47 protein-coding genes, 1 tRNA gene and 1 pseudogene are annotated in these 46,706 nt (G+C 67.9%); 16 read left to right on the plus strand and 33 right to left on the minus strand.

What is annotated here, in order from left to right; translation table 11 throughout:
* The 3 genes and pseudogenes from RIN18_RS13030 to RIN18_RS13040 form a co-directional block, all read left to right on the plus strand.
* Positions 1–440, plus strand: a pseudogene (locus RIN18_RS13030) (pyridine nucleotide-disulfide oxidoreductase); the annotation flags it as partial.
* Positions 437–766: a ferredoxin gene (fdxA, locus tag RIN18_RS13035; protein ID WP_309104409.1), complete on the plus strand. Its 330-nt coding sequence runs from the start codon at positions 437–439 to the stop codon at positions 764–766. The pseudogene RIN18_RS13030 and the gene fdxA, both read left to right, overlap by 4 nt.
* Positions 759–1,688 (plus strand): NAD(P)/FAD-dependent oxidoreductase, encoded by a 930-nt coding sequence (locus RIN18_RS13040; protein WP_309104410.1) that lies wholly within the window; start codon positions 759–761, stop codon positions 1,686–1,688. The genes fdxA and RIN18_RS13040 overlap by 8 nt, the downstream gene beginning before the upstream one ends.
* A gap of 128 nt (positions 1,689–1,816) precedes the next feature.
* Here RIN18_RS13040 and RIN18_RS13045 read toward each other — a convergent pair whose 3' ends face one another.
* Positions 1,817–2,278 (minus strand): DUF3817 domain-containing protein, encoded by a 462-nt coding sequence (locus RIN18_RS13045; RefSeq protein ID WP_309104411.1) that lies wholly within the window; start codon positions 2,276–2,278, stop codon positions 1,817–1,819.
* Positions 2,279–2,367: 89 nt separating this feature from the next.
* Entirely contained in the window at positions 2,368–2,742 is a 375-nt protein-coding gene (locus tag RIN18_RS13050) for a hypothetical protein (protein WP_309104412.1), read from the minus strand.
* An 84-nt stretch (positions 2,743–2,826) separates the two neighbouring features.
* Between RIN18_RS13050 and RIN18_RS13055 the strand changes: the two genes are divergently transcribed.
* Positions 2,827–3,744: an AraC family transcriptional regulator gene (locus tag RIN18_RS13055; RefSeq protein WP_309104413.1), complete on the plus strand. Its 918-nt coding sequence runs from the start codon at positions 2,827–2,829 to the stop codon at positions 3,742–3,744.
* A gap of 65 nt (positions 3,745–3,809) precedes the next feature.
* Here the strand turns inward: RIN18_RS13055 and RIN18_RS13060 are convergent, their stop codons facing one another.
* Positions 3,810–5,000: an MFS transporter gene (locus tag RIN18_RS13060; RefSeq protein ID WP_309104414.1), complete on the minus strand. Its 1,191-nt coding sequence runs from the start codon at positions 4,998–5,000 to the stop codon at positions 3,810–3,812.
* 162 nt (positions 5,001–5,162) lie between these two features.
* Here RIN18_RS13060 and RIN18_RS13065 point away from each other — a divergent pair, with 162 nt between their 5' ends.
* From RIN18_RS13065 to RIN18_RS13075, 3 genes are all read left to right on the plus strand, one after another.
* Positions 5,163–6,254, plus strand: coding sequence for a hypothetical protein (locus tag RIN18_RS13065; protein ID WP_309104415.1), 1,092 nt, complete (start codon positions 5,163–5,165; stop codon positions 6,252–6,254).
* Between the two features lie 180 nt (positions 6,255–6,434).
* Positions 6,435–7,316 carry an RIO1 family regulatory kinase/ATPase gene (locus RIN18_RS13070; RefSeq protein WP_309104416.1) on the plus strand — a complete coding sequence of 294 codons (882 nt, stop codon included), beginning with the start codon at positions 6,435–6,437 and terminating at the stop codon, positions 7,314–7,316.
* A gap of 157 nt (positions 7,317–7,473) precedes the next feature.
* The gene (locus RIN18_RS13075) at positions 7,474–8,877 is read left to right on the plus strand and encodes an MFS transporter (protein ID WP_309104417.1); all 1,404 of its coding nucleotides are present in this window, start codon (positions 7,474–7,476) and stop codon (positions 8,875–8,877) included.
* 18 nt (positions 8,878–8,895) lie between these two features.
* Here the strand turns inward: RIN18_RS13075 and RIN18_RS13080 are convergent, their stop codons facing one another.
* Genes RIN18_RS13080 through RIN18_RS13090 form a run of 3 tightly spaced genes read right to left on the minus strand, consistent with a single transcriptional unit; the run spans position 8,896 to position 10,654 of the window.
* A complete protein-coding gene (locus tag RIN18_RS13080; RefSeq protein ID WP_309104418.1) occupies positions 8,896–9,360 on the minus strand; it encodes a hypothetical protein in 465 nt (154 codons plus the stop codon).
* A gap of 1 nt (position 9,361) precedes the next feature.
* The gene (gene dcd / locus RIN18_RS13085) at positions 9,362–9,967 is read right to left on the minus strand and encodes a dCTP deaminase (RefSeq protein ID WP_309104419.1); all 606 of its coding nucleotides are present in this window, start codon (positions 9,965–9,967) and stop codon (positions 9,362–9,364) included.
* 9 nt (positions 9,968–9,976) lie between these two features.
* Entirely contained in the window at positions 9,977–10,654 is a 678-nt protein-coding gene (locus tag RIN18_RS13090; RefSeq protein WP_309104420.1) for a GAP family protein, read from the minus strand.
* 148 nt (positions 10,655–10,802) lie between these two features.
* On the opposite strand from RIN18_RS13090, the gene RIN18_RS13095 reads away from it, so the two are divergent.
* Positions 10,803–10,876: transfer RNA gene (locus RIN18_RS13095), tRNA-Gly, on the plus strand.
* Positions 10,877–11,021: 145 nt separating this feature from the next.
* Here the strand turns inward: RIN18_RS13095 and RIN18_RS13100 are convergent.
* From RIN18_RS13100 to RIN18_RS13150, 11 genes are all read right to left on the minus strand, one after another.
* Entirely contained in the window at positions 11,022–11,450 is a 429-nt protein-coding gene (locus RIN18_RS13100) for an SUMF1/EgtB/PvdO family nonheme iron enzyme (protein WP_309104421.1), read from the minus strand.
* A gap of 18 nt (positions 11,451–11,468) precedes the next feature.
* Positions 11,469–12,329 carry an alpha/beta fold hydrolase gene (locus RIN18_RS13105; protein WP_309104422.1) on the minus strand — a complete coding sequence of 287 codons (861 nt, stop codon included), beginning with the start codon at positions 12,327–12,329 and terminating at the stop codon, positions 11,469–11,471.
* A 133-nt stretch (positions 12,330–12,462) separates the two neighbouring features.
* Positions 12,463–13,407, minus strand: a complete 945-nt coding sequence (locus RIN18_RS13110; RefSeq protein ID WP_309104423.1) for a DUF4862 family protein — start codon at positions 13,405–13,407, stop codon at positions 12,463–12,465.
* Positions 13,404–14,180 (minus strand): glucosamine-6-phosphate deaminase, encoded by a 777-nt coding sequence (gene nagB / locus RIN18_RS13115; RefSeq protein ID WP_309104424.1) that lies wholly within the window; start codon positions 14,178–14,180, stop codon positions 13,404–13,406. Before nagB ends, RIN18_RS13110 begins: the two co-directional genes overlap by 4 nt.
* Before the next feature lie 70 nt (positions 14,181–14,250).
* Positions 14,251–14,949 (minus strand): N-acetylmannosamine-6-phosphate 2-epimerase, encoded by a 699-nt coding sequence (locus tag RIN18_RS13120; protein WP_309104425.1) that lies wholly within the window; start codon positions 14,947–14,949, stop codon positions 14,251–14,253.
* Positions 14,946–15,881: an ROK family protein gene (locus RIN18_RS13125; RefSeq protein WP_309104426.1), complete on the minus strand. Its 936-nt coding sequence runs from the start codon at positions 15,879–15,881 to the stop codon at positions 14,946–14,948. Before RIN18_RS13125 ends, RIN18_RS13120 begins: the two co-directional genes overlap by 4 nt.
* The gene (locus RIN18_RS13130) at positions 15,881–16,828 is read right to left on the minus strand and encodes a dihydrodipicolinate synthase family protein (protein WP_309104427.1); all 948 of its coding nucleotides are present in this window, start codon (positions 16,826–16,828) and stop codon (positions 15,881–15,883) included. The genes RIN18_RS13125 and RIN18_RS13130 overlap by 1 nt, the downstream gene beginning before the upstream one ends.
* A 16-nt stretch (positions 16,829–16,844) precedes the next feature.
* A complete protein-coding gene (locus RIN18_RS13135; RefSeq protein ID WP_309104428.1) occupies positions 16,845–17,645 on the minus strand; it encodes a dipeptide/oligopeptide/nickel ABC transporter ATP-binding protein in 801 nt (266 codons plus the stop codon).
* The gene (locus tag RIN18_RS13140) at positions 17,642–19,696 is read right to left on the minus strand and encodes a dipeptide/oligopeptide/nickel ABC transporter permease/ATP-binding protein (RefSeq protein ID WP_309104429.1); all 2,055 of its coding nucleotides are present in this window, start codon (positions 19,694–19,696) and stop codon (positions 17,642–17,644) included. The genes RIN18_RS13135 and RIN18_RS13140 overlap by 4 nt, the downstream gene beginning before the upstream one ends.
* A gap of 1 nt (position 19,697) precedes the next feature.
* The gene (locus tag RIN18_RS13145) at positions 19,698–20,654 is read right to left on the minus strand and encodes an ABC transporter permease (RefSeq protein ID WP_309104430.1); all 957 of its coding nucleotides are present in this window, start codon (positions 20,652–20,654) and stop codon (positions 19,698–19,700) included.
* An 81-nt stretch (positions 20,655–20,735) separates the two neighbouring features.
* Positions 20,736–22,334 (minus strand): ABC transporter substrate-binding protein, encoded by a 1,599-nt coding sequence (locus RIN18_RS13150; RefSeq protein ID WP_309104431.1) that lies wholly within the window; start codon positions 22,332–22,334, stop codon positions 20,736–20,738.
* A 130-nt stretch (positions 22,335–22,464) separates the two neighbouring features.
* On the opposite strand from RIN18_RS13150, the gene RIN18_RS13155 reads away from it, so the two are divergent.
* Positions 22,465–23,190, plus strand: a complete 726-nt coding sequence (locus tag RIN18_RS13155) for a GntR family transcriptional regulator (RefSeq protein WP_309104432.1) — start codon at positions 22,465–22,467, stop codon at positions 23,188–23,190.
* Positions 23,191–23,670: 480 nt separating this feature from the next.
* Here RIN18_RS13155 and RIN18_RS13160 read toward each other — a convergent pair whose 3' ends face one another.
* Positions 23,671–29,856, minus strand: coding sequence for a hypothetical protein (locus RIN18_RS13160; RefSeq protein ID WP_309104433.1), 6,186 nt, complete (start codon positions 29,854–29,856; stop codon positions 23,671–23,673).
* A gap of 444 nt (positions 29,857–30,300) precedes the next feature.
* On the opposite strand from RIN18_RS13160, the gene RIN18_RS13165 reads away from it, so the two are divergent.
* The gene (locus RIN18_RS13165; RefSeq protein ID WP_309104434.1) at positions 30,301–31,599 is read left to right on the plus strand and encodes a cation:proton antiporter; all 1,299 of its coding nucleotides are present in this window, start codon (positions 30,301–30,303) and stop codon (positions 31,597–31,599) included.
* 78 nt (positions 31,600–31,677) lie between these two features.
* Here RIN18_RS13165 and RIN18_RS13170 read toward each other — a convergent pair whose 3' ends face one another.
* Positions 31,678–32,883, minus strand: a complete 1,206-nt coding sequence (locus RIN18_RS13170) for an alpha/beta fold hydrolase (RefSeq protein WP_309104435.1) — start codon at positions 32,881–32,883, stop codon at positions 31,678–31,680.
* A gap of 29 nt (positions 32,884–32,912) precedes the next feature.
* Here RIN18_RS13170 and RIN18_RS13175 point away from each other — a divergent pair, with 29 nt between their 5' ends.
* The gene (locus tag RIN18_RS13175; protein WP_309104436.1) at positions 32,913–33,752 is read left to right on the plus strand and encodes an aminotransferase class IV; all 840 of its coding nucleotides are present in this window, start codon (positions 32,913–32,915) and stop codon (positions 33,750–33,752) included.
* 16 nt (positions 33,753–33,768) lie between these two features.
* On the opposite strand, the gene RIN18_RS13180 is transcribed toward RIN18_RS13175, so the two are convergent.
* The 7 genes from RIN18_RS13180 to RIN18_RS13210 all read right to left on the minus strand — a co-directional run bounded on the left by RIN18_RS13180 (position 33,769) and on the right by RIN18_RS13210 (position 38,819).
* Entirely contained in the window at positions 33,769–34,206 is a 438-nt protein-coding gene (locus RIN18_RS13180) for a transcriptional regulator (RefSeq protein ID WP_309104437.1), read from the minus strand.
* 1 nt (position 34,207) lies between these two features.
* Positions 34,208–35,011: an alpha/beta hydrolase gene (locus RIN18_RS13185; RefSeq protein ID WP_309104438.1), complete on the minus strand. Its 804-nt coding sequence runs from the start codon at positions 35,009–35,011 to the stop codon at positions 34,208–34,210.
* Between the two features lie 38 nt (positions 35,012–35,049).
* The gene (locus RIN18_RS13190; protein WP_309104439.1) at positions 35,050–35,616 is read right to left on the minus strand and encodes an AAA family ATPase; all 567 of its coding nucleotides are present in this window, start codon (positions 35,614–35,616) and stop codon (positions 35,050–35,052) included.
* Positions 35,617–35,650: 34 nt separating this feature from the next.
* Entirely contained in the window at positions 35,651–37,054 is a 1,404-nt protein-coding gene (locus tag RIN18_RS13195) for a PLP-dependent aminotransferase family protein (RefSeq protein WP_309104440.1), read from the minus strand.
* A 74-nt stretch (positions 37,055–37,128) separates the two neighbouring features.
* A complete protein-coding gene (locus tag RIN18_RS13200; protein ID WP_309104441.1) occupies positions 37,129–37,536 on the minus strand; it encodes a RidA family protein in 408 nt (135 codons plus the stop codon).
* Between the two features lie 63 nt (positions 37,537–37,599).
* Positions 37,600–38,223: a helix-turn-helix domain-containing protein gene (locus RIN18_RS13205; protein ID WP_309104442.1), complete on the minus strand. Its 624-nt coding sequence runs from the start codon at positions 38,221–38,223 to the stop codon at positions 37,600–37,602.
* Complete coding sequence (locus tag RIN18_RS13210) at positions 38,220–38,819, minus strand: hypothetical protein (protein WP_309104443.1); 600 nt, start codon at positions 38,817–38,819, stop codon at positions 38,220–38,222. Before RIN18_RS13210 ends, RIN18_RS13205 begins: the two co-directional genes overlap by 4 nt.
* Positions 38,820–38,915: 96 nt before the next feature.
* Between RIN18_RS13210 and RIN18_RS13215 the strand changes: the two genes are divergently transcribed.
* Complete coding sequence (locus tag RIN18_RS13215) at positions 38,916–39,461, plus strand: GNAT family N-acetyltransferase (RefSeq protein ID WP_309104444.1); 546 nt, start codon at positions 38,916–38,918, stop codon at positions 39,459–39,461.
* Between the two features lie 23 nt (positions 39,462–39,484).
* On the opposite strand, the gene RIN18_RS13220 is transcribed toward RIN18_RS13215, so the two are convergent.
* Together RIN18_RS13220 and RIN18_RS13225 are read right to left on the minus strand one after the other, a co-directional pair.
* Positions 39,485–40,114 carry a DsbA family oxidoreductase gene (locus RIN18_RS13220; protein ID WP_309104445.1) on the minus strand — a complete coding sequence of 210 codons (630 nt, stop codon included), beginning with the start codon at positions 40,112–40,114 and terminating at the stop codon, positions 39,485–39,487.
* Positions 40,111–40,857, minus strand: coding sequence for an SUMF1/EgtB/PvdO family nonheme iron enzyme (locus RIN18_RS13225; protein ID WP_309104446.1), 747 nt, complete (start codon positions 40,855–40,857; stop codon positions 40,111–40,113). The genes RIN18_RS13220 and RIN18_RS13225 overlap by 4 nt, the downstream gene beginning before the upstream one ends.
* A 205-nt stretch (positions 40,858–41,062) precedes the next feature.
* Between RIN18_RS13225 and RIN18_RS13230 the strand changes: the two genes are divergently transcribed.
* On the plus strand, positions 41,063–41,641 hold the full coding sequence (locus RIN18_RS13230) for a nucleotidyltransferase domain-containing protein (RefSeq protein ID WP_309104447.1): 579 nt from the start codon (positions 41,063–41,065) through the stop codon (positions 41,639–41,641).
* A gap of 38 nt (positions 41,642–41,679) precedes the next feature.
* Here the strand turns inward: RIN18_RS13230 and RIN18_RS13235 are convergent, their stop codons facing one another.
* Positions 41,680–42,492 (minus strand): DUF1206 domain-containing protein, encoded by an 813-nt coding sequence (locus tag RIN18_RS13235; protein WP_309104448.1) that lies wholly within the window; start codon positions 42,490–42,492, stop codon positions 41,680–41,682.
* A complete protein-coding gene (locus RIN18_RS13240; protein WP_309104449.1) occupies positions 42,489–43,202 on the minus strand; it encodes a phosphatase PAP2 family protein in 714 nt (237 codons plus the stop codon). Before RIN18_RS13240 ends, RIN18_RS13235 begins: the two co-directional genes overlap by 4 nt.
* Before the next feature lie 68 nt (positions 43,203–43,270).
* On the opposite strand from RIN18_RS13240, the gene RIN18_RS13245 reads away from it, so the two are divergent.
* On the plus strand, positions 43,271–43,900 hold the full coding sequence (locus RIN18_RS13245; protein ID WP_309104450.1) for a zinc-binding alcohol dehydrogenase: 630 nt from the start codon (positions 43,271–43,273) through the stop codon (positions 43,898–43,900).
* A gap of 113 nt (positions 43,901–44,013) precedes the next feature.
* Positions 44,014–44,595, plus strand: a complete 582-nt coding sequence (locus tag RIN18_RS13250; RefSeq protein ID WP_309104451.1) for an NAD(P)H-dependent oxidoreductase — start codon at positions 44,014–44,016, stop codon at positions 44,593–44,595.
* A 46-nt stretch (positions 44,596–44,641) separates the two neighbouring features.
* Here the strand turns inward: RIN18_RS13250 and RIN18_RS13255 are convergent, their stop codons facing one another.
* Genes RIN18_RS13255 through RIN18_RS13265 form a run of 3 tightly spaced genes read right to left on the minus strand, consistent with a single transcriptional unit; the run spans position 44,642 to position 46,217 of the window.
* Positions 44,642–45,109, minus strand: a complete 468-nt coding sequence (locus RIN18_RS13255; RefSeq protein WP_309104455.1) for a MarR family transcriptional regulator — start codon at positions 45,107–45,109, stop codon at positions 44,642–44,644.
* Positions 45,110–45,111: 2 nt separating this feature from the next.
* Entirely contained in the window at positions 45,112–45,630 is a 519-nt protein-coding gene (locus tag RIN18_RS13260; RefSeq protein ID WP_309104452.1) for a GNAT family N-acetyltransferase, read from the minus strand.
* Positions 45,627–46,217, minus strand: coding sequence for a TetR/AcrR family transcriptional regulator (locus RIN18_RS13265; RefSeq protein WP_309104453.1), 591 nt, complete (start codon positions 46,215–46,217; stop codon positions 45,627–45,629). The genes RIN18_RS13260 and RIN18_RS13265 overlap by 4 nt, the downstream gene beginning before the upstream one ends.
* Positions 46,218–46,318: 101 nt before the next feature.
* Here RIN18_RS13265 and RIN18_RS13270 point away from each other — a divergent pair.
* Positions 46,319–46,706: NAD(P)H-dependent oxidoreductase (locus tag RIN18_RS13270; RefSeq protein ID WP_309104454.1), on the plus strand; the 388-nt coding region annotated here is incomplete at its 3' end.

Raw genomic sequence — 46,706 nt, forward strand, 5'->3', positions numbered from 1 at the left:
AGTACCCGCTGCAGGCGGTCTACCGCGCTGTCGGCTATTACGGCACCCGGGTCGCCGGAGCGCCGTTCGACGAGGCACGCGGGGTCGTCCCCAACGCGGGCGGGCGCGTCGACGGTGAGCCGGGCCTCTACGCGACCGGGTGGATCAAGCGCGGGCCCGTCGGCCTCATCGGCCACACGAAGTCGGATGCGCTGGAGACGATCACGAACCTCGTGGCGGACGCCGAGGCCGGAAGCCTGTCCGCCCCGACCGTCTCGGAGGACGTGCTCGTGCTGCTGGACGAGCGCGAGACCGCGTACACGACCTGGGAGGGCTGGCTCGCCCTCGACGCCCACGAGCGCCGGCTCGGTGAGACCCACCGGCATGCGCGTGAGCGGGTCAAGCTGGTGCCTCGCGAGGAGCAGGTGGCGGTGTCGCGCAGCGGGGCGCTCGTGTCATGACGTATGTGATCGCTCTGCCGTGTGTCGATGTGAAGGATCGTGCCTGCATCGACGAGTGTCCCGTGGACTGCATCTACGAGGGAGAGCGTTCGCTGTACATCCATCCGGATGAGTGCGTGGACTGCGGGGCGTGTGAGCCGGTGTGTCCGGTCGAGGCGATCTACTACGAGGACGACCTTCCCGAGGAGTGGTCGGACTACTACAAGGCGAACGTGGAGTTCTTCGACGAGATCGGCTCTCCCGGCGGCGCCGCCAAGACCGGCGTCCTTCCCTTCGACCACCCCATCATCGCCGCCCTGCCACCCCAGGAGGGGGCGCATGGCTGAGCCGCCGCCGTACGACGTGCTCATCATCGGAGGGGGCCCGGCCGGACTCTCCGCCGCGTTGAACCTCGGGCGCTCGATGGCGCGGGTGCTCGTCGCTGATGCCGACCGGCCGCGCAACGCCGCAACGCTGAACTCGCACGGCTTCCTCACCCGAGACGGCGTGCCCCCGCACGAGCTCCGCCGCCTCGCACGCGAAGAGCTGGCCGCGTATCCGACCGTCGAGGTGCGCTCCCGGTTCCGGGTCTCGTCGCTCACCCGCGCAGAGGCCGGATTCACGGCCGCCATCGGACGCCGCGAGCCGACCGAGGTGGTGTCGGCCAGATCGGTGCTGCTGGCGACCGGACTGCGAGAGACGCTGCCCGACGTGCCGAACCTGCGCGGGTTCTACGGTATGAGCCTGTTCAGCTGCGCGGCCTGCGACGCCTGGGAACTGCGCGGTCGCCGGCTCGCCCTCATCGGCGAGTCAGCGGACCTCGCCGATCGTGCCCGCCTCATCGCCCGCTGGACCGAGAGCCTCACCGTGTTCACGAACGGGGCGGATGCCGTGACCACCGCCGAGGAGGCGGAACTCACCGCTGTCGGAGTCGCCGTCGAGCGGCATCCGATCACCGAACTGATCGGCGACCGGGGCAGGCTCGAAGCCGTGCGCCTCGGCGAGGACCGGACCATCGCCCTCGACGGCGGGTTCGTGCGACCGGAGTGGGAGGCAGACCTGTCGTTCCTCCACGGCTTCTCGCCCGATGTCGACGGCGCCGGCCACCTGCTCACCGATCGCTCCGGGCGCACTGCAGTGCCCGGACTCTACGCCGCCGGTGACGTCGCCGCTCCCGGCCCGCAGCAGCTCATCGTCGCGGCCGGCGCCGGGGCCCGGGTGGCCGCGGTGATCGTGCACGACACCATCGGCGTCGCGACCGCCCACTGAGTACCGGAGTGCCGGCGACGATTCGAGGCGACGACGACGATTCGAGGTGGGTATCCGTGCGATCTCACTGCGGATCGTCCTGCGTACTGCGAATCGTCGGGCGATCGATGCCCGGGCGGAGGCTCGATTCACTTGCCGCCGGGCGGGCCGATCAGCAGCAGGATGACGTAGAGCACCACGATCCCGACGACGAGCAGCACGGCGAGCACCCACGGCCGGCGCAGGAACCATCGCATCAACCGGTCGTACCAGCGGCGGTCCCGCGGGTCGTCGGTCTCGTCCAGACGCCAGACACCCGTCAGCCTGCCTGACCGGTGCAACCAGATCTCGGTCGGAACCGTCGCGTACGGCACGACAGCGCTCACGACGGCGAGGGCCCCGACACCCAGCCGCCAGCGCTGGTTGAGTGCGACGAGGACGGCGGTAGCGGCGTAGGCGAGGAAGACGAAACCGTGGATGCCGCCACCGACGGTCACCACCACTCCCGGAGCGCCGACCGCCCTGGCGATGATCGCGGAGATCAGGATCGTCCAGGTGATCGCCTCCGCGATCGCGAGGACACGGAACAGGCGGTCGGGCGTACGGAACACGGCACTCCTCGGGGTGGTCTGAGACCAGCGTAGGAGGGCGACTTATGCGCCAGCCTGATCCCCGCGGCGCTCAGGCCCGGCCGTGACGGCTACACCCAGGACGCGAACCAGAAGCAGAGCGCAGCGGCGACGAGCATGACGACCCACGACAGGTGCCGCCCTCTGGTGAACCACAGCGGCAATCCTGCGCTCGCGACGAGCGTGCATCCGATGGCGAGGACGACGGCGGAGCGCGGCGCCTCCACCGCCACGACGACGAGCACAGCGGCCAGACCGAAGCAGAGAACGGTCGTGAGATGCCAGGCGAAGCGAATGGTGCCCCCGGCGAATCGTCTGTCGTTCGCCAGTAATGGGAGATCTCGGCGCAGCAGCCAGCGGATGATGTACTTCTCGCCCAGGATCGAGTGCGCGAGGCCCAGCGCGACGATGAGAGCGGCGCATGCGACGAGCGCGATCGTTGCCATGCTGCCGAGTGTATTGGTGTCACCAGCGCGCCTGCGGCCACCGCCCGCGGAATACTCGATGCGACGCCGGTGTTGTCACCGGTCATGGTGACTGTCGATCCGGATGCCCTCTCTCAGGTGCTCGCGTCCGTCGACCTCCGCGTCGGCGTCGCCAGGCGGACGAGCCTCGCCGCCGGCGAGCTGCTGCCTCTTGCGCCCGGCGCCGTCACCCTCATATACGTCGCCGAGGGCAGCGTGCACGGCCGCCCGCCGCTGAACGCCGGCTGCCTGCTCAACGTCGACCGGGCCTCGCATGGCCTCGACGTCGACCTGCGCGGCGGCCGCGAGCACCTCGTCGAAGGAGACGCGTTCCTCACGCTCGGTTCACGAGGTTTCGCCCTGCAGGCGGATGTCGCCGCGAGCCTGACGGTCGTCGATCTCGAGCTCTCAGACACGACCGCCCAGCTGAGCGCCCTACTGCCGGAGCACATCACCGTCACCGGCTTCGACGCCCTCGAGCCCGCGGCCGCCACCCTCGCCGAGAACCTCGGCAACTCCCGCACCGAGGTGTGCCCGGTGCGCCAGGGCGATCCGGTCATCTGCCGGATGATGGCAACGACCGTGCTGCTGTCCGTCATCCGCGCGTGGGCCGAGAACGGCTGCGCGCCCGAGGGCTGGCCGTCGCTGTCGAACGATCCGTTCCTCGACAAAGTCGTCGAGGCGATCCACGACGAGCCGGGCCGAGACTGGACCGTCGAGCGTCTCGCGAGCGTCGGCGCCATGTCGCGCTCGGTCTTCGCCGAGCGGTTCCGCGCGGCACTCGGCCGCTCCCCCGCCGACTATGTCACCGAGGTGCGGATCGATGCGGCGAAGCGGATGCTGGAGGCCGGCCAGCCGGTCTCGACGGTGTCGCGCGAACTCGGCTACGCCTCTGACGAGGGTTTCAGTCGCGCCTTCCGCCGTCGGACCGGCATGACGCCGTCGGCCTGGCGCATGGCGAACCGCACCGCCGTTCCCGCGTAATAGAACGATCGATTCCGGACGGCGCTTCCGCGACCGTCCGGGATCTTCGTGTTTCGCTCTGTGGCTCAGGCCTTGGCGCGGTTCGAGATGCCGAACAGCACGGCGCCGATCAGCAGAGCCGCGGCTCCGACGGCGTAGACGAGTTCGATGCCCAGCGAGTCGACGAGCAGCCCGCCCACACCTGCGGCGATGACGATCGCGCCCTGGAACCCGACGACGACGAGACTGCCGCCGGCCTCGAGACGATCCGGCATCCGGTGCCCCACCCACGTGTTCACCACGATGAGCCACGAGGCGAACAGGAAGCCCCAGACCACGACTGCGACGCCCACGCCGATCACCGAGCCGGACAGCAGGATCATCGCGGCGACCGCCCCGGCGATGACCACCGGCACCGCGATGGCGAAGAAGGCGAATGAGCGGTCGATGATGAAGCCAAGCACGATGTTGCCCACGAGTCCGCCGGCCCCGAAGAGGGCGAGCAGCATCACGATCGTCCCGGCGTCGACCTCGGGGATGCGCTCGAGAGCGAGACGTACGTAGGAGTACGCGATGAAGTGCCCGAGAACGACGAGGACGTGCCCGATGAGGCCGAGGCCGACGCCGGGGCGGCGCACGGTGTCGACGAGCAGGCGGATGCTGGCCGCGGGCGCTGCGGGAACCGACGGCAGCAGCGCGCGCAGGCCGATGGCGAGGAGACCGGTGAGGACGCCGGCGACCGCGAAGACCGTGCGCCAGTCGGCGACCTCACTCAGCATGACGCCGAGCGGCACGCCCGCGACGGTCGCGAGCGATGCGCCAGCGGCCGTGAACATGACCGCCCTACCGAGTCGGTCGGGTCCGGCGATCCGCGATGCGACGGTGATCGACATCGACCAGAACGCGCTGATGGCGGCTCCGAGCAGGAACCTCGAGACCAGCACGAGGATGAGGTTCGGCGAGATCGCGACGACGAGGTTCGAGGCGGCGGCGGCGAGCGCCATCCACACCAGCAGCGAGCGGCGGTCCAGTCGGGGGAAGATGAGCCCGACCGTCGGTGCGACGAGCAGACCGACCAGTGCGGTGACGGTGACGGTCTGACCGGCCTGCCCGGGTGTCACGTCGAGGGCAGCCGCCATCTCGGTGAGCATGCCGCTGGGGAGGAACTCCGCCGTCACGAGCAGGAAGCTCATCAGCATGAGAACGATGAGCCCGCCGTAGCGCATTCTCTCCGCGCCGGTGGGAGATGCTGTCGGAACAGGTGAGGTGATCGTCATGGGTCCACATTCGCAGTGATCGGATGCCGCCGCCCGACCGGTCGTCCACCGCACCCGACCATTCGTCCGGTGTGAGACCGCAATCGAGCAGCGAGCCTTCAGCGTGTTCTCATCGTGCGCGCCCAGAGTGTCAGCATGCGGGATGACCGGGTGAGGCGGCGGATGGCGAAATTGCTGCCGCTCGGCGCGGCGGTGCTTCTGCTGGCGGGCTGCGCGCCGCAGGTCGCCGCGGAGGATTGGAAGCTGGAGCCCATCGCTTTCGAGACGAGGCTGCACGAGCACCCGGGTGTGCCGCTGCAGCCGGGCTCCGGAATCGGAGAACGGGTCGACCACGCCTTCGGCATGTCGCGGGTGATCGCCGATGGTGCGGGCGGATTCTGGGCCTTCTCATCCGGGTCATGGCTCCACGTCGGTGCGGGCGGCGAAACCCTGGCGCGTTTCAACGTCGACCACGACGACCCGCTCGCAGACGTGGCTCCGATGACTGCTCTCTCTGGCACCGAGTTCATCGCCGTGCGCGGTGACGACTCTCCGCTGTTGACGATGCTCGACACGGCGACGATGACCACGCGGGACGTTCCGGTCGCCGAATCGATCGGCGGAGATGATCCGGATGGCATCGACTTCGGCGATTTCGCTTTCGCCGATGTCGCGGCTCACGAGGGTGCAGCGCTCGTGGTGCGCTACCAGCCGCGGCCGCCAGAGTACCTCGACTGGGAGGTGATCCGGATCGACCTCGCAGACGGGGAGCGGAGTACGCTGTACAGCCGTTCCCTGACGGTGAGCGATGCGGAGGCGGCGTCGCCCGGGCTGCCTCCGATCGACATAGACGTCGACGAAGCAGGCCTCATCTATCTCGCAACCCCGTCCGCGCGGATCGTCCTGAATCCGGACGGCTCGGAGCGGAGCGTCGACCCTCAGACAGCGGATTTCCCTCGAGTGGCTGTCCGTCCTGACGGGGTCGCGCTGTGGTGGGGTGGCGAATCCGAGCCCGGAAGCGTTCACGGCGTCGTCGTCGGCGGCTCTGCTGAGGCTCGCGCGGCGATCGAGCGCCGGGAGGCCTGCGACGACCCCTACCTCCTTCGCAGCCGAGAAGGCCTGCGGATGACCGCCGGCGATACCGGGCATCCGCTTCCCTTCCTGTGCGGCGCCAACTCGGCGGTCTGGACCGGGTCGTCGTGGGTCGTCGCCACCGGTGGCGAGGGTGACGGCGTGCTGGTGCGCCTGACCCCTCCTGCGGACCTCGACAACTGATCGGGTCTGGACACGCGGGCTTGGCGGGCTTTATTGTCGACGGAGCACCGGGAACGACCCGGGAAGCCGAATGAGAGGAGCGAACGATGATCGACGTCTTCGTCGCGCCCCTCGCCGACACCCTTCCCTTCGAGGCCACCCGCTCCTGAACCGCGTGTGGCCCACTCCTGGAGCCACACCGTGAACCCTCTGTTCGATTCCTCAGCAGCATCCTCTTTCGACCCTTCTCCGTTCGACTCCTCGCCGTTCGACGTCGAACTCGCCTTCGCCGACGTCGAACCCGGCGACGGCCAGCGCTGGTCGACCTGGCCGGCGACCACCCCGTCCCAGCGCGGACCGGAGCCGCGGCCCGCGTGGGTCGTCACGTCGGCCGGAGCGCTCGACACCGAACGCGGCGTCCTCAAGACCGGCAAGGAGGCCGACGTGTTCCTGCTCGAGCGCGCCGTGCCCGACGACGCAGCCCAGCGCACGCTGCTCGCGGCGAAACGCTTTCGCAGCACCGAGCACCGCACCTTCCATCGATCCTCGGTATACACCGAGGGGCGCGGCGTACAGAACACCCGCGATGCGAGGGCGCTGGCGAAGAAGTCGGGGTTCGGGCGCGACATCGCAGCCGGCGCGTGGGCGTTCGCCGAGTTCCAGGCGCTGAGCCGCATGTGGCAGCTCGACGCTCCCGTGCCGTACCCGGTGCAGGTCAGCGGCACCGAGGTGCTGATGGAGTTCATCGGCGACCCGGACGGCACGGCCGCACCCCGGCTCGCCCAGATCCGGAGCGACCGTGCCGAACTCACCGAGTTCTACGCTCAGGTCGTCGAGATCATGCGCGTGTTCGCGGCCGCAGGGTTCACACACGGCGACCTGTCGCCCTACAACCTTCTCGTGCACGACGGCCGGGTGCGGGTCATCGACCTGCCCCAGATCGTCGACATCATCTCAAACCCGCAGGGGCTCGACCTGCTGCACCGCGATTGCGTCAACGTCTGCGACTGGTTCACTCGTCGACGGGTGGAGTGCGATGCCGAGGCGCTGTTCGCCGAGTTGCTCGCGGCCTCGTACACCTGATGCGGCCGCGAGAACGCACGAACCGCCCTTCCGCAGGGTCGGGAAGGGCGGTTTGCGTGTTCTCGGCTCGGCAGCCGCTCGCGGCACGGTTGCGACGCCGCAACCGCGCGCGGCGCGCCGTCACCCGGTGTTCACCGGGCCCGGCCAGACTGCGAGCATGAGCGACGACGCGACCACACCGAAGCCTCAGGCGCCGGCACGCCCCGGCACCATCGCCGTGATCGGCCTCGAACTGCGCGGCGAGACGCCGGCGCCGAAGAAGCAGGTGTACTCCTGGGCGCTGTGGGACTGGGCGACGCAGCCCTTCAACACGGTCATCCTCACCTTCATCTTCACCGCGCTCTACCTGACGACCGACGTGTTCCTTCCGCCGGAGCTCGCCTCCCTCGACCCCGACAGCGCAGCCCACGAGGCTGCGATCTCGGATCTCACCTCTGGTCTCGGGCTCGGATCCACCATCGCCGCCTTCGCCATCCTGCTCGTCGCGCCCGTGCTCGGACAGCGGGCGGATGCCGCAGGACGGCAGAAGCTGTGGCTCGGCATCGGCACCGGCGCCCTCATCCTCTGCATGCTCGGGCTGTGGTTCGTGGAGCCCTTGCCCAGCCTGTTCTGGCTCGGCGTCGCCCTCATCTCGGCGGGATCCGTGTTCGGTGAGATCGCCGCGGTGAACTCGAACGCGATGCTCATCGGCATCGCGAACCCGAAGACGGTCGGTCGCATTTCGGGCCTCGGCTGGGGATTCGGCTACCTCGGCGGCATCGTCGCCCTCGTGATCGTCGTCGTGTTCTACGCTATGAAATGGTTCGGACTCTCGGCCGACGACGGCCTGCCGTTCCGGCTCATTGCGGTCGGCTGCGCGCTCTGGGCGATCGTGTTCTCCATCCCGATCTTCCTCAACGTTCCGGAGCCCTCGCTCGGCCGCCCGGAGCGGCAAGTCGGGTTCTTCGCCTCGTACCGCCTGCTCGTGAAGGACGTCATCGGGCTCTACCGCAACACCGAGACCCGGCCGACGTTCTGGTTCCTGCTGGCGAGCGCTGTCTTCCGCGACGGCCTCGGCGGCGTCTTCGCATTCGGCGCCGTGATCGCCTCGACCGTGTTCCGCTTCGAGTTCCTCGAGATCGTGATCTTCGGAATCGCCGCAAATCTCATCGCCGGCGTCTCGACGATCATCGCCGGACGCTTCGACGACCGGTTCGGCCCGAAGCGCGTCATCCTGCTCTCTCTCGGGTCGATGGTCGTCGCCGGACTCGCGGTGTTCCTGCTGGTGGATGCCGGGACCGTGGTGTTCTGGATCGGCGGACTCATCCTCTGCGCATTCGTCGGGCCTGCGCAGGCGGCATCCCGCTCGTTCCTGGCGAGGATCACCCCCGCCGGGCGCGAGGGCGAGATCTTCGGCCTCTACGCGACGACCGGCCGGGCGGCGAGCTGGATGGCGTCAGGGGCGTGGACCATCCTCATCGTGCTCACGAGCCAGACGAAGTTCGGCATCCTCGGCATCGTGCTCGTGCTGCTCGCGGGCTTCCTGCTGCTGTTGCCGGTCAAGGCGCAGCAGGTGCGCTGAGTCCGGAGCTCGGGTCGGTCAGGGCGAGAACGAGGCCATCACGGTCGCTCCCGCGGCCACGCTCGCAAAGTCGAGAGTGGTGTTGTTCACCAGGTAGAAGACGAACACGATCGCCGCGACGAGGAGAGCCACGAGGAAGACGAAGATGGCCACGGTGAGTCCGCGGTAGCCACCCGAGGTCGGCACCTGCGGAGCGACCGACGGCTGGGCCCAGTCATCGGCTGCCGCCGCAGGCTGGTCTCCTTCGAGGATCGCCGGCGTGCGCCGCGAGCTGCGGGTCTGCGGCAGCATCGCCTCGGGCGGGGGCGGCGGGATGACGGCATCCGCGATCGGGATGTCCGCCGGAGGCGGGATCTCGGGAGTCGTCTCGGCGATCGAGGGCTCGGGCGGGATCAGGTCGTCCGGGATCGGCGTCTCGGGCGCGGGCGGAGGAGCAACAGCATCCTCCTGGTGGTTCTCCGGGATCGCGCTGTTGTCGCTCATGTCAGCCTCCGACTGCTCCGATGTCGGTGACGCCGACATCCGTTCGATGGAAGTTCTGGAAGGACCGGGATGCCGTCGGCCCCCGCTGCCCCTGGTACCGGTTGCCGTAAGGGCCGGAGCCGTATGGGTTCTCGGCGGGCGAGGTGAGACGGAAGAAGCAGAGCTGCCCGATCTTCATGCCCGGCCACAGCTTGATCGGCAGCGTCGCGACGTTCGCCAGTTCCAGCGTCACGTGCCCTGTGAAGCCCGGGTCGATGAACCCGGCGGTGGAGTGCGTGATGAGCCCAAGCCGACCGAGCGAGGACTTGCCCTCGAGGCGAGCCGCAACGTCATCCGGCAGGCTGACCTGCTCGAATGTGGCGCCGAGCGCGAATTCGCCGGGGTGCAGGATGAAGGGCTCGTCGGGATCGACCTCGATGAGCCGGGTGAGTTCGGGCTGATCCTCGGAGGGATCGATGAACGGGTACTTGTGGTTGTCGAACAGGCGGAAGTAGCGGTCCAGACGCACGTCGATGCTCGACGGCTGGATCATCTCCGGCTCGTGCGGATCGAGGCCGACGCGGCCCGACGCGAGTTCTGCCCTGATGTCGCGATCACTGAGAAGCACGGCACCAGCCTAGGGCCAGATGGCGCCGAGCCCCTTGCCGATCGAGTTCGCCCCGAGCACGATGAACATCACCGCCATGATGACGTGATTCTCGCGGGTGAGCCAGGTGTGCAGCGCGTTCAGCCCGGGGCGGAGGCGATCGGCCGCCACGAGGAACGCGACGACCGGCACGATCACGGCGGACGCGGCGACGAGGGTGAACACGGCGACCGCGACCACCACGGCCTCGATGCTCAGGTCCGACGCACCCACGTCGACGCTCGCGCCGGCGGTGAGGATGAGGTTCTTCGGGTTCGCGATCGAGAGCACGAGGCCGAGGCCGAGCGCGTTCATGAACCCGAACGAGTCGATCTTCTGCATCCAGCTCGGCATCTCGGGCTTCTCGTCACCCTGCGGGCGCTTGCGCCACTGCCTCACCGCCAGCAGCACGAGAAGGGCACCCAGCGCGAGTTTGATCACGCCTTCCCACGGGTTGGCCCCGTGCTGGTGGTGCGAGGGGAGCAGGCTCGACACCAGCGTGAGAGCGACGAAGCCGCCCAGGATTCCGACGAGGAAGCCGACGAGGAAGCCCAGGCTGCTCGACCGCGCACGCGGACTGAGCAGGGTCAGGATCACCACGATGATCGGTACGGGGCTTATCGCGATCCCGACGGCGAATGGAAGGATGCTGCCGATCACGGTGCCCACTACGCCCTCGTTCCTTCCCGCTGGCGCGGGCCGTCTCCAGCATGGCGTGCGCCCGCGCGATCGACGGCCATCGCCGCGCCGGACGCTTTGGTCACCGGCCGTCGGCCCGGTAGGCTTGCCCTCACCCGCACTCCTCGGATGCGGGTACGGGGCTGTAGTTCAATGGCAGAACTTCTGCTTCCCAAGCAGACAGCGCGGGTTCGATTCCCGTCAGCCCCTCCATCTGTCGGTTCGGTGCGGTTTGGTTCCGCAGGCGGTTTCTGCGCTTCATCGAGCGGTGCGTAGTACACCTTGGCGTCGACGTTGACGCGGTTGCCGAGAACGACGTATTCGGCGGAATCTCAGCCCGGCCAGCGGGGGGTTGGTCTCAAACCACGCCGGAACCTGGTACCGCCGGCCATTCGGCTCGGTAGCGTGCGCGATAGCCAAGCTTGGCAGCTGTCACATCGACGAACCGTTCGAAGTCCTTGTTGGTGACGGCCGTGGCATCAATCGAGAACGACGGCAACGACACCGCGTGCTGCGGCCGCTCCCCGTCGCCTGCGTTACGGTCGCCCGTAGAGGCGCCCATTATGAAAGTGCCGGCTGGGACTATCGCCTGCTCAACCTCATGATCGGAACGAGTCGGCTGTAGCAGGAGGTTTCGGGAGGAAGGCGCAGAAACCACTGCGGGAGAGGCCTCGGCCTTGGGACGCATCCGTGAGGGTGCCATCCGCGCCGCCGTCGTCGTCCAAGGTTGTGCAGAACTGCCGCTACCGCTGACCACTGCGGGGCGCCGTGGTCGGCTCCGGCTCATCGGTCGGAGCCGGACACATCACAGGTCTTCACGAATCCATCTTCCGAGCCACTCGCGCCTCGTCTTGTGAGACTCTACGGACGCAGCCGCTTGCTCGGCGACGCCGTCTGAACCATGGAAGGTGCCCGACCACACGTGCAGCTCCGCAGAGATGCCGTGAACCCAAAGGCGAGTGGCGAAGTCCACTACGTCATCGCGAAAGAGCTCCGCGGATCCGCAGTCGAGGTATGTCGGAGGCAGTCCACCGAGGTTCACCCGCTCCCCCGGCGGGGTCGCGTCGGAGCTCTCCAACGCGGCGCTCCACGCGGTGTCGTTACTGCGCGCGCTCCATGACGGGTCGTCGACGAACTGACGCTTGGCGGCATTCGGTCGTCGGGACAGCATCGGACAGATGAGCATCAGACCGTGAAACGCCAGACCTCTGTCTCGGCACGCGAGGCTGGCTGCTGCGGCGACCGCGCCTCCGGCGCTTTGACCCGCGAGCAGGACCGGCGTGCCATCCGCCGTCGCGGCTTCGACCGAGGCGACCGCGATCGCGATCATCCTGTCGAAACTCGCCTCGGGAGCGAGCGGGTACTCGACCGTCCAGACCTCGAGGCCCAGCTCGGCCGCGTGACGAACCACGACGTCGACCCCGTCGAAACGGCTGCCCGCGATGAGTCCGCCGCCGTGGAGGAAGACGACCCGCGCCCGCGCGAAGCGTGCGTTCGCGCCGACGAACGAGGTGACCCTCGTGCCGTCCACGGCGAACTCGCGCTGAGCGACTCCCCAGCGATGGCAGACCTCCTGCACGTCCGTCGCGCGAGCGGCTCCAACGCGCCGGTACTCTCGGATGTCATCGACGGAGGTCAGATCGGTGGGGAGCTCCCTGGAGAGCACCCGAAGAGCATCTCGCAGGCTCTGTGCCACACGTACGGTCGGTTCGGTCATACGATTCAGAACCCGTCTCGCCACACCGCTCGCGTGTCGAACTCGTCGGTCCACACCACCAGATCGAGGTCCTGGAGGCTCATCATGCGACCTCAGCGGCGATCGTGCGGAGCACGGTCAGGTTGTCCCCGACGGTGCGAATGACGTCCTGCGCGCTTCGATCCTGCGGTCGTCGGCTGACCTTCAAGCCGAGCGCTCTGACGTTCCCGGCTGCACGGAGCGCATCGCTGAGATGTGCGTCATCGAGAAGAGATCCGGCCGTGGGGTCAGCCGAGGCGAGCGGCAGGTGACGATCCTCCCATGCGTCTCCGTACGGGCCATCCGCCGCCGCAGTGCCCGAGAATGCCAGCCCATGCAGAAGACCCGAGTCGTGCGCCGCTTGGATCTGGCGCGTCACCCCATCCGGATCTCGAGTCTCGATGACCGACCGACCCCAGTTCAGCCACAGGCGCACGGCGCTGTGACTCGACTGGATCGCGGCGATCTCGCTGTCCAGAGACAGGAAGCCCTTCTCGAACGGACGCCCGGACACGGGAGCGTCGCAGTGCTCGAGGAGAAGCTGCGCTCCCGCCCAGTCCCACGACGCGATCTCCTCGAGCGACGCTGCCAGGGCCTTCGAATCTCCCGTTCCGCGCGGTGCGGAGTGGAGCATGACCGAGGCGATCGGGGCTGTGCTTTCTGCACAGAACTCTCTGGTCGCCTCGGCAACCGCCATGACGTCGTTGAGGGCGATCCGTCGCCCATCACGGTCGAGCGACGCAATCCCGTACCCGTCGACCTCTGCGCACCGACGCATCACCCATGGCAGGGGGGTGAGGGTGAGCAGTGCGCCGGCTGGAACATGCGCATGGAACCACTCAGGGTCATGCGGATGGATGTCGCCTACCCACGGCACTTCCAGCCCGACGACGTCGGGAAGCGCGCACAGGCCCTGCAGCAATTCCGCCTCCAGCCCGGGGTCCCATTCCGAGTGCGCGGGCGACGCTGCGTATGAGCTGATGACGATCGGGGTCCGATGCTCGCTCATCCGACCAGACGCCTGTGTGCGTGCGTGTATCGGTAGTAATCGGCGAGTATCAACCGGGATGCGGCCGCCTCGTCGACGTACACGGTGACCCGCGGGTGGTGCTGGAGCACAGTCGCCGGCCATCGCGCGCTGACCGCGCCTTCGACCAGTTGCGCCACAGCTTCCGACTTCTCGTGTCCGGTGGCCACCAGCACGATGTGGCGAGCCTCGCTGATCGTGCCCAGTCCTTGCGTGAGGCAATGCCTTGGAACGGCATCGATGTCGCCGCCGAAAAATCGCGCATTGTCTCGCCGGGTCTGCTCGGTCAGCGTCTTCACTCGGGTTCGGGAAGCGAGTGACGATCCGGGCTCGTTGAACGCGATGTGTCCATCAGATCCGATACCCAGGATCTGGAGATCGACGCCTCCGGCATCCGCGATCGCGTTCTCGAAGTTACGGCATTCATCGTGGAGGTTCGACGCCCCTCCGTCCGGTCCGCGCACCGAGTGGGAAGGCATGTCGACTCGCCGGACCAGCTCGCTCTGTATCACGGTGCTGTAGCGGCACGGATGGCCCTCGGCGAGGCCGACGTACTCGTCGAGCGTGAACCCTTTGGTCTGTTGTAGTGACAAGACGCCTTCGGACACTCGGCGAGCAAGCGCGTCGTAGATGCGCAGCGGGCTGGATCCGGTGGCAAGACCGAGTACGGCGTCAGGGCGTTCGGCGATCAGCCCCGATACGTCATCGGCGACGAGTTCGCCGATCTTGTGCTCGGGAACGATGAGGACTTCCATCAGGACTCCTCGGGGTCGGGTGCGTGGCGGGCCGGAGGCAAGGCTGCGGCTCTGATGGGACGGATGCTGATCATCGGAGCCGCTCGCCTCGCTCGCCCTCCACCGCTGCTGCGAACCACGAGGTGATGGTCGCCGGGTGAGTGATGGCGGTGCCGACGCAGACCGAGAACGCCCCGGCCGCAATGGCTGCCGCGGAATCCGCCGGTGTGTGGATGCGACCCTCGGCCACGATCGGGAGATTACAGCGCGCGGCGATGAGGCCGATCAGCTCGAGATCGGGGCCGAGAGTCTTCGGTCGCTCCCCGGTGTACCCCGACAGTGTCGTACCGAGAATGTCGACGCCCGCAGCTTCGGCGGAGATCGCATCGTCGAGCGAGCCGCAGTCGGCCATGATGAGCACGTCGGAGTAGGCGCGGATACCGGTCACGGTCTCTGCGAGTGTGCGCCCGTCCGGGCGGGGACGGCGCGTGCCGTCAATGGCGACGACGTCGGCTCCGGCATTGATCACGGCTTTGGCGTGTTCGAGCGTGGGGGTGATGAAAACCTCGTCGCTCCCGTCTTTCCACAGTCCCACTATCGGTACGGGAAGCTCGGCCACGCCTCGGATGTCGGCAAGGCCCTGCACGCGGATCGCGGCGGCACCGCCCGCGAGCGCTGCCTGCGCGACCTGCGCCATCGTCCGGGAATCCCGCATGGCTTCGCCGGGGTAGGCCTGGCACGAGACGATCAGGCCGTTCCGCAGCAGCTCGAGGGTGTTATCGAATCTCATGGGTTCCTCCAGGCGGATGCCGCGGCTCCTCGCAGCGGCGCATCGTCGCCGAGGACTCCCGGCAGGATCGGGGTGTTCTGCAGCGCGTCGATCGCCTCGGCGTGGAAGGCGTCGAGCATCGGACGCCACCAGGCGTCTCCGATGTTCGGCACCCCGCCGGTGATGACGATGCGTTCGGGGTCGACGAGTGTCGCGGCCGCTGCGAGCGCGCGGCCGACGGCCGCGGCTGACTCCTCGAGCGCGCGGCGTGCGGTCCTGTCGCCCGCGCTCGCGGCGGCGGCGATGCCGCGCGCGTCCGCGATCGCGGGATCGCCGCCGAGCACGATGAAATGCCGGTGCATCCCGATGCCGGAGCCGATGGCTTCGAGGTGACCGACACGACCGCACGGGCAACGCAGATGGTCGGCCCCCGGGGTCGGTATGTGCGCGATCTCGCCGGCGACGTGATGCGCGCCGCGCACCGCGCGCCCGTCGAGGATGAGCCCGCCGCCGACCCCGGTGCCGACCGCGACGACGAGCGCGCTCGCAGCACCGGCGGCGGCTCCGTGCCGGTACTCCCCCGCGGCATGCGCATCGACGTCGTTCTGGACGACGATGAGCGCTCCTGGCCGCAGCAGATCGCCGAGACCGGCACGGATCAGCCCGGCCACATCCGTGCCCGGCCAGTCCGCGAAGGTGTCGGTGGCCGACACGATGGTGCCGGCGCCGGAATCGACGACCCCCGCTGTACCGATCCCGACACCGGCGAGGCGCTGACCGGTGTCGGCCAGCAGACGAACGGCCAGTGCGACCACGGTCGCCACCACGGCCGCGCGCCCCTCAGCTGCCGGCGTCGCCGCCACCTCGACGCGCAGCAGCGCGCCGGTGCGGTCGGCGAGCGCCGCGGCCGTCTTCGTGCCGCCGATGTCGACGGCGAGGACAACCTCGCCCATCAGCCGACGGCGACGGAGAGCAGGTCCAGGTCGGCGAGGATGCCATGGATCCGGCCGACGGCGTCGGGGTCGAGCGTCTGCACCGTGCGGGCCATTGTCGCGTGATCGATGATCCCCCTGGCCTGCATCGCGGCCTTGAACGCTCCGACGCCGGTCGCGTCGCCGGAGAGCCCCTTCGGCTGGAACACGATGTCGAACAGACGGTTGATGCGCTCCTGCTCGGTGCGTGCGGTCTCCCAGTCGCCCTTCTGTGCGGCATCCCACAGTCGCACGTACCCGGCGGCCTCGACGTTCGCCAGGCCCGGTACGACGCCGTCCGCACCGGCGAGCGCCATCGCGTCGACGACCACCTCGTGGCCGGTGAGCAGCTGCAGCGGGTGGCCGGCCGCGGCATTGGCGGCGATCAGCCGACGGAACGAGACGTCGTCGCCCGAGGAGTCCTTGACCCCGTGGATCACGCCCTCCGTGCCGAGCTGGACGAGCATCTCGATGCCGAGCTTGGAGTGCACGCGCACCGGGACGTCGTATGCCCACAGCGGTGCGCCGATCGCCGCGGCGATGGTGCGGAAGTGGTCGGCCACCTCGACGGCGGAATTCAGCGTGTACAGCGGTGCCGTGGTGACGATCGCCTGCGCGCCAACGTCGATGAGGCGGCGCGCGGTCGCGACGATGCGCGGTGCGGTGAGCTCGATCGCGCCGGCGATGATCGGCACGCGTCCGGCGTTCGCCGAGACGATGGTGCGCAGCAGCTCGACGCGCTGATCGTCGGTGAAGTACGCCGTCTCTCCAGAGGAGCCGAGGGCGAAGAGCCCGGACACGCCCTCGGAGAGCAGGCGCTCGACGAGACGCTCGAGCGAGGCGTGGTCGATCGAGCCGTCCGCGAGCAACGGAGTGACGACGGGCGGGATGACGCCCGAGAAGGTGGGGACGGAGGAGGCAGCAGACATGTGTGTTCCGGTCGTTTCAGTGGGTCGGTTCGAGGAGGGAGGGGGCGGCGCCGAGCAGGGTTCTGGTGTGGTCGTCGGAGGGCGCCTCGAAGACGCGGGCGGCATCGCCGAACTCGACGACCTTGCCCTTGTTCATCACGGCGATCTCGTCGGAGAGGTAGCGGACGGTCTGAATGTCGTGCGAGATGAAGACCATGCCGAGGCCGAGCTGTTCCTTCAGATCCGTCAGCAGGTTGAGGATCTGCGCGCGGACCGAGACGTCGAGCGCCGAGGTGGGCTCGTCGGCGACGATGACCTGGGGATCGAGCACGAGAGCCCTGGCGATCGCGACACGCTGCCGCTGACCGCCGGAGAGCTGGCTGGGCAGGGCTTCGAGAGCGGATGCCGGCAGCCCGACGAGTCCGACCAGATCGCGCACCTTGCGATCGCGCGACGCTGCACTGCCCATGCGGTGCACCTGCAGCGGGTCGAGAAGCGCATCGCGCACCGTCATCCTGGCGTTCAGCGCGGTCGCGGGGTCCTGGAAGACGACCGAGAGGATGCGTCCGAGGCGTTTGCGCACCGCCGGCGTGAACGAGCGCACCGGCTCGCCGCCGAAGATCACCTGTCCGCTCGTCGGCTTCTCCAGGCCGATCAGCACCTTGGCCGATGTCGACTTGCCCGAGCCCGACTCACCGACGATGCCGAGCGTCTGGCCGCGCCGCACGGTGAGCGACACGCCGGCGAGCGCGTCGACGTGCTGCGGCCGGAAGAGCGCTGCGCCGCGCGTCTTGTAGCGGACGTGCACATCCTTCAGCTCGATGACGGGTTCGCTCATCGCCCTGCTCCGATCGCCTGGACGGGCGCATCATCCGGATGCGCGGAGTAGTAGTGCTCGGTGCCCTCGATGTGACGGCGCACCGGGGTGGCCCCTGCGAAGCGAGCGGGATCGGACGAGCGCGGGGCGAATCTGTCACCGGGCGCGAAGTCGCGCGGCGACGGGACGACGCCCGACACCTGGTGCAGCCGGTCGGAGCCGGCTTCGATCGACAGCACGGCCCCGAGGAGTCCCTGCGTGTACTCGTGCATCGGCTGGGTGAGCACCTCGCGGGTCGTTCCCTGCTCCACGACCTGACCGGCGTACATGACCGTGATCCGATGCGTGAGCTCGGCGACCAGAGCGAGGTCGTGCGACACGAACACGAGCGCGAACCCGAGTTCCTTCTGCAGTCGCATGAGCAGCTCGACGACCTGGGCCTGCACCGTCACATCCAGAGCCGTCGTCGGCTCGTCGGCGATGACCAGGCGCGGATCCCGCGTCAGTGCCATCGCGATGAGGACGCGCTGCCGCTGTCCGCCCGAGAGTTCGTGCGGGTACGACGACAGCGTGCGCTTCGGATCGAGCCCCACCAGTTCCAGCAGGTCCTCGGCGGTGCGGGTGCCGCCGCGCGAGGTGAGCTGCTTCATCTGCGAGCGGATGAGCATCGCCGGGTTCAGCGAGCTCAGCGCGTCCTGGTAGATCATCGCGATGTCGTGCCCGCGCAGCGCATTGCGCTCCGTCGCCGACATCTGCAGGAGGTCCTTGCCGTCGAAGAGGATCCTGCCGCGGATGTTCGCCTTCGGGTCGAGCAGACCCATGATCGCGAGCGAGGTGATCGACTTGCCGCAGCCGGATTCGCCGACCAGGGCCATGGTCTCGCCCGGGCGCGCCGTGAAGTTGACGTGATCGACCACGTCGACGTCGCCGTGACGCGGGAACGAGATGCACAGATCCTGCACCTCGAGCAGCGGTGCATCGCCGCCCGTGTAGACCAGCCGATCGGTGCGGGCGAGTTCCCGCTTGCGCAGCTGCGCCAGTCGCTCGGCCAGCGGAATGGTCGGAGCCCGCGAGACGAGCGTGTCCGGTATGCCGCTGGGCACCGAGAGGTTAACGGCCGTGTCGACGGTCGTGATCGCGGCGGTGCCGTCGGGTCCGGCCGCCGCCTCCTCGAGCTCGTGGGTGGACTCCTCGGTGTTCGCGGCATCGGCGGTGATCTTGCGCGCTCTCGGCGAGACCATCGCGTCGGTCATCCCCTCCGACAGGATGTTCAGGCACAGCACGGTGATCATGATGAGGATGCCGGGGAAGAAGGTCGCCCACCATGCGCCGCTCATCAACAGGTTGCGGCCGGCCGCGATGACGTTGCCCCAGGACGGCTCGGGGTCGGGGACCCCGGCCTGCAGGAACGACAGCGATGCCTCGAAAACGATGGCGTCTGCGACGAGCACCGTCGCGAACACCAGCACCGGCGCCATCGCGTTGCGTGCCACGTGACGGACGATGATGCGCGGAGTGCCTGCGCCCATCACCCGCACCGCCGAGACGTAGTCCTCGCCGTACTGGTCGAGGATGTTCGCACGGACGATCCGGGTGAGCTGCGGCACGTACAGGAAGGCGATGGTGAGCACCAGCACCGGCAGGGACTTGCCGAACACTGCCACGAACACCGCGGCGAGCGCGATGCCGGGGAAGGACATGATGACGTCCATGACCCGCATCAGCGTCTCGGAGATCCACCTCGGGGCGGTGGCGGCGATCGTGCCGAGCACACAGGCGGTGGCGAGGGCGACGAGCGTCGCGCCGAGTCCGATCACCAGGGAGTAACGGCCGCCGTAGACGAGGCGGGAGAAAATGTCGCGACCCTGGCGGTCGGTGCCGAACCAGTGCTCGGCGCTCGGCGGCTGCACCGGGACTCCGGAGGCGAGCGGATCGAACGGGGTGATGAGCGGGGCCGCGATCGCGGAGAACGCGATGATCGCGAGCACCGTGATGCAGATCATCGATCCCAGAGACAGTCGCCCCCAGCGAAGGCCCGGGGTCGAAAGACGTTCCGTGAGTTTGCGTCGCATGTCACACCGCCCGGATTCGAGGATTGATGAGCACGTACAAAAGGTCGACGATGATGTTGATCACGACGAACGCGAGCGATACGGCCAGCGTCACACCCTGCACGAGGTTGGGTTCGTTGTTGGTCACGCCGTTCAGAATCAGCGTTCCCATGCCGGGGATGGCGAAGATGATTTCGATCACGACGGCCCCGCCCATGAGGTAGCCGATCCGCAGACCCAGCACGGTGACGGGGGTGATGAGGGCGTTGCGCAGTACGTTCCGCCCGACCACGATCACCCGGGGGATGCCGGCGCCGAGGGCCGTGCGGACATAGTCACGGTCGAGCTCTTCGACCATCGAGGTGCGGACGACCCGCGACAACTGACCGATCACGGGGACGGCGAGGGCGAGGGCCGGCAATGTCATGCGGGCGAACCATCCGCTGAGATCCGTCGAGGGATCGGGGAGGGGACCGGATGCCGGAAGCACGTTCCAGGTGAGGGTGAAGAGCTGGATGAGCAGGATGGCCAGCCAGAACGACGGCGTCGACAGCGACGCGACACCGAAGATGCGGATGAGCTGATCGGGCCAGCGATCGCGGTACACCGCGGCGAGGACGCCGATGACGAAGGCGACGACGACGGCGATCATCAGACCGAGGAAGGTCAGCGCCAGGGTCACCGGGAAGGCGCGGACGACCTCGTCGATCACCGGCAGGCTGCGCGCGGAGTACGTGCCGAGGTCGCCCTGCACCATTCCGAGAAGGAAGTTCACGTAGCGCACGAACAGCGGAAGGTTGAGTCCGTGGTCCTCACGGTAGGCCTCGAGGGCCTCGGGGGATGCCGTCTCACCGAGCGCGGTGCGCGCGGGATCCACGGGCGAGAACGACATCACGAAGAACACGAGGAACGTGATGCCGAGGATCATCAGTGGCAGCTGCAGGAGCCGTCGGCCGATGAGGCGGAGCGTGTTGGACACGTGCCGCTCCTTCCGGTTCAGATCAGGGTGAGGCGGGGGTGCGCATTTCGGGTGTGCGCAGCCCCGCCGGGACAGCCGGGGTTACTTCGCAGCCACGCCGACGTCGAGGAACGACAGACCGGTGGTGGAGACGGGCTGGAACCCGACCAGCTCCTGGCTGTTCCATGCGGTCGGCAGCTTGCGGTGGAACAGCGGGTAGAGAACGGCCTCGTCAGCGATAAGGTCGAGTGCGTCGTTCCAGCTGGCCTGCTGCTCGTCGCCCTCCTGCTGCACGGCGCCGTCGAGAAGCGTCCGAAGCTCCGCGTACTCGGGCGAGTCCGCCCAGTTGGTGCGGGTCTGGGTCCAGACGTTCTCGCCGTACCACCAGTTCATCAGCAGGTCGGGGTCGACACCGAACACCGACGGGTCTCCGGGCGCGACGGCGACCGTGTAGTTGCCGGAGTCGACCTTCTCGTACATCGACGCCGACTGACCGATGTCCAGCGTGGTGTCGATGCCGATGGCGTCGAGCGACTCCTTGATCAGCGGAGCCACCTCCTTGACCCAGCCGGTGTCGGTGGTGAGCAACGTGATCGACAGGTCGGAGACTCCGGCCTCCGCCAGCAGGTCCTTCGCCTTGTCTGGGTCGTAGGTGTAGACCGTCGAGGCCTCGTGGTAGTTCGGGTAGGTCTCCGGCAGGAACGAGGTCGCGGCCGTGGCGTTGCCGAGCAGGCCGGTCTCGATGATCTTGTCCATGTCGAGCGCGTAGTGCATCGCCTGACGCACGCGGACGTCGTCGAAGGGCGCCGCCTTGGTGTTGAACATCATGAACAGCAGACCGAACGACTGCACGCTCTCGACGTCGGCCGATGCCGCGAGGGCGTCGACGTCGATGTACGGCACGTCCTCGATCGCATGCACGGTGCCGGTCGACATGGCGGTGACGCGAGCGGACGCATCGGCGAGCAGGTTCCAGTTCATGCCGGCGGCGAGGGCCGGGCGCGGACCGTTGTAGTCCTCGTAACGCTCGAAGACCAGCTTGTCCTCCGGAACGGCCGAGACGAGCGAGTACGGGCCGGAGCCGACCGGGTTGGCGGCGAAGCCCTCGGGATCCGCCTCGACGGCGGCCTTCGGAACGATCTTGACGACGCCGAGGCGGTTGTCGATCAGCGAGAACGGGTACGCCGTGGTGATCTGCACGGTGTCCTCGTCGACCGCGCTGACGGTGTCGACGAAGTTGACGAACGTGCGGAACAGCGAATTGTTCGCCGGGTCGAGGACGCGCTCATAGCTGAAGACGACGTCTTCGGACGTCACCGGGTCGCCGTTATGGAACGTCGCCCCCTCGCGGAGGTCGATCTCGAAGGTGGTGTCGTCAATCTTCGTGGGGAAGTCGGCGGCCAGGGCAGGCGCCGCTTCCTGCGTGACGGGGTCGAGATCGATCAGGCCTTCGAAGACGTGCCAGTTCGCCGAGACCGTGACGGCGCCGGAGGCGACCATCGGGTCGAAGCTGCCGCTGAGCGCGTACGAGATGCCGGCTTCGATGATGCCGTCCGGGTCGATCTCGCTCGATGCGGGGTTCTCTGCGGGCGTGTTCGCGGTGCCGCCTCCGCAGCCGGCGAAGGCGATGGACGCAGCGACCGTGCCGGCGATCGCGACCGCGAATCGGCCCGCGCGGCGGCGGGTGAGGTGTCGGTTCATGTGTGCTCCAGGGTGGGTTGCAGGACATCTTGAGGACATCTGATGTCTGATGTACTCTAAACACAGGTCAGGCCGGATCACAAGAGTGAGATGATCGGAACGTTTCTGTCAGGCCGGAGAGGGAGCCCCCATGAAGTCCACCACGAGTAGGGCATCGCGCATGCGACGCTCGACCACGGCGGATCAGATCAAGCAGCTCATCCTCGCGCGCGGTCTCACCCCGGGGGACCCGCTCCCTACCGAGGCCGAGCTCTGCGAGGAGCTCGATGTTTCGCGCTCTTCGGTCCGTGAGGCGATCCGCACACTGTCCACCCTCGACATCGTGGACGTCCGGCACGGGCACGGCACCTACGTGGGGGCGATGTCGCTGGATCCGATGGTCGAAGCACTGGTGTTCCGTGGCGTGCTGTCGCCCGAGGGCTCGTTGCAGGCTCTGCGCGAGGTCGTCGATGTCCGGCTCGCACTCGACCTGTCGATGGCCGAGCAGGTCGTGTATGCCGCTCGGGAGAAGGTCGACGCGGAGCTCGACGACCTCGTCGCCGAGATGGTCGACAAGGCGACCCGGGGTGAGTACTTCCTCGAAGAGGACCGCGCCTTCCATACGCGGCTCTTCGGCGCGCTCGACAACAGGCTCGTCGGCCAACTCGTGGGTGCGTTCTGGGACGTGCACACCGCGGTGCTCCCGCAACTGGGCATCGCTCAGCCCGACGACATCCACAAGACGGCCAAGGCGCATGGAGACATGCTCTCGGCCGCCCGCGCCGGCGATGTCGAGAGCTACCGAAAGGCCGTGATCGAGCACTACGAGCCCCTACAACGCGTGCTCGCACGCGCTGAACCGCCGCGACGCCGGTAGGGCCCCGACGCCCGCGCGAAGCGATTAGCCGTCCGCATCGTTGCGCGGCCGCAAGCTCGATTCACGGACGTCCGAAATCAGCTAGGCGCCGTCGATCTTCTTGGCGTTCACCAGCCGTGACATGGCGTATTCGCGCCCCTGCTCGATCTCGTTCTCCGCGAAGAAAATCGCCTCGACCGCGGTGACGACCGTCCAGCGCCGCGCTGAACCGGGGAGCGTATGCAGAGTACTCGTCCTCGAGCGCTCGTTCGATGGTCCCCAGTCGACGGTTGCGACGACCCCTGAATGACGGTGGCGAGAGTCCGCGCCGCTTGGACGTCGGGGCCTCGGCGGCGAGACGCTCGCATCCGTGGCGCTGCCGGCCGGCTGGCGCAGGCAGCGACACGGTCGGGCGGAACTGGGGTCGGTTCGGGTAGGTGGACGACACCGCCCTGCTGCGCACCGGGCAGGTGCGCAGCAGGGCGGCGTCAGGAGCGGTGTCTACTCTGCGGCGACGTTTCGGCGGCGCGCGTAGAGCAGGATTCCTCCGGCCGTCAGGAGCAGGAGTGCTGCGCCGATGGTCCCGATGGCGATCGTGCCGCCGGTGACCGCCAGAGGCGGAGGAACGTCCTCCGGCCACTCGGGGACCTCGCAGGCGGACGCGTCGGCGGTCAGGTCATTGTGATCGAAACCTGCCGTGTTCGCGAAGCCGCCGCGGTTACCGGACCCTGGTGCGGGGCACGCGAGCGTGGTGCCGTCGGCCCCCGCCGTGTCGAGTCGGGTCTCGACCGTGACCCGGTAGGTGTGGGTCGCGCCTGCCGCCAGAGCGACGTCCGCTGCGACGACATTCTCGTCCGCACCCGTCTCACCGAGACCCGTCCACGTCGCCGCGGGGGTAACGCCATCGGGGGCGGTGATGCGTGCGTCGAGAACCTCGATGCCGGCACCGTATCGGAGCTGGTCCGTCATTGTGTAGTCACCCGCCACGGCACCGTCGTTGAGCACGGTGATCGTGTAGTTCACCGTCCAACGATCGCCGGCGCCCTTCACGGGTGCGCCGTCCATCGTCTTGGTGATCTTGGTCGACGGCAGGCCAGCGCAGTCGGTGTCGACGATCGTGCCGCCGTTCTCGTCGGTCAGGGTGGCTGCGTTGTTCAGACCCTGCTCGATGAAGTTGCCACCGGGGCCCGTCGTGCAAGCCGGCGATGCCGTTCCGTCCGCTCCCACGTCTGCGGGGTCGAACGTCAGCGGGACGTTCGCGATCACGGTGACCCGGTAAACGTGCGGGGTGTACCCGTCGTCGTCGAGGCCGATGATGTCGACATCCGTCGCGATGCGCTGGTCGCTGTCACCGTCGAACCCGCCGTTGATCGAAACCCCCTCGGGTCCGGTCACCGAGACGGTGTCCACGGTGACCTGCGGTGCGAACAAGAACTCATCATCCAGGTCGTACGTGGTCGCCTCCGTGCCGGTGTTACCCACGGTCAGGTCGTACACGACCTCCCACTGCCCGTTTCCGATCGGGTTCGCCGACACGATCGCCTTGTCGAGGGTCGGCTTGCCGGGGACGATGCACTCGGCATCCTCGCCCTCCAATCCGTTCCATCCGACAGTCGCGGTGTTGTTGAGCGTGCCCGGAAGCGGCTCGCCGTTGTCCGCGAGGCAGGTGTCGCCCGCCGGAACCTCGACACCGGACAGGTCGGCGGCGTACCGCACGGTCACCGTGTAGGTGTGCACGACCGGTGCACCGTCCGCGGCGCCCGCGATGGGCTGGGCGGTGACGATCCGGAGATCGTCGATCCCGTCGAACCCGGCGTTGATCGCGACAGGGTCCGGGGCGTCACTGGTGGCGTCCTGGATACCGACCACGGTCACACCTTCACCCGGTGCGAGCTCGTCGTCGAGGTTGTAAACCCCGGCGCCGGGACCACTGTTGGTGACCGTGATCTCGTAGGTCGCGTCGTACACGCCATCCTGCCCGTCGACCGGCGTCACCGCTCCCGAGAGGGACTTGGCGATCGTGATCAGCGGCGGTGTGACGCAGGCGTCCGCGTCCTGGTCCTCGCCGTTGTGCGTGAGACCAGCGGTGTTCGAGAACCCGCCCGCGTCGCCGGACCCCGGCGCCGGGCACACCAGGTCGCCCGGGGTGACGACCTCGCGGTCCATCGAAGCGATGACCTCTACCCGGTAAGTGTGCACCTCACCGGCATCAAGAGCGACATCGGAAGCGATGACGTTCTCGGCCGCCCCATCGGCACCCTGACCAGTCCAGCCAGCATTGGTAGCGATGCCGTCACCGTTCACGACGGATGCGGTTTCGACCTCGATGCCGGCACCGTAACGGAGCCGGTCGCTGATGTCGTAGTCACCGGTCGCCTGACCGAGGTTGGTCGCGGTCACGTCATAGGACACCGTCCATGTGCCGTCGCCGTTCGGAATCGGGCTGCCATCGGCAACCGTCTTGTTGAGCAAGATCAGCGGAAGTGGCGGGCACACGTCGTCTTGACCGGCGATGCCGTTGCTGGTCAGCGTGGTCGAGTTACCCAGACCGCCGGCCTCACCCGACCCCGGAGGGGCACACACAAGCTCGCTCGGGTCGATGGTGGCCTCGTCCATCTGGACCGTAACCTCGACCTGGTACGTGTGCGACTCGCCCTGAGACAGAGTCACGCCTTCGGCGATGAGGTTCTCCATATCGGAGTCCTCGGCACCCAGACCGGTCCAATCGGGGTTGATAACGACACCGTTCAGGGAACGAGCCTCGTGATCCACGATCTCGATGCCCGCACCGAAGTGCAGACGGTCCGTCACGTCGTAGTCCGCATCGGCCGCACCCACGTGGGTGGCGACGATGTCGTACACGACCGTCCAGGTGCCGTCCCCGTTCGGGGTCGGTCCGGAGGAGACGGTCTTGTCGACCGTGACGAAGCCGATCGTGATGCACGCGGTCGCGTCGTCAGTGAGATCGTTGTGCTCGATCTCTGCCGAGTTCGACAGACCGCCTGCACCACCGGGATCTGCGGAGCAGTCGGTGATCACCGGTGCACCCTCAGTACCCTCGGCGAGACCGATGACGACCTCCACCTGGTAGGTGTGCACACCACCGGCAGGCAGCGTCACACCGGTGGCGATGTCGTTCTCGGGTGCGCCATCGGCACCCAGACCCGTCCACGTCGGCGACGTGATGACACCGTCCGGAGCGGAAGTGACTGCGCCCGAGATGACCTCGAGGTCACCATCAGCCGTCATCTGATCGCGCACGTCGTACACGCCCGCCGCCGCACCAGTGTTGGTGGCGACGATGTCGTACGTCACCGTCCACGTGCCGTCCCCGTTCGGGGTCGGGCCCGACGACACCCCCTTGGCGATATCGATCGACGGGATCTCCGCGCACGCCTGGTCATCTTCCGTCGCACCCTCGGGATCGGTCAGCTGCGACGTGTTGTTGAACGCACGGTCCGCGTCGTCACCCTCGGCCCCGCACTGAGTCGGGTCATCAGCACCGGAGCCTGCCCCTTCGAGCTGCAACGGCACATCTGCGATGACCGTCACCTCATAGCGGTGCGCGGCGTAACCAGCGTCATCGGTGCCAAGCAGTGGCACGTCGCTCGCGATCAACGTCTCGCCCTGACCATCCCACGCAGGATCAGCGAGGGTGACACCGGTCGGCGAGGCGGTGACCTCCGCCGAGACGATCGTCGCCTGATCAGTGAAACGCAGCGTGTCCGCCATGTCGTAGCTCGTCGGGTGCGTCGAGGTGTTGGTCACGTCGATGCCGTAGACCAGCTGCCACTGACCACCACCGATCGCGGTGGCCGAGACCAGCTCCTTGGTGTGAGTCGGGTCGCCGTCCACCTCGATGCCGGCCGGGTCGCAGTTGATCGTCGGAGGCACCTGCGAGTCCGCCGGGGTCGCGGCCGTCGCGCAGGCGGTGTTGACCACCGTGTCAAGCCCGCCCTCGGTGAGGGTTACGTCGAAGGTGTGCTCCGCTTCGGCGCCCGGTGCGAGCTCGTCGACCGTGAACGATCCCTCGGGGAACAGGTCGTCCGTGATCTCGAGGTCGGTCAGGGTTCCCTGGCCGGTGTTCTCGATCACGATCCGATACGGCACCGTGTCACCGACTCGGTAGGTCGGGTAGTCCTCAACGGAGTTCGCGTCGTGCCACTCGCCGTCGGCGCCCATCACGTACTTCTTCAGCGAGGCGGAGTAGTAGTTCGCGACGGCGATGGACGCAGACGTCCGCATCACCAACTCCGTGTGCTCGGTGCGAGCCTGGGCCCGGTTCACGAGCACATCCTCACCCTCGACTCCATCAGTGGCGATGTTCACGGTGAACGCCTGCGTCGCGCCGGGAGCGAGCTCCGGGCCGATCACACGCACCGCGGTCGCGTCGGGGGTGAAGGTCGTGGTCCATCCGGCAGTGTTGTCCGTCGGGTCACCCGCTGCACCGTTGGCGTCGGCATCCGGGTCGTCGGACAGCGTCGCGGGGTCCGCCGTCGTGTAGTACACGGTTGCGCCGGCAACGGCGTCCACGCCTGTCAGCTCATACGAACCCGCGAAGTCGGTGCCACGGTCATCGCCGATGAAGGGAAGGATGTCGATCGTGTCGGTGAAGGCCTGCGGCAGCGGGTCGAACGACCTCAGCGTGACCGTCCACGAGCCCTCACCCACACCGTCACCGGCAAGGTTCGGAATGTAGGGAGTGTCGGCAGCCTTACCGATCGTCGTCGTGCCTGAGGTCGACACGGTCACCTGGGCGGTGTCAGGAAGCGTGGTCACGCCGCTGTAGTTCGCAGTCACCGAGTTCGTCAGTGTCTGTCCCGGTGCGACGGTGTCGTCAGCGACGGACTGGTATGTCAACGGGTGCTGGACGTTCGTCGTCACGCCATCCAGCACCCAGGTCAGAACCTGTCGCCCCTGCGGGTTCGTCGTGACGGTGGGCTCTGGCGAGGCCGAACCGGGCACGTACGTCATCCCCACCGGCAGAGTGTCGACGATTCGGAAGCCGTCAACGGTCGGAGGAACCTGTCCCGTCCCGTTCGCTGAGTAAGTAAGGGTGTATGTGGCGGGGAGGCCCGGCCGCACAACACTGCGGTCCACAGTCTTCTCCACAGCCGGTGTAGCGACGATCACCCGCAGGATGTCGCGGTACGTCGTCGTGGCCGGGTAGCGGGCATCCGGCGTCTGCTGCCACTGGGTTCCACCACCGTTCGCCATGTTCGGGCTCCACACTCCGTCCCGCATGCTGTTGCCGAACTGCCATACGTCCTGGCCTGCCTGCACGTCGTTCTTGAGCACGCCTTCCAGGAACACGCCGTAGTTCAAGCCCCGGTTCGCGGGGATCGGAAGCGTGATCCGCACGGCTTTGACGGAGGCGAGGTTCGTCGGCTCCGTCGTCGTCCACCCCCCGTCCGCGACGCCGCAGTTGAAGTTCGCCGGGTTGTATGCGGTGTTGGCAGGGTCCGGATTCACGGCGGCGTTGTTGCCGACGTACCACTCCCTCACCGCTCCGGTCAGATTGACGTTCCATCCAGGCGCATCGAAAGAGCGGACATACTCCGCGTACCGGGTGTCGATGACGCTGCACGTGCCGGTCGTCGCACCGGGATCACTCGCGGTGAGGGACGCGTTCGCCTGCTGGTAGAGCGTTGCACCGGGAGACACCCGGATGCTGTCGTCCCAGTTCGTGCCACCCACATTCATGTACGCGGCGGAACGGTTCCAGATCGAAGCGAACGTGCCACCGAACGTGATCGTCTTCGTCGATGTGTTGTTGGCTGCGTCGTCGACCGCGGTCTGACCCGACGGGGACACGTATGTCGGGGCGTTGGCGGTCAGGTTCGTTCCGGTGGACGTCGTGGTGGCGATTCGGAACACCACCTGGCCGCTCGCGACCGCCTGCTGGGACGTCGGGAGGAGAGTGCCACGAGAGTCACGTGTCGGCACCTGAGTGCGCGAGTAGTCGATCCCGTTGAGAGTCAGAGTGTATGTGGTCGCTCCGGTCTTCACGAGGGTGCAGGACTGCACGAACGGTGCCATCTGGTCTGCACTGTGATTGCCCGTAGACCACGGGTGACCAGCCGCACCTGACCCATCGAATGCTGAGCAGGCGGCGGGCGCGACAGTCGTCGTCGATCCGTTTCCCGCAGCGAAGTTGAGCAGGTACTCCACCCTGTTCGGGCCGGGGTCGGAGCCGGTGTTGGTCGACAGCGTCCACTGAAGCGGAACATCGACGTAACCCGTGCCGACCGTGCGGGCGTCGTTGGGCGTGCCCCATCGCATGTCCATACCGAACGTGTTGACGATGGGAATCTCCGGCACTCCGGCGTTCTGACCATCGATCTGGCCCGTCAGAGAGATCGTGTCATTCGTGGCACCATCGACCGTTACGGGAACGACCACGACGGCTGCGGTTCCCTGGTCCTGGGTTCCGATGTTGCAGGTCAGCGTGAGCCCGTCTGTGGAGATCCCCGAAAGGGGGTCCACGTCAGAGGTGAGACACAAGTCGGGTATCGAGGCGATCCTGCCGTTCGTGACGGTCGCCGTGAACGTGACGTTGTTGACGGGATCGTTCGACGGGGCGGCAGCGTCGTCGTTGACGTTGACCCGCCACTCGGACGAGACCACATAACCAGAAGCGACGACGGCCGGCGTTCCGTCGGCCCAGGCGGCGTCGATCTCATACACCGTGGCGGCGAAAGCGGGTGCTGCGCTGACCAGCGCGCTCGTCCCGAGAATAAGAGCGACAGCACCGGAGACGGCGCCACGGAGACGGCGAGAGCCCGTCAGCCCCGACAAGCCCTTCCGCCGAAGACCATGAGTGCTTCGATGACGTTCCGTACCGCGCATGCTTCCCCCTCAGAAAGACTCGACTGCCTGGCGCCAGGCACCCACGCCAGATCCTAGCGATGTTTTTGCCGGGTCATGACGAGAGGCCACCCCCTCCCACGTCCGTACCGCCGAACCGCGCGACGCCAACTACGGAGCTTGAGACTGACAGATCCAGTCGTCCTCGACTCAACACGAATCGATCACAACGCTGCGCATCGGCGCCGGAGAAGACCTCATCGATCTCGACCGTGAGGAGTACCGTCGGGAAAGCGGACGAGCCTCCCGCGGAAGGAGGGCGAAATGGAACTGGACTCCGTCGGGCTGCTCTACTTCGCGGCCAGCATCGCCACTCTCGTGGCGGCACTCTTACCTCGCCTGCTCCGCCGCGCGCCGATCTCGATGCCGATACTGTTCGTGGCGGCAGGCGTCGGGGCCTTCGCGCTGTTCCCTGATCTGCCGGATCCGGATCCGATCCAGCATCCGGAGTTCGCTCTGCACCTGACCGAGCTGTGCGTCATCGTCTCGCTGATGGGCGCCGGGCTCGCCATCAACCGGAGATTCCAATGGCGGACCTGGTCGACGACGTGGCGGCTGCTCGCCATCACGATGCCGCTGTCGATCCTCGCGGTGGCCCTGCTCGGCTGGTGGGCGCTCGGACTCGGCATCGCGAGCGCCGCCCTCCTCGCCGCAGCCCTCTCCCCCACCGACCCCGTGCTCGCAAGCGAAGTGCAGGTCAGCGAACCGCTCACCGAAGACGAATCCGGCGATGATGATGAAGCGCGCTTCGCCGTGACGTCAGAAGCGGGCCTCAACGACGGCCTCGCCTTCCCCTTTACGTATGCAGCCATCGCCATCAGCACGGTCGGACTCGCGCCGAGCGGCTGGCTCGGCCAGTGGCTACTGATCGATGTGCTCTGGCGGCTGGCAGTCGGCGTGGTGGTCGGACTCGGCACGGGATGGCTGCTGCGGCGGGTGTTCTTCTCGGCGATCTCGCAACGACTCGGAATCACCGACCGCGCGGACGGCTTCATCGCCCTCGGTGCCACCTTCCTCGCGTATGGAGCCGCCGAGGTCGCGGAAGGATACGGGTTCATCGCCGTCTTCGTCTGCGCCTGCACGATCCGCGCCGGCGAGCAGGCGCACGGACTCCACTCGGTGCTGCACACCTTCGTGGAGCAGATCGAGCGTCTGCTGACCGTCGTCGTTCTGGTGCTGCTGGGGGGTGCCGTCGCGCGGGGACTGCTCGAATCCCTCACCCCGGCGGATTACCTCTTCGCCGCTGTGCTGCTCCTCGTCATCCGCCCCGTCACGGGCTGGCTCGCCCTGACGCCGGGAAAGACCGGTCCGCGCGAACGCGCCGTGATCTCGTTCTTCGGCGTGCGCGGCGTGGGCTCGCTCTTCTACATCGCTTACGCGCTGCAGCACGGCGATTTCCCCGGTGCCGATCGGTTGTGGGCCGTCGTGTCCCTGGTCATCCTCGGTTCCGTGCTGATCCACGGTGTCGCAGCGACCCCGTCGATGGTGGCCCTCGACCGCGCACGGCGCCGACGCGCGACGGATCGCGGGGACGGCGGCGCCGAGGTGGACACCCCGGTCTGATGGCGCGACTTCTTCTGATCAGTGCCCGCGAAGCGAGTCAGGAATCGGATATGCAGATGTTCTGCCATGGCCAACTGGTCAGCGGATCAGAGCACTGAACGAGCGGATGCGTTCGGCCAACGCCGCAGGCGCCTCCGCCGCGGTGAAGTGCCCACCCCGTTCGAGGCGTTCAAAGACACGAAGATCCGTATAGAACCGGCGCCCGAGCACCTCGGGATAGTCGTGCTCGTGGCGCTGCACGTAGATCGCCGCGGGCACGTCGATCGTCACGGACTCCGCTTCATCGTCGTCGCCCTCGTAGTAGGGACGGAAAGACGTGGCGATGCTCTGCGTGACCCAATAGATGGTCGCGTCCGTGAGGATTCGATCGCGGGAGATGACCTTCTCGACCTCGGCGGGCTCGTTCGTCGGCGCGTCCGCCCACTCCGCGTACTTCTCCGCGATCCACGCCAGTAGTCCGACCGGCGAATCATTGAGAGCTGCGGCCAGTGTGTCCGGTCGCGCCCACTGCACGTGGCCGTATGCACCGTTCGGCCCCTGCTCCGCGTCGAGCCGGGCGGAGAATGCCCGCACCTCTGCGCTGTCGAGCGCGTCGCGCTCGTCTGAGGTCCCCATGTGAGCATGTGTCGCCACGATGCCGGCGACCGCATCCGGGTACAGCGCCGCAATCAGATCGCTCACATTCGCAGAGAGGTCCTCTCCGTAGGCGATGTATCTCTCGTAGCCCAGCACGACGGTCATGAGACGGTGCATCGTGACGGCGAGGCGCCGTTCGGTCACCGGGCCGTCGGAGTACGGCTGCGAGAACGCGAACCCGGGCAGGCTCGCCACCACGACGTGGAAGTCGGGGAGATTGCGCGCCAGATCGAGTTGCATCGCGAACGTGTGGGGCCATCCGTGCATGATCAGCAGGACCGGGGCATCCGGATTCGCTGCCCCCAGGTGCGCGAAATGGATGTCGGTTCCATCCACGCCCGCGATGAACTGGGGGAAGGATGCCAGCCACTTCTCCCGTTCCCTCCAATCCCACCCCGCCCATGCACCCACCAGCTCCCGTAGCCAGGCGGCACTCATGCCGGAAGGCATGCGGCGCGGCGAATCCTCCAAGAGCCTGGCCCGCCCGAGACGTGCACGCAGATCATCGATGACAGCGTCGGAAACATGGACGGCGAACGGCCGGATCTCGGTCATGGTCACGAAGATATGTGCCGCCGCCGACATCCCGGTCTCGTGCCAACGGTCGTGACTCGAGCAGGCCACTTCTGCCCGAGTGGTCCTGCCCACCGGCGGCGCCTCCCGTCCACGATGAGGAGATGCCGCTTCGCCCCGCATCCACTCCTGCTGCCGTCACGGCACCGACCTCACTGGCGCTTCTCAACGGGAAGACGCCCGAGGCACGCGACCTCCTCGAGATCGCGCTCGCCGGCGTCGGCTGCTCGAGCAGCATGCAGGTTCGAGACCGCGCGGTGCGAGGCATCGATCTGCATCTCGCGCACCTGAGGCACGCGAGCGACGAACTCTTCGGCCAGCACGTCGACGACGAAGAGATTCGACAACACCTCCGCACGGCGCTTCGAGGCGCAGCCGCCGACGTTCATGCCACCGTCGCCATCAGTTCTCGAGTCGCGGGATCCATCACCCCGCAGCAGAGCGACCTCGATGTGCTCATCCGAGTCGGCGATCCTCTCGCGCCCCAGACCGGACCTCTCTCGCTCGCACCGATCCATCATCTTCGCCATCTGACCGGCCACGTGGCCGCCGGCGAGGTGTCCAACACCCTCTTCCGGCGTCGGGCGAGAGAACGCGGATTCGATGATGCTGTGTTCCAGGACGACGTGGGGCGCGTGAGCGAGACGACCACTGGCAACCTCGCGTTCTGGGACGGCGCTGCGGTGACATGGCCGCAGGCCGACGCTCACCCGGGCGTCACGATGCAGATCCTCAACCGGCAGCTCCCAGCGCTCGGCGTCGAGCAGCGGACGAAACCGGTGCACCGCAATCAGGTGAGCCCGCGGCTCTCCGGCGCGGTTGTGAGTTCGTCGACCCCCGGTATCCCGATCAGCCGGATCGGCGCGCGTCACCTGAACGACGGCGGCGATTTCGCCAGGCTTCTGCACGACGCCTACGAGCGCGAGCCGTACGACCGGATCTGAGGCGGGAGCCGGCCGCTCACGGTCGTGCGCGTTCGCGGATCACCCGCTCGCCGGCGTCGACGTAGGAGCTGAACAGCTCGGTCACGTCACGCAAGCGCGCCGACGCCTGCCCGGATTCGGTGAGATCCGACGCCGCCAGCAGCGTGCGGATGAAGACCCGGGCTCGCTCGTGACTGGCCGCGAGAAGCTGCTCGAAGCCACCGGCGGCCTCGACGAGCAGGCGCCGGCTTCCGGGTTGGGGGATCGTGCGCGCCAATCCCCACGAGGCCAGTTCCCGGATCGCCGTGCTCACCGCCCCGGAACTGAGCGCGAGCTCCGCACGCAGCTCGTCCGATGTCGAGGCGTCTCGTCTCAGCAAGAGGTAGCCGTAGACCCTGCCGGTCGACCGGGGAAGGTTCCACGTCACGAGCGTGTCACCCATGGCGTTGATGAACCGGTGCTGATCCGGAGTCATCTCAGGGACCCTCCTGTCGCTGCGGTGTGTTCCCCCACTCTTCGAGGATCTCGATGAGAATCCGCGACGTCTCTTCCGGAGCGTCCCACGTGACCATGTGCCCGGCGCCCGGGATGACGTACTCCGTCACGCCCTCGACCGCAGCCCACCGGGGCATGGCGGCGGCGATGTTCCCCGTGCCGTCCTCGGCGCCGCGCACGAGGGCGAGCGGCACGGCGGAACGGTGCGCGGGTTCGGGGGCGACGAACGACACGGTCGCCCGCCACACGTCCAGGAATCGGGACTTGGGCATGCGAAAGAACAGCTCTTCGGTTCGCGAGATCGCCCCTGGAGTCACCGCAGAAGCGTTCGCCATGAGGCCGGGAAGCCTGCGCGCGGGGATCAAACCCAGCGCGGGCGCCGCGAGGCGGAGCGCAAGACGCTCCGCAGACGACAGCGGACCGGCGTTCCAGGTTGAGTCGAGCACGATCAGCCCTCCCACACGTTCCGGATGCTCCTGCGCGAAGGCCTGCGAGAGGTTGCCGCCGAGGGAATGCCCGACGAGCACCGGAACATCCACCTCGCTCGCCTCGAGCAGCGCATCGAGATCTGCCAGCGCCTCCGATGCGGTGAACCGGGCGCCCTGCGCGAGCGACGATTGCCCGTGTCCCCGCATGTCCCACACGACCACGCGGAATCCCCGCTGCTCGAGGGCCGCGACCTGCGCGTCGAACATCGTGTGGTCGACGCCGGCGCCGTGGGTGAGAACGACGGCCCGCCCGCTGCCACCTGAGTCTGCGAAGGCGATCTCCGCATGCGGTTGCAAGAGGCGACGATCTAAATTCACCATTCTCTGAATATAGCTCACGCGTCGCGGACCAACCTATCGATCGCCCTACTCAGACGATGCGCAGTCTCAGCTGGATCACCGTCCGCGCTCGGCACGACGATGATGCCGGGTCTCGATTGGATGAAGTCCTCGTGCTTCTTGAGCAGTCGCCTCATCGGATCGTCGAGCGCCCCATGAAGAAGCCGCCCGGTGCCGGTCGCTTCCGCCGCTCGGGCACGCTCATCGAACCGGCGAGCGGCGGCATCCGCCGGGAGCGAGAGCGCAGCCTCGACGAAGACGGCGCCCACCTCTGCGGAGAGCGACGCGAGTTCCTCGATGAAAGCGAGGCCCGGAGCGCCCACGAACTGCGGCACGATCACATCCCTCCCCTCGCGAAGGTGGGATCGCGCCATCTGCACGGCGAGTCTTCGCGCTGCGAGGCCCGCCTCGGCGGGCGCGCTCGCCCAGTCGCCGAGCATCGAGCGGATGACGTCGACGTCGAGAGCGAGAGCGAGGGGTCGAGCGGCCGCCCAGCGCTGGGCCGTGGTGGACTTGCCCGACGCGGGCGCACCGTTGAGCAGAATCAGAAGAGGTGCGTGCACCGTTTCACTCTCCATCGGTTTTCCTCGTCGGGGATCAGACGACGACCGGATGCTGCGACTCATCCGATCGCGGGGATCGACCCGCGTGCACGTCGTTCCAGGCCACGCGTAGCCTCTCCATCGCCTCCGCCGTCCGCTCTGGCTCGTATGTGATGGGAATCCGCAACCGGCGCTCCAGGACTCCGCCGGTGGAGAAACGAGGACCGGGCGGGAGGATCAGACCACGCTCACGGGCGGCGAGGGAGAGGCCGGTCGACACGGGTGCGCCGAGATCCGCCCACACCGAAAGGCCCCCGTCGACGTGCGGCATCCGAAGACCCGGGATCTGTGCCAGGCCCGCAGCGACGGCCGCTCGCCCGGCACGAAGGCGCGAGCGCGCATGCGTCAGCAACGCGGGCATCTCGGCCAGCAGTTCGATGGCGATGCACTGCTCGAGCAGCGCGGTGCCCAACTCGAAGGACGGGCGCACCGCGAGAAGGCGAGCGATGAGTGAGCGGTCCGCTCGAATCCATCCGACCCGAAGACCACCCCAAGCGATCTTCGACAACGATCCGACGGTGATGACGCCGGGGTCGAAAGCCGCGACGGGGCGTGGGGTCCATCCGCGGTCGATGTCGAGATCGATGGTGGTCTCATCGGCGATGAGCCGGGTTCCGACGCTCCGGGCGGTGGCGGCCAGTCGGGAACGCTCCTCATCTCGCAGCGTCGCGCCGGTGGGATTGTGGAAGTCGGGGATCAGGTATGCGATCTCCGGCCGACGCTGAAGGAGCAGTTCTGTGAGATGCCGGACATCCCAGCCGTCCGTGTCGACCGGCGTGGGCAGCATCCGGTAGTCGTGACGTCGCAGCGCGTCGAGCGCGTGGGGGAATGTGGGCTGTTCGACGACGGCCCGGTGCCCGCGCCTGCCGATCGTCGCGAGGACGAGGCTCACGGCGGCGAGCGCGCCCGAGGTGACGATGATCTCGTCGGCGCTGGTGTCGACGCCTCTTTGCGTGAAACGCTGCGCGATCGCTTCGCGAAGCTCTGGCACACCCTGCACGGAGTAGCCGCTGCTCCCGCGCAGTGATGCAAGGCGCGGCAGCGATCGCACGGTCGCGTCATACAGACCGGGCGTGGAGTTCATCGACGCGATCGAGAGGTCGATCGCGTCGTCGTCCTCTGACGACTCCTCGCCGCGGTCCGTGTGCGGTAGCGACACCCGCGTGCTGCCACCGTGGAGGCGCGTCACATACCCGTCGCGTTCGAGCAGGCTGTACACCCGCGTCGCGGTCGACCGCGACCGACGCAGCTCTGCTGCGAGGGCGCGTTCACTCGGCAGGCGCTCGCCGACCGTGAGGCGGCCGTCCAGAATCAGCGCACGGATGCCGGCGGCAAGAGCCGACGCAGTCGCTCCCGCGGCGTTCTGCGCCCCGAACTGATCCACAAGACGTGATGCCATACGCCCAGCTTGCCATCAACTGGCACGCTCATCGCGGGCCACTTCCCGACTCAGAGTGAACCAGTGCCAAGCGGTCAGTCCCGGACGGCGGCGACCGCCTCGACCTCGACGAGCTGGTTGTCGTAGCCCAGCACGGTGACCCCGAGCAGCGTGCTGGGAACCGCGTGGTCACCGAAAGCGTCTCTCACCACACCCCAGGCGGTCACGAGGTCATCCTGCCGGTCCGATGCGACGAGCACTCGGGTGCTGATGACATCTTCGATGCTCGCTCCGGCCTCGCCGAGGGCGATGCGCATGTTCTCGATGCATTTTGCGGCCTGCGCTGCATAATCGCCGATCCCGAATGTCGAGCCATCCGCGTTGAGCGGACATGAGCCGGCGAGAAAGATCAATCGCGCATCCACCGGAGCGGTCGCGGCATACGAGTACTCGGCGACGTCGGACAGCGCCTCGGAGCGGATCAGGGTGACGGTCTTGGACATGGGTGTTCCTTTCCGGACTGAACGCGGGCGGAGGCGTGCGATCAGGCACCAATACACTGACAGTCACATCGTATTCGGGCGATCCCCGCCGACGAGCGCGACGAACCGGTCGACCGCCTCGTCGACGGCCTCGCGGACGCGTTCCGGGTCTTCCACCGCGGCGAGCAGCGCCGCGCCCTCGATGGTCGCCATCGCCATCCGGGCGAGGTCGTTGGGCGCGGGTGCGGTCGCTGATGTGCCCGCGGTGTCACGTGCTGCGCCATCGCGCTCGGCCGCCGCGGTGAGGAGGGCGAGGCGCTCGGCGAGCACCGCCGCCACCTCGGAGCGGCGCTTGTCGATGGCGTGGAAGATGAATCGGTAGTAGGCGGTGAGGTCGGCACCGAGAGAGGCGACGTGCGCGAAGCCGTCCGTCATCGCGGATGCCGCACGCCGCACCGCTTCGCCGAACCCGAGAGGCACCTCTTCCGACGACGCCCCGGAGCGCGCGAGGTCGACGAAGTACCGGTCGATGGCAGCGTGGAAGAGCTCCTCCTTGCTCGCGAAGTGGTGGTAGACCGCGCCCTTCGACATTCCGGAAGCCGCGACGATCTGCGACATGGTCGTGGCGTCGTATCCCTGCGCGAGGAAGAGCAGGAACGACTGCTGAACGATCCGCTCGCGGCCCGTCAAGCCGTCCGCGGCCGTCATGCGTGCACCCGCGTCGACGGCGACGCCGCCTCAGGAGCGCGATCGTCGACGCCGTGGTGCGTGACCGCGAACGCGAAGACCACCTTCACGACGAAGAGGGCCGACGTCGCCACGAGGAACGGCGGTGTGCTCTGCGGCATCCAGAAAATGATGCCCACGACCCCGGTGACCATCGTCGATGCGCCGACCGCGATCTGGAGGTGTCTGCCGTGCAGGAGATTGACGATGCTGGCGGCGGTGAGCGCATAGGCCGTGACGACCAGGGCCGGGAAGACCGGCAGATCGAGCAGCACCGCGATCGCGACGAGGTGCCAGTGGACGGCGATGAACACCCACCGGCTTCTCGGGTTCTCGGCGTAGTGCCTGTCGGTGCCGCGGGTGAAGTTCGCGATGCAGCCCGCGGCGATATCGGCGATCAGGAGCACGGCCAGCGCTGCCCGCCATGCCGGAACTCCGGCGAGCTCATCGGCGGCGCTCACCGACAGGGCTGCTCCGAACCCGAGAGCTGCGAGCACGACGAGCCCGATCTCGAGCAGTGACTGCTCGCGGCCGAGAATCTCATGGAGGGCCTTGGGAATCCGGACGGTCGCGCTCATGAAGAGAGATCGTAACAGACCGGCCGGTCGGTCGGCGACTTCCATCGCCTCGACGTAAGCGACGGAACCGGAGGTCCGGTCTGCCAGGCTGTTCGCATGAGCTTCGCGATCACCTCCTGGGACGGGACGGATGACCAGTTGACACAGGCAGCCGAACTCTACGCGGATGTCTTCGCCGAGCCGCCGTACGACGAGGAGCGCGCGACCAGTCTCGCGGGCTTTCCGTCGCGCGTGAAGCGGTACGCCGCGGAGAAGCCGGAGTTCCGGCTGCTGCTCGCGTCGGAAGGTGACCGGGTGGTCGGCCTGGCGCTGGGCACCGGCATCGGGCCCGGGGACTGGTGGTGGGACCGCGCGTCGGAGGAGCTCGCGCCTGCCGCCCGGCAGGCGTGGCTCGACGCCGAGTGCTTCTGCGTTGCGGAGCTCGCTGTCGCGGCATCCCACCGACGACGAGGAATGGCTGAGGATCTGATGGATGCCGTCCTGCGTGATCTGCCGTACGCCACGGCTCTTCTCGGCTGCTACCAGGACGCGTCAGCGGCCCAGCGGCTGTACACCGGACTGGGGTGGACGGTCGTCGATCCGGCGGTGCAGTTCACCGAGGAGCGCGCGGTGCAGGTCATGGGCCGACGTCTCACGGATTGAGAGCCCGGGCAGGCGCCTGGCCGTCACATTCGCGCGGCCCGCTCGATGTACGACGCGAGGATCCTCGGGTCCTGAACAGCGGAGATGGGCGTCGCCCCACCGACGACGATCGTGGGCACGCCGTGAATGTGGCGTTCCCGCGCCGATTGCTCGTCCGCGCGCACCTCACCGATGAATTCCTCACCGTCGAGCATCTCCCGCACCCGACGGGGGTCCAGGCCGATCTCGCCGCCGAGCTTGATGAGCACTTCGGGGTCGGCGATGATCAACGCATCCCGATGGTAGGCGCTGAACAGCCGCTCGACGGCCGCATCGGTGAGGCCTTGGGCGGTCGCGAGCTTGATCAGCCGGTGGGCATCCAGCGAGTTGACCGGTCGCGCCAGATGAAGGTTCAGTTCTAGGCCCTCGCCGGCACCGATCTCCCGGATCTGCCGGACACGCGCCTCGGCGTGAGCGGGTGTGGGCTGGTACTGACCGATGACCTCGGCGGCGGTCGGCCCTGGGATGCGGTCGCCGTCGGGGTCGAGTTCGAGACTTCGCCACCGGATCGCGGCTTCCTTCAGCGCGGGTGACGCCAGAGCGGTCGCGAGGCGGCGCTTGCCGATGTAGCACCACGGGCACAGGACATCGAAGAAGACCTCCACGTCGATCACGGCTGCTCCTCACCATCGGTCGCCAGGCGGAACCCGACGCCGACAGCGCGCAGGTCGGCTTCGTAGACGCTGTGCCGGCGGGCACAGCGGGCGAGGTCGCGATCGTGTCGGAATGCCCCGCCGCGGGTGATGTGCGGGTCGAAGGCCCAGCTTTCGACTTCCGGGACGTCGGAGGGGGCACCCGGGTACGGCGCGTACCGGGTGGACGTCCATTCATCGACGTTGCCCGCCATGTCGAGCACCCCGAACGGGCTCGCACCGGCGGGGAACGAGCCGACGGGAGTGGTCGCGCCGACCCCGAGGTCGATGAGATTCGCCAGCCCCGCTCGATAATCGTCACCCCAGGGGAACTCCCGCGCGTCATCGCCGCGCGCTGCGCGCTCCCACTCGTTCTCGGTCGGCAGCCGAACGGCGAGCCCTGCGTCGGCACTGATCCACTCGCAGTAGGCCTGCGCCTCTGCCCACGTCACGCCGTAGATCGGGTGATCGGACGCGCCCTCCGGTCGCGGTCGCCCCGTCTCGTCTGCGAACCGCGCCCATTGGGCCACGGTCACGGGGGTGCGGGCGATACGGAATGCAGCGACGTGAACGAGGCTGCGCGGCGCCTCCTTCTCGAACCAGGAACGGGGAACACCGGTGTCGGCATACCGTGCCGCCACCGCGTCGAGCTCATCCTCCGGGGTGCCTCGATGCAGCATCCCGGCGGGAATCGCGATCCATTCGATGGTCGACGTCTGGGTCATCGGTTCGCCTTTCGTGGCGCTCGGCGGAGCGCGCGTGAGCCGTGCCGCCCGAACCGGCGGCACGCGTTTCACGCTATGACCTCGAGCGAACTTGAGGTCAAGACCGAGCGGGTGGACTGGACCGGTTCCCAGCTAAGGTGTCGAGGTGAGCGCTGCCGACTTCCTCCCGCACGGAGGCACATGGGCTAGGCGCGAGCCGCGACACATGCGCGCCCTCTTCGACGGGTATCCCGGAGTGTGGTGGATTGCCGGCGGATGGGCGCTCGAGGCGTTCAGCGGGCGCCCGCGTCCACACGAAGACATCGACCTCGGCATCCTGCGGTCGGATCTGCCGCTCCTTCGCGCACACTTCCGCGACACGCTCGATGTCTGGGCACCGTCATCGGGCGGGGTGAAGCGACTGCGTTCCGACGACCGCATCCGCGCGGATGCCGACGACGTCCTTCCCGAGGACGGTGAGCAGGTCTGGCTGCGCGCCGGCGCCGACGCCGACGCACCATGGGAATGCGACATTCTGCTGGGCCCCGGAACGCCCGACGAATGGCACTACAAGCGGGACCCGTCGATCCGGATGCCGATGGCGTCGGCACTCTGGGAACGCGACGGCATCCGCTACCTGCAGCCGGAGATCCAGCTGCTCTACAAGGCGAAAGGCCTGCGGGCGAATGACGATGCGGACTTCGCCGCGGCCCTTCCGCTCCTCGACGAGCGTCGGAGGCGGTGGCTGGCGGATGGGCTGACCCAGACGATTCCCGGGCACCCGTGGCTGACGCGGCTGACCTGAGCCGCACGTCGAGCCGGAAGCTCGGCGCCTGACCGACGTCACATCCGCGCGTAGCGCGCGCGAGCGAAGCAGTACAGGCCGTACAGAGCCAGCCCGGCGCCCACGGTCCACAGGATCACGGCCCCGAAAGGGAGTTCGGCCAGAGCGCGAAGGGCGGCGTCGAGTGCCCCCGCCTTCTCCGGGTCATGGGTGAGCGCAGCCGCGACGAACAGCGCGCCGGTCACCGCGACGGCGATGCCTTTCGCGATGTACCCGGCGATGCCCAATGCGATGATGCTCGTGCGCGCGGCCCCGGACGGAAGGTCGAGATGCTTCGTGAAGGCTCGGGTGATGCCGCGGATGACGAACGCGATACCGACCGCGGCGATGACGAGACCGACGAGCACGAGGAGCGCCACGCCGGCCGGGGCCGATAGCAGTCTCGAACTGAACGTCTGCGAAGACTGATCGGACGGGGACTGACCGCCCAGCGCATAGGTCAGGGCGGTGCCGGCGATCGCGACGTAGGCCACGGCGGTGCCGATGAACTCGGACCGACGACCCCACTTCTTCTTCGTGTCGGGATGACGCTCGATCAGCGCCTCGGCGACCTGCCAGACGGCCAAGGCCACGAGGCCGAGCACGATGATCCACAGGAGCACGGTCCCCGCCGGCGCCCTCTGGATCTGCTGGAGTGCGCCGCCCTGATCGGCGTCGCTTGCGCCTACGCCTGTCGCGATCGAGATCGCGATGAGCCCGATCAGGATGTGCAAGACGCCGAGGACGGCGTATCCGACTCGAGCGAGAACCCGGAAGACAGCGGTGTTCTGCGCGGCCCTTGCCGTGGAAGAGGCTGATGTGTCGCCATTCATGGGTTCGTCGATTCTTCGTCGGTTGACTCGAGGGGCGAGTCGGGGACAGCGAGAACCGCGTGACGGTCTCGCCAGGCTTCGGCAGCGATCCAGACGAGTGCGGCGACGGCGATGCCCTCCAGCATGCCCGCAACCACGTCACTCAGCCAATGGGCCTGCAGGTACGTGCGGCTCCACATCATCGTGATGGCCCAGGTGACGCCCAGTGCCCACACGTACCAGCGACGTATCAGGAGCCCGAGGATGACCGCCATCGTCGTCGCCACGGCCGTGTGCCCCGAGGGGAAGGACGTCGCCATCCGCTCAGCGAGTGAGTCCGAGGGACGCGTACGGCCGATCACCGCGGCCATCGTCGCGCCGACGGCGACGACGGCGATCAGCGCGACCGCGAAAGTCACGGCATCCCGACGTCTGCCCCGCCACAGCAGAAGCGAGACGACCGCAGCGCCGACGATGATCATGCCGACGGTGCCACCGACGACCGCCGGCACCCAGGCGATGACGAGCCCGACGTCGCTGACCGATGAGAGCATCAGGTCGTGCCACCAGATGTCGAGCGCGAGGGGCTCGTGGCCGCCTGCTGCCACGAAGCTGCGGAGGGCGATGAACGCCGCCACGGCGGCGACTCCGATCACGAGCGCCACGGAGCGCGCTCTGGGAGTCGAGATCCCGATGGAGCTCACATGGTCATCCCGGTCGTTCTGCGGCATGGTGCATCCTCCGCCGTCCGTGCTGGCGACGTTCCGCCGCTGGCGACCCGGGCGTGGTCGGCCGCACGATGCTGCGACCAGCATACTCACGACAGCCGCACGGCGATCCGATCCGATGCGGCGGTCGGGCTATCGCGCGACCGCCGCGTTCACCGCCTTGGCCGAGTACACAGCTGGCCCGCCTCAACGGAGCACGCGTGATCTCGGTCGACCTGGTCCCGGCGAGGCGCAAGCTGGCAGAGCGCCTCGGCGCCTCGCTCACGCTCGACCCGGCAGCCGACGAGGTGGCCGAGCGCGTGCGCGCGTTGACGTCGAACCTGGGAGCGGATGTCGTGATCGAGATGAGCGGCAGCTATCACGCGCTGCAGGAGGCGGTGCGAACCGCCGCCTACAGCTCGCGCGTCGTGGTCGGCGGCTTCTTCCAGGGGCCGGCGACTCCGGTGCGGCTGGGCGAGGAGTTCCACCACAATCGCGTGGCGGTCATCGGCTCCCAGATCTCGGGCGTCGCGCCGGCGCTCCAGCATCGATGGGACGAGTTGCGCATGTCGACGACGGCCCTCGAGCTCGCCAACGAACGGCGACTGGACCTGCGTTCGCTGATCACGCATACCCTGCCGGCAGAAGATGCCCCGGCGGCTTTCGAGATGCTGGATCAGTCCCCGGAGGCAGCACTGCAGGTGGTTCTCGACTACCGCTGAGCTCGTCTCAAACAAACCATGCCTGCCGGAATACTTGCATGCGCAAACATGTTGGAGGTGCGGTGGGGTGCGAACGGCACCCCGCTCCACTCTCGAAAGGCAGACGAACAGCCATGGCCCGAATCGGCATCATCATCGGCAGCACCCGCCCCGGACGCGTCGGCGAAGCCGTCGCCCGATGGATCCACGCGAAGGCTCAGCAGCGCGGCACCGCGGACTACGAACTCGTGGATCTGGCGGACTTCCAGCTCCCCCACCTCGACGAGGCGCTTCCCGCTGCGATGGGCCAGTACACGCAGGCGCACACCAAGAAGTGGGCCGAGACCATCGCGAGCTTCGACGGGTTCATCCTGGTGACTCCCGAGTACAACCACTCCACGTCCGGCGCGCTCAAGAACGCCATCGATTTCGTGGGCAGCGAGTGGTACAACAAGGCAGCCGGGTTCGTCGGATACGGCGTCTACGGCGGTGTCCGCGCGATCGAGCACCTTCGTCTGGTGTTCTCGCAGCTGCAGGTGGCGACGGTGACGGCCGCTGCGACCTTCAACCTGATGACGGACTTCGAGAACATGAGCACCTTCCAGCCGGCGGCGTACCACGAGGCGTCCGTCGCCGCGCTCTTCGATCAGGTCGAGGCGTGGTCCGACGCACTCAGCGAGGTGCGCGAGAGCGGCGAGGTCGAGGCCGCGGCCTGACGCGCACGAGGGGTGCCGGTCCGTCGTGAACGGCACCCCTCATCGCTCAGCGCTTGTGGTCTGGCCGAGATGCGCGGTGTTCCTCTTCGGCCGATGCCAGCAGCGCCCCGCTCAGTTCCCGGAGCACGCGAAGCTGGTCGTCGTCCAGCGCTCGCGTCATCGCCTCGGCGACTCGCCTCGCGAGCACTCGGCCGGCTCGTCGCTGGGCCTCCGCGCCCGCCGGGGTGAGCACGATCCGCGATGCTCTCGCGTCGGACGGATCCTCCTGACGCGCGACGAGGCCCCGACCGTGGAGTCGGGCGATCAGGCGCGAGATCCCGGCGTCCGACAGCAGCGCGTCCTCACCGAGCTCGGTGATCCGCAGGCCATCGGACACCTTGCTCAGGGTGTAGAGCACGTCGTACTCGCGGGGAAGCATGTCCTCCCAGCATCCGCGCCGCTGGAATTCGCGCGCGAGCGTGGCCTGCGCCCGGAAGAGGGTCTCCCACGCGTCGTTGGCGAGCCGGATGTCCATGCTCACGAGCGCTCCGCGAGGATGCCGTGCACGCGCCCGTCGGGGGCCTCAGGCGAAAGCCTGAATCCACTCGCGCGCATGAGCGCCTGCGCCGCACTGTTCGTCACCGTCGTGTCTGCCCGGATGCCGCGGGCACCCGCAGCGCGGGCTTGCTCGCGCACGAGACGCATAGCCTGACCGCCGATGCCCCGGCCCCGCGCCGACCGCGCGAGCCAGATCCCCGTCTCGAGCATCCCGTCCGTCTCGGTGCGCTTCAGCCTCACCGACCCGACCGGTGCGCCCGCCTCCAGGACAGCCCATGTCACCTCCCCCTCGGCGCTCGTGAGCCCTCCGCGGCGGGAACGGTGGTAGTCCTCGAACCAGGCCAGGCGCTCCGGTGTCCACGCATCGCCCGGCGTGAGCGGAGGCGTCACTTCCGACACGTCCGCGTCGGAGGTCGCCACGACCACCAACCGCGCGAGCAGCTGTTCATCGACCGGGGCGAGCGTCACCTCCCCACGTACGGGGGCATACTCGCTCACGGCGTCACCGCCGCGAGGAGGATCCGGGTGAGCGTGTCCTGGGCCGCATTCTCGTCGATACGCGATGCGAGGACGGCGCCGGCGAGAGCGTCGGCGGAGGCGACGGCGGCCTCCAGCGCGATCGGCTCGACATGATCGGCGCCGACGACGGCGATGAGGGCAGAACGACAGCGTTCGACGTAGGAGGACACCGACTCCTGCCGCATCCGCGCCAGGACAGGGGTGCCATTGAGCGCCGCGACCACCCCCGCCATCTCGACGCCCTCGGCGCGCGCGCAGTCCAGGTAGCTGGAGGCGACGACGGCGACGACCCCTTCGGCGTCTGGCCGCGCGCGCGCGAGCGCGGCGTCGAGCGAGGCGCGCTGGCGGTCGTCGAATTGGCGGTAGAGCGCGGCGAGGAGGCCGGAGCGATCACCGAAGTGCTCGTAGACGACGGGCTTGGTGATGCCCGCTCGCTCCGCCAGGGCACCGAGGGTCAGCGCGTCTGCACCGTCGGTGCGGATCATCTCGCGCGCGACGTTCAGTAGCTGTGCTCGACGGTCGGCCTTCGACAGTCGCGGCCGCGCACCCTCTTTCGCTTTCGTCATCTCGCCCCTTGCGCCCCGTACCTACTATCTGTAAGTTACGGTTGGTAGGTAACAATCTTATCCCCACGACGCGATCACCGCACTCGAATCCGAGGAGAATCATGGCCACCGACCTCATCCCCGCCGCGCACTGGATCTTCGCGCACCCGCAGGCGGGCTCGCTGAACCGCCAGCTGTTCGACGCCGGGGTGGAAGCCCTCTCGTCGGGCTACCGTGTCGAGACCTCCGATCTGTACGCGCAGCGGTTCGACCCCCTGCTCGCGGAGCGAGACCTCGACGGGCGCTCCGGGAACATCGTCGAGCTGCTGGGCGAGGTCCACGAGAGCGGACTGGTTCCCGACGACGTGCAACGCGAGCAGCGCAAGCTCGAGGCGGCAGAGCTGCTCGTGTTCCAGTTCCCGCTCTGGTGGTACGGCGCACCGGCGATCCTCAAGGGCTGGTTCGACCGGGTGTTCACCAACGGCTTCGCCTACGGCGGCGTCGATCCTG

It is taken from the genome of Microbacterium sp., from assembly GCF_031179285.1.
Lineage (GTDB): Bacteria > Actinomycetota > Actinomycetes > Actinomycetales > Microbacteriaceae > Microbacterium.

Bases quoted from the DNA above. Each gene is read 5' to 3' on its own strand.
- fdxA (WP_309104409.1), top strand. From the start codon at position 437: ATGACGTATGTGATCGCTCTGCCGTGTGTCGATGTGAAGGATCGTGCC.
- RIN18_RS13040 (WP_309104410.1), top strand. From the start codon at position 759: ATGGCTGAGCCGCCGCCGTACGACGTGCTCATCATCGGAGGGGGCCCG.
- RIN18_RS13050 (WP_309104412.1), bottom strand. From the start codon at position 2,742: ATGGCAACGATCGCGCTCGTCGCATGCGCCGCTCTCATCGTCGCGCTG.
- RIN18_RS13055 (WP_309104413.1), top strand. From the start codon at position 2,827: ATGGTGACTGTCGATCCGGATGCCCTCTCTCAGGTGCTCGCGTCCGTC.
- RIN18_RS13060 (WP_309104414.1), bottom strand. From the start codon at position 5,000: ATGACGATCACCTCACCTGTTCCGACAGCATCTCCCACCGGCGCGGAG.
- RIN18_RS13065 (WP_309104415.1), top strand. From the start codon at position 5,163: ATGGCGAAATTGCTGCCGCTCGGCGCGGCGGTGCTTCTGCTGGCGGGC.
- RIN18_RS13075 (WP_309104417.1), top strand. From the start codon at position 7,474: ATGAGCGACGACGCGACCACACCGAAGCCTCAGGCGCCGGCACGCCCC.
- RIN18_RS13080 (WP_309104418.1), bottom strand. From the start codon at position 9,360: ATGAGCGACAACAGCGCGATCCCGGAGAACCACCAGGAGGATGCTGTT.
- RIN18_RS13100 (WP_309104421.1), bottom strand. From the start codon at position 11,450: ATGAGCCGGAGCCGACCACGGCGCCCCGCAGTGGTCAGCGGTAGCGGC.
- RIN18_RS13110 (WP_309104423.1), bottom strand. From the start codon at position 13,407: ATGAGCGAGCATCGGACCCCGATCGTCATCAGCTCATACGCAGCGTCG.
- nagB (WP_309104424.1), bottom strand. From the start codon at position 14,180: ATGGAAGTCCTCATCGTTCCCGAGCACAAGATCGGCGAACTCGTCGCC.
- RIN18_RS13120 (WP_309104425.1), bottom strand. From the start codon at position 14,949: ATGAGATTCGATAACACCCTCGAGCTGCTGCGGAACGGCCTGATCGTC.
- RIN18_RS13125 (WP_309104426.1), bottom strand. From the start codon at position 15,881: ATGGGCGAGGTTGTCCTCGCCGTCGACATCGGCGGCACGAAGACGGCC.
- RIN18_RS13130 (WP_309104427.1), bottom strand. From the start codon at position 16,828: ATGTCTGCTGCCTCCTCCGTCCCCACCTTCTCGGGCGTCATCCCGCCC.
- RIN18_RS13135 (WP_309104428.1), bottom strand. From the start codon at position 17,645: ATGAGCGAACCCGTCATCGAGCTGAAGGATGTGCACGTCCGCTACAAG.
- RIN18_RS13140 (WP_309104429.1), bottom strand. From the start codon at position 19,696: ATGCGACGCAAACTCACGGAACGTCTTTCGACCCCGGGCCTTCGCTGG.
- RIN18_RS13150 (WP_309104431.1), bottom strand. From the start codon at position 22,334: ATGAACCGACACCTCACCCGCCGCCGCGCGGGCCGATTCGCGGTCGCG.
- RIN18_RS13155 (WP_309104432.1), top strand. From the start codon at position 22,465: ATGAAGTCCACCACGAGTAGGGCATCGCGCATGCGACGCTCGACCACG.
- RIN18_RS13165 (WP_309104434.1), top strand. From the start codon at position 30,301: ATGGAACTGGACTCCGTCGGGCTGCTCTACTTCGCGGCCAGCATCGCC.
- RIN18_RS13175 (WP_309104436.1), top strand. From the start codon at position 32,913: ATGCCGCTTCGCCCCGCATCCACTCCTGCTGCCGTCACGGCACCGACC.
- RIN18_RS13180 (WP_309104437.1), bottom strand. From the start codon at position 34,206: ATGACTCCGGATCAGCACCGGTTCATCAACGCCATGGGTGACACGCTC.
- RIN18_RS13195 (WP_309104440.1), bottom strand. From the start codon at position 37,054: ATGGCATCACGTCTTGTGGATCAGTTCGGGGCGCAGAACGCCGCGGGA.
- RIN18_RS13200 (WP_309104441.1), bottom strand. From the start codon at position 37,536: ATGTCCAAGACCGTCACCCTGATCCGCTCCGAGGCGCTGTCCGACGTC.
- RIN18_RS13205 (WP_309104442.1), bottom strand. From the start codon at position 38,223: ATGACGGCCGCGGACGGCTTGACGGGCCGCGAGCGGATCGTTCAGCAG.
- RIN18_RS13210 (WP_309104443.1), bottom strand. From the start codon at position 38,819: ATGAGCGCGACCGTCCGGATTCCCAAGGCCCTCCATGAGATTCTCGGC.
- RIN18_RS13215 (WP_309104444.1), top strand. From the start codon at position 38,916: ATGAGCTTCGCGATCACCTCCTGGGACGGGACGGATGACCAGTTGACA.
- RIN18_RS13225 (WP_309104446.1), bottom strand. From the start codon at position 40,857: ATGACCCAGACGTCGACCATCGAATGGATCGCGATTCCCGCCGGGATG.
- RIN18_RS13230 (WP_309104447.1), top strand. From the start codon at position 41,063: ATGCGCGCCCTCTTCGACGGGTATCCCGGAGTGTGGTGGATTGCCGGC.
- RIN18_RS13235 (WP_309104448.1), bottom strand. From the start codon at position 42,492: ATGAATGGCGACACATCAGCCTCTTCCACGGCAAGGGCCGCGCAGAAC.
- RIN18_RS13240 (WP_309104449.1), bottom strand. From the start codon at position 43,202: ATGCCGCAGAACGACCGGGATGACCATGTGAGCTCCATCGGGATCTCG.
- RIN18_RS13245 (WP_309104450.1), top strand. From the start codon at position 43,271: ATGCTGCGACCAGCATACTCACGACAGCCGCACGGCGATCCGATCCGA.
- RIN18_RS13250 (WP_309104451.1), top strand. From the start codon at position 44,014: ATGGCCCGAATCGGCATCATCATCGGCAGCACCCGCCCCGGACGCGTC.
- RIN18_RS13255 (WP_309104455.1), bottom strand. From the start codon at position 45,109: ATGGACATCCGGCTCGCCAACGACGCGTGGGAGACCCTCTTCCGGGCG.
- RIN18_RS13265 (WP_309104453.1), bottom strand. From the start codon at position 46,217: ATGACGAAAGCGAAAGAGGGTGCGCGGCCGCGACTGTCGAAGGCCGAC.